The following is a 57,295-nucleotide window of genomic DNA, read 5'->3' as shown; positions in this document are numbered from 1 at the left end:
GTTCTCGTCTCCGGTGAGCATCAGGGCCTCTTCAGGAACAGGTTTGTACTGCGAGCCTGTGCCGTCTCTCGTTCCGATCGTTTTGAAACCGATCTCCACGCGTTCCACGCGGGTCACCTTGGGCATCACCACGCTTTCCACCGGAAAGGGTATATGGTAATGCGGTCCAGGTCCGGTGGTGCGTTCATATGCGCCAAACCGTTTGACCAGGCCGACCTCGTCTGGTTCCACGATGTATATGCCGGAGGCCAGCCACAAGACGGCCACTGCGAGCACTATCAACTTCGGCCCGCCGGGGATGCGGAAATTGAAATCGGTTATGCGCTTGAATTCGTCTCCAAGGCTCTTGAAGTCAGGCCCCGAACCGAACTGCCCCTGTCGTTTGTCTTGCAGTTTTTCCCAATCCCAGTTCATCTAAACACTCCCTAAAAAAATCTGGACGCTGCCAACATGAAGCCACTCTCGCCAGACATTTTCCGTGCATACGACATTCGAGGGATCGTGGACAAGGACTTTGATCCCGAATGGGTTGAGGTTTTTGGTCGCGCCTGCGGCGCATATTTCCTGAAAAACGGTTTTTCCCGCGCCGTTGTCGGGCACGACGCCCGCCTGTCATCTCCCATCTATCAGGAGCGGCTCGCCAAGGGAATGGCCGAGACCGGCGTGGACGTCGTCCTGGTGGGCATGGTCTCCACGCCCGTCTGCTACTTCGCCTGCAAGCGCCTGGGAACCGACGCGGGGGTGATGGTCACGGCCAGCCACAACCCGCCCGAGTTCAACGGCTTCAAGGTGATCGCCGGGCCGTCCACCATCTACGGCGACGAAATCCAGGAGCTTTTCAAGATGATGGCCGCCGGGAACTTCCCCTCCGGCAAGGGCGTCGTCTCCACCCACGACATCCTGCCCGCCTACGTCTCGGCCCTGACCTCCCAGACCAAGCTCTCGCGCCCCATCAAGGTGGTGCTGGACGGCGGCAACGGAGCGGGCGGCCCGGTGACCGAGGCGGTGCTCAAGGGCATCGGGGCCGAGGTGATCCCGATTTTCTGCGAACCGGATGGTAACTTTCCCAACCACCACCCCGACCCTGTGGTAGAGAAATACATGACCGCGCTCATCGAGCGGGTGAAGTCCGAGGGCGCGGCCTGCGGCATCGGCCTGGACGGCGACGGGGACCGCCTGGGCGTGGTGGACGAGACGGGAAAGCTCATGTTCGGCGACCAGCTCCTGGCCATCTACGCCCGAGAGGTCCTGAAGGACCACCCCGGCGCCACGGTGATCGGCGAGGTGAAGTGCTCGCACCTGGCCTACAAGGACGTGGCGGCCCACGGCGGCAACCCGGTCATGGGGGCCACTGGCCATTCGCTCATCAAGGCGCGCATGCAGGAGACCGGGGCCAAGCTGGCTGGCGAGATGAGCGGACACATGTTCTTCGCGGACCGCTACTACGGCTTCGACGACGCCACCTACGCGGCCCTGCGCTTCCTGGAAGTGCTGGACCGCCACCCCGAGGCCACGGCCGGGACGCTCCTGGCCGACTGGCCAGTCACCTTCAACACGCCCGAGATCCGTTTCGACTGCCCCGAGCACATCAAGTTCGCCGTGGTGGAGCGCGCACAGAAACATTTCCGCGCCCTCTACGACATGATAGACGTGGACGGAGTGCGCATCGTGTTCCCGGACGGCTGGGGGCTGGTGCGGGCCTCCAACACCCAGCCCGTGCTGGTGCTGCGCTTCGAGGCCGAGAGCCCCGAGCGCCTGGAGGAAATCCGGGCCGTGATCGAGACGCCGCTTCGGGGCTGGATAGAGGAAATGAGCTGAACCATGCGCAAATACTGGAAATGGATCGCCGCCGCCCTTGTGCTGGCCGGGGTCGCCCTGGCCGTCTGGCGGCCCGGCAGCGGGCAGAAGGACACCAAGGTCCTGGCCACCGCCGAGGTCAAGATGGGCGAGGTGCGCAAGGTGCTCCAGGCCACGGGCATCGTGAAGGCCCAGGTCGGGGCCATCGTGCGCATCGGCGCGCGCGCCACGGGAACCATCAAGGAGATGCGCGTGCGCGTGGGCGACCCGGTGACCGCCGGGCAGACCATCGCCCTCATCGACGACCGCGAGCTCCAGGCCCAGCGCGATCAGGCCGAGGCCACCATGGAGAAGGCCCAGGCGGAACGCCAGCGCGTGCTGGACGTGTACCCGCGCCGCATCGCGGAGTCCGACGCGCAGCTGAAGCTTGCCGAAGCCCAGTACGACTACGCCAAGGCCAACTCCGCCCGCCAGACCCAGCTGCTCAAGCAGAATCTGGTCGCCCGCGACACCCAGGAGGCCGCCATGCGCGAGGAGCTGGTCACCTTCAGCACCGTCAGGGCGCGAAAGGCCACCCTGGACCTGGCCAAGACAGAATTCCTGAAGGAAAAGATCAAGGCCGACAAGGCCGTGGAAGAGGCCGAAGCCGGGCTCGCCACCATCGAAACCCGCATCTCCTACACCAAGATCGTCTCGCCCATCGACGGCGTGGTCAGTCTGGTGTCCACCCAGCAGGGCGAAACCGTGGTGGCCGGACTTCAGGTGGCCAACCTGATCACCGTGCTGGACCCCACCCGTCTGGAAATGTGGATTTACGTGGACGAGACCGACGTGGGGCAGGTCAAGCCCGACATGCCCGTGGAATTTCGCGTGGACGCCTACCCGGACACGGTGTTCAAGGGCGTGGTGGACACCATCTACCCCCAGCCGGAAATCCGCGACAACATCGTCTACTATCAGGCCCTGGTGCGCCTGGGGGCCGAGAAGGCAACCATGCTGCGCCCGGAGATGACCACCCAGTGCCAGGTGGTGGTTCAGGAAAAGGCCAACGTGCTGACCATCCCCAACTCCGCGCTGAAATGGGTGGACAACCAGCAGGCGGTGTTCCTGGTGGAGGACGGCAAGGCCATCAGGGTGCAGCCGGAGCTTGGATTGTCGGGTCTGCACGAGACCGAAGTGATCAAGGGACTCACGGCGGGGCAGCTGGTGGCCACGCAGATTCTGCTGCCGTCTGGAGGCAAGAAGCCGAGCCCCCAGGAACAGGCCGGGGCACGGCCTTCCGGCCCTCCGGGCGGCGGTCCGGGTAGCGGCGGTGGCGGCAGGCCGGGTAGCGGCGGACGGTAGATGAAGCGAGACGAGATTCCGTCCGCTCGCTGGAATACTTCAAGCTCTGCGTGAGGCCCTGGCCTTCGCCACGGTCGAGGCAGCTCCGTCTTAGATCATCATCCACACGCCAAAGACATCGACCAAAACAAACACAAACCGGCGGTCAGGCCTCCCCTTGGGGCCTGACCGCCGGTTGTCTTTAATACCCTCTGGCGTCGCGTCCCTGCCTGCCTTCGGGCGGCGCGGCTGCGTCTTGGTCCGTCTCCCAGCCCAGGTCGGGCGTCGGGTTTCCCCGGCTCTCCGGCCGGACGTTCGGGCCTAGGCGTAGTCGCGTCTGAACCGGTGTATGCCTTCCGTGACCATACCGGCCAGATACAAAACTCCGTTGAGCATCGCCGGAACCATGTCCGGGATGATCTGCCTGCGCTCGTAAACAGGCTTCTCCTCCACCGTTTCCGCCTCGTCTTCCCAGGTGCGCCCGGTGAAGCGCTCGTACAGGGCGTTGGCCTCGTGGTCGTGGCTGGAGAGCATCAGCGCCTGGGCCACGCTGCGCTTGGCAAGCTCGGGCTCGCGCTTGAAGTGCCAGGCCTTGCCCAGCTCCAGGTGGGCCTTGGCGTCGTTCGGGCACAGCCAGACCGCGTTCTTCAGCGCCATGAGCGCCCCGTCGCGGTCCATCTCGCGCGAAAGGCGCATGCCAAGGCTCAGGAAAGGATTGAAGGCGCGGGCGTCGTCCGCGATGATGGACAGGAACTCATCTTTGTAGTGCTCGAAGCGCTCGGCCTTGGCGCAGGCGTCCGCCGCCTGGGTCAGGGCCTTGCGGTAGCGCACCTCGTCGCCCAGAGCCAGCCAGCAGCGCGCCAGCCCCAGATGCGCGTCGGCCTGAAGCGCGCTCAGTCGGGCGGCCTTGCCGAAGGACTGCACGGCCTGGGAGTACTCCTCGCGCGCCAGCTGGCGCAGGCCCAGTTCGTAATGATGATGCGCTTCGTCGGCCTCGTTCAGGACCTTTTCGAGCTTGGGCAGCGCCGTCTCGATCCGGCCTTCCTCAGCCATGTCCAGGCAGTCGGCCAGGCCGTCGAGCTCCTCTCGCAGGAAGCACTTGGACTGGCGCGCCAGGGCCAGGTGCTTGAAGAAGGTGTCCAGGGTGTAGGGGCGTACCAGATAGCCCACGCAGCCCAGGCGGACCGCCTCCACCACACGCTCGCGCTCCACTGTGGAGCTCAGCATGATGACCGGGAGGTGGCGCAGGCGCGGGTCGGACTTGAGGGCGCGCATGAAGTCCCAGCCGGAACCGTCGGCCAGGGTTTCGTCCACGAGCACCACGTCGGCGCCCTGGTCGAGCAGATAGCTGATGGCGTCCCTGCCGCTGGGCACGGCGCGCGACATGGCGATTCTGGCGTTTTTCAGGCTGATGCGGTCGACCCTGGCGTGGCCTTCGTGTGCGCTGACCACCAGGGCGGTGCGCAGAGGCTGATTGGGAGCGGACTTCTTGGCGGCGTTCATGATGCCCTCGCTTAGTCTGGATGCGGAGGATGCACTTATCCCCCGATTGCGGCGCAGCACCCCGGACAAACCGATGACTGCACCGCAATCTCCTCTCCCTTGCTGAAGGTATCGGTGGATTGCGGAAATGCTTTAGAGGTCTGAACTGGAAAAATTGAATGGAATCAAGAGGCGGAAAAAACTAGACGGCCTTGTTGAGGACCACGCCGGGCTTGATGCCGGACTGGTCATACGCGCTGGCGGCGCTGGCTGAATTGGAGGCTTCCTGGCGGCTTCGGCGGGACTTTTTTCCGGCGCGCATGCGGCGCTTGGTTCCCGCCTGGGCCTTTCGCGCGGCCTGCTCGTGCGCCTGGGCTTCGCCCGTGGCAGTCCCGGCAGCGGCGGTCGAATCCGTAGCGGCGGCCTCGTCGGCGGATGTCGCCAGCTCCCCGGTCAGGGTGGTTCCGGTCACGGGCATGCCGTTCTCGTCCAGCAGTGCGCCGCCCTCCCCGTCCGCCCCGTCCGTCAGATACTCGTCGCCGGGCTCGCCCTGGGAGTCCAGGGTCTCGTCCTGGTCCTTCTTGGCCTGGTCCATGAGCATGGCGTTGGGATCCACTTTCGCCTGGAATTTGTCCATCATGGCGGACACGGCCTGCCCCATGGCCTCGCCCAGCTTGTCGCTGGCCTGATCCACGTCCATGGCCAGGAAGGACTCGTTCTTCCCGTTCTGGAAGTAGCCGTTGATGGCCTGGTTCAACTCGCCGTTGAAGAAGGACATGGCCTTGTCCCCGGCTGCTATGCCGAAAGCGCGGTCGATGAACTCCAGCCCGTCCACCAGGGCGTTGCCCAGGTCGTCCTCGTTCAGGGGCTTGGACCCTGCGTTCTTAAGCACCACGCCCATGAAGGTGCGCGCGGCGCGGTCGCCGAAGTTGTCCTCCACGAAGCTGACGGCCTCGGTGAGGGACTTCTCCAGCGCCTCGTCGGTGGTGGTGCGGCTCTCCGGGGCCTCGGTAAGGGCGGTGCGGCGGGTTATCTCGTGCGCAAAACCCTCGACGGCCCCCTGCTCCAGGGGCATAAAGGGTGTCCGGGCGAACGTGCCCCGGTTCATGATCGTATTTGCGCCGCTTATGTTCATGTGCTTTCTCTCTGCCATGCTGATCGGTACGGGAACCGGAAACTTTAGGGTTGCCCGCCTGCCCCGGGCGCGGGTACACCTCGCCCCCATGAACGCCACTCCGAACGCCCCCATATCCGGCTGGATGGGAACCGTCCTGCAGGTGGACCTCTCCCGCGCAAAGACCGCGCGCGAACCGATAGCTGAAGACGTTTTGCGCCAAAACATCGGCGGCAAAGGGCTGGCCGGACATTTCCTGGAGCCGCACGTCCACCTGCCCTGGGACGACCCGGGCATGCCCCTGTGCCTGTTCACCGGGCCGCTGGTGGGGACCATCGCGCCAACGTCGGGTCGCGCCTGCATGGCCACGCGCTCGCCACTGACCGGCGCGTTCTGCGACGCCTCAGTGGGCGGATCTCTGGGCACGCAGATCAAGAAAGCGGGCCTGGACGGCCTTGTCATAACCGGCCGGGCCGAGCGTCCCGTGGGAATCGTCATCGAGGACGGACGCGTGGACATCCGCGACGCCTCGGAGCTTACCGGACTCACCCGCGATGAGGTGCGCAAGCGCCTGGGCCTGTCCGGCTCCCTGGCCGGCGCCCTGGCCCTGGTCGGCCCTGCCGCCGAGACCGGCGTGCGCTTCGCCTGCGTGATGGTGGACGAGCACCACGCCTTCGGGCGCGGCGGCATGGGTCTTAGCTGGGCGGCGAAAAACCTCAAGTATCTTGAGGTGAAAGGCACGGGCAAGGTGCGCGTGGCCGACCAGGAGGCCCTGAAAAAGGCCCGCGAGGACATCTTCCGGCTGGTGGCGGCCTCCCCGGTGCTGTCCGGCGGGCACGGCTTCTCCTGCTTCGGCACGGGCGCGCTGTACGATCTGATGGACTCGCGGCGCATGATGCCCACGGACAACTTCCGGGCCTCGCACTTCGAGCCCGCCGGACGCCTGAACGCCGTGCGCTACAAGGAAGCCTACCAGACCACCAGGCACGGCTGCCGGGGCTGCCACATCCAGTGCAAGAAGATCGCGGCGGACGGGCGCTCCATGCCCGAATTCGAGACCATGTCGCATTTTACGGCGCTGATCGGCCTGGAGGACATGGAACTGGTGGTTGCGGCCAACGCCCTGTGCAACGACCTGGGCATGGACACCATCTCCGCCGCCGTGACCCTGGCCTGCCACGCGGAGCTCACCGGCGAGCGCCTGACGCCCGCGCGGGTGCTCCAACTGCTGGACGACCTGGGCCGGGGACGCCTGCCGGAGCTCGGCATGGGCGCGGCTGGCTACGCGGCATCGCTGGGCCATCCCGAAGCGGCCATGGCCGTGAAAGGCCTGGAGTTGCCCGCCTACGACCCGCGCGGGGCCTACGGCATGAGTCTGGCCTACGCGCTGTCAACGCGGGGCGGCTGCCACCTGCGCGCCTATCCGGTCAGCCACGAGATTTTGCGCAAGCCCGTGGCCACGGACCGCTTCAGCTTCCTGGGCAAGGCCCGCATCATCAAGATCGCCGAGGACGCCAACGCCGTGGTGGATTCACTCACGGCCTGCAAGTTCATCTTTTTCGGGGCTTCACTCGAAGAATACGCCCACGCCTACCAGGCCGCCACGGGCGTGGCCGCGTCGGCGCAGGACCTCCTGCGCCTGGGCGAGCGCATCTACTACCGCGAGCGCATCATGAACGCCCGCCTGGGCTTCACCAGCGCCGACGACGACATTCCGGCGCGCTTCTTCGCCCCGCCGGGCCAGGACGGGCTGGCCGAGGACATCCGCCCCGTGCCGCGCCAGGAGTTCCTGGAAGCCAGGGCCAAGTACTACGCCATCCGTGGGCTGACAGAAGAGGGGATGCCGACTGAAGCCAAGGCGCGTGAGCTTGGTTTGACACTGTGACGCCGGGGGGAGAACCTTTTGTGAACAAAAGGTTCTCCCCCCGGCCCCCCCTTCCAAAAAACTTTGGTGGGCTTCGCGTACACGCTCGGCGATATGACGTGTGAGGATTCAGCGCGCGGACAAGGCCCACAGGTATATCGACGCGACAGACCCATGGGGGGAATAACGCTTGCGGTAGCGGTCGAACTGGATTCGGGTAAGAGTCTTCAGGCCGTACAGGGTCATCATGCCGCGCCGGATGGCCAAGTCTCCCCAGCTGACCACGTCCGGCCTGCACAGGGAATGAATCAGCAGCATCTCGGCGGTCCACACGCCAACGCCCGGAAGCGACGAGAGCGTCGTAATTATCTCTTCGTCCGCAAGTTCCGGGAGCCGCGAAAGGTCGATCCAGCCCCGCGCCGCCGCCTCGGCGATGCCCTTGATGTACCCCGCCTTGCGCATGGACATGCCGCACTGCTGGATGTCCGCGACGTCAAGGCCTGCGATGGCCTGCGGCGTGACCTCCCCCACCTTCCCGCGCAGCCTGCCCCAGATGGTGTCCACGGCCTTTGTGGAGATCTGCTGGGCCACGATGCTCCGCAGCAGCGCGGCGAACAGATCGGGCGTGACCCTGCGCTCGAGCATGCCGAGCGCGTCCATGGCCGCGCCCAGCTTCTTGTCGTGGCGCTTCAGGTGGTCGATCTCAGCCTGTCCGTAAGGAAATATCTGCATGCTGCTTTTCCATCTCCAGAAGCCGCTGCTTGAGCGCCAACCCGCCGCGATAGCCCGTCAGCTTCCCGCTGCTGCCGAGTATCCGATGGCAGGGAATGACTAGCGGCAGGGGGTTGCGGGCGCAGGCCAGCCCCACGGCCCGGATGGCGCGCGGATTTCCGGCGCGCTGGGCAATCTGACTGTAGGTGGCTGTCTGGCCGTAGGCAACCGCGCGGAGCTGATCCCACACGGCGCGCAGGAACTGCGTGCCTTGAGGCGCAAGGGGAAGCGAGAATTCCCGCAGCTCCCCGGCGAAATACCGGGCAAGCTGCCGGTGCGCCTCCCGGATCGCCTGCGTTTCCTGCACGACTGCACCGACAGGCACCGGGTCCGCCTCAAAGAAGATGTTCGTGAGCTTCCCGTCCTGCTCCGCTATGCCGACCTCGCCTATGTCCGTGTTGTAATGGAATATGTTCATGGTTTCCCGCCCTGGAGCGACTCGCGCCAAGCCGTGGGAGTCGTTCCGGTGATTTCCCTGAAGCGTTTGTAGAAACTGGACAGGCTCGCGAAGCCGCTGGCCAGGGCTATCTCAAGTATCCCATCCTGCGTTTCGCGCAGCAGCATTTTCGCGTTCCCGACCTGCACCCGAACGAGATACTGCGTCTGCGTGCAGCCTTCGTGCTGGCGAAACAGGCGCATCAGATGGTTGCGGCTGACGCCGAGCCCGGCAAGTACGTCTTTGACCATCCTGATATCCGCATAATGATTCTCATAAACCTGCTTCACCTGCCCGACCAGATCCCGACCCGGATCGTAATCGTGCAACTCCGGGCGACAGCGCTTGCAGGGGCGGAAGCCGTCCTGGACGGCTTCGTCCACAGTGCCGAAGAAACGCACATTGCGGCGAAGCGGGGTTTTGGAATTGCAGGAGGGGCGACAGAAAATGCCGGTTGTCTTCACGGCGTAAAAGAACGCGCCGTCCGCGCGAGAGTCGCAGGCGACGACGGCGCGCCACCTGGCGTCGTCTGTCATGGGGGTGTTTGTCTGCGCTGCGTGGTGCATGGCCTGCCTCCCGGCAGTGACGGCTTGATAAGCTGACGAGCGTTCGCGCCGAGCACACCGCCCCGCTGCGGGCAGGCGGCTTCGAAGCACGCTTTCTCGTAATCACAGCCGGAAGATAGTCAAAACAATGCCGGGAGTCTTCCTCGTGGGCACCACGTAATTTCTTCTGCTGGAGCCCACAAAAAGAGCGCGCCTTTCGGCGCGCTCCCGCAAAATTATCGCATCATTACGCGAAGCTATAAAGGATTCCAAAGGAACTTGTTCCTTTGGCCGCCGGAGGCATCTTACCTCTTACTGCTCCGCCAGCCAGGCGCGAAACACGCGCAGCTCGTCCAGCCAGTTGGTGCTGAGGCGCACTTCCAGAAACTGGCGGTACAGCTCATCGACGAACTCCATGCACTGCTCCAGAAGCATCATCTTCTCCAGGAACGGCGCGTCGGGGTCATCGCCCTCTTCCAGCTTGGTTTCGATCTTGGGGGTCTTGAGGCCCGACAACGAAAAGTCGTCGGAAGCCAGCAGCACCATCCAGGTGGCGCCGTCGCGCTCGATGCGCACCAGAGCCTTGTCCACCAGCTTGCCGTTGCGAAGTCCCAGCTTGGCTTCGGTGAACTCGGCGTGCGGCCCGGTGACCACGGCCTTCTCCACGTTGTCGCCGGAGCCGCCGCGCACCGAGATGCGCTGCTCCAGGAACACGTTGAATTCGCCGCTTCCGGGCATGGAGAAGAGCCAGCCGTTCTTTTCCGAGCGGAACCACAGCCAGGTCAGGAAGTCCTGCCCCAGCACCACGTCCTGCATTGCGGCCTTGATGAGGTCCATGATTGCTCCTTAGGGGGCCGCGAAGGGGCTGGGTTCGAGGTCGTCGAGCATGGCGTGGCGGGACTGGTCCACGATGCGCCGGGCCATGAAATAGGGGGTAAGCTGCTCCAGGTTCAGCCCGAAGCTCAGGAGGAAGTACTCCTCGAACATGGTCTTGATCTTGGAGTTGGTGGTGGCCAGCAGCACCTGATTGGAGCGCAGGTTCCACACGGCGTCGAACACGGCGGGGATGGGCAGGAAGCGGGCGCGCAGCTTGAGCATCACCTGATCCTTGAGCTCTTCCTTGCGGTCCTTGCTGATGAAGCTCTTGCCGGTCTCCTTCATGGCTTCCTTCTCGGCCTTGATGGCCAGCAGGAAGTGTTTCTTGATGACGGCGGGCGGGATGCGCCGGGTGTCGAGCCGCAGGGAGAAGGTCATGTAGTGCGCCTTTTCAGGGGGCGCGGTACGCCAGAAGCTGTCCAGCCAGTCTTCCAGGCAGACCCAGCCGTAGCTTCTTTCGTCGGTAGTCTGGTCGATGTCGCGGAAGGAGAACTTGGCCAGGCGCTCGGGCAGTTCCGAGGCCAGCTGGCCGGTCAGGTCCTCCATCACAGCGTAACGGGTGAAGCTGCCGCTTGTTGCGAGTATGCCCACGGAAACCTCCGGTGAATGATGATGCGCCGGTCGCGACCCTGTCGCCTCCCGGTGCGGGTTAGCATCTACCCTCTTTTTTCGCGCCGCGCCAGCCTGGGCGGTGGTACGCTTTATGCTGAATCCCTCCTGATAACGGAGGGTATCATCATGGCGCTCTGGACCGTATCCACCGGCAAAGGCGACATCAGTTTCGGTTCCAAGTCCCGCAAGATGATGGGGCCGCGCGGCTGCAACGAACCGTTCAAGGGCTCCTTCTGGTGCCCTGGCAGGAAGTGGTTCTCCAAGGATCCCTGCCCCTTCGTCAGCAGGGCCGAGTGCGACAACTACCGCCGCATGTGCGGCGCCATCTGACTGAGCCTCCCGGAGGCGGACGCGCCGCGCCTGGATATTTCAAATTTGTAAGTGCATGCGACAATAAGCGTCACTGACTTACAAATACGTATCCAGGCCGGACGCGTGGAAAAGCGAGCGTGGCATCCTTTGATTTTTGATTTCCTTGGGCTATAGCTTGCTCCGAGCATGACCAAACGCATCGGAGGAAACATGCCCAGCCGCGCAAAAGCCAAAGGCCCCGACACCCGCATCGCCACCCTGGGTCCGGCCAGGATCGAGTCGCCCCTGACCTACTGCCACTTCGTGCCCGACGACATGATGATCCCCATCCGCGTCTCGCCCGAGGACCTGGACGAAGGCGAGACGGAGAACGACATCCTCTTCGAGCCCGCCGGGCCGCGCGCCAACATCTATTTCGATTCCTCCAAGGTGAAGGCCGCCATCGTCACCTGCGGCGGGCTGTGCCCCGGCATCAACGACGTGATCAGGGCCATCGTCATGGAGGCCCACCATAACTATAACATGGCCGCCACCCTGGGCATCCGCTTCGGGCTCCAGGGGTTCATTCCCAAGTACGGCCATGAGATCATGGAACTGACCCCCCAGAGCGTCTCCAACATCCACGAGTTCGGCGGCACCATGCTGGGTTCCTCGCGCGGGCCGCAGCAGCCCGAGGATATCGTGGACGCCCTGGAGCGTTCCAACATCGGGGTGCTTTTCGTCATCGGCGGGGACGGCACGCTCAAAGCCGCCAGAAAGATCCATGAGGAGGTGGCCAAGCGCGGCGCGCGCATCTCGGTGATCGGCGTGCCCAAGACCATCGACAACGACATCAACCTGGTCACCCAGTCCTTCGGTTTCGACACCGCCGTGGAAAAGGCCACCGAGGCCATCCGCTGCGCCCACACCGAGGCCCTGGGCGCCATGAACGGCATCGGCATCGTGAAGCTCATGGGGCGGGAATCAGGCTTCATCGCGGCGCAGGCCACCCTGGCCCTGAAGGAAGTGAACTATGTGCTGGTGCCGGAGGACAACTTCCAGCTGCACGGCGTGCACGGCCTGCTGCCCTCGCTGGAGGAGCGCCTGAAGGCGCGCAAGCATGCGGTGATCGTGGTGGCCGAGGGCGCGGGCCAGCACCTGCTGGAGCAGTCCGGCCACACGGACGCCTCGGGCAACCTGGTGCTGGGCGACATCTCCTCGCTGTTGACCAGCGAGATCACCGGATACCTGAAAGAGCGCGGCATGCAGCACACCATCAAGTACATCGACCCAAGCTACATCATCCGCTCGGTTCCGGCCAACTCCAACGACCGGGTCTACTGCGGCTTCCTGGGCCAGTTCGCGGTGCACGCGGCCATGGCGGGCAAGACGGGCATGGTGGTCAGCAAGGTCTACGGGCGCTACGTGCACCTGCCGCTGGAGCTGGTGACACGCAAGCGCAAGAAGCTGGACATGACCTCGGACTACTGGCGGGCCGTGCTTGAATCCACCGGGCAGTACGCCATTTCGCCCATGGTGAGCAAAGGCTCGCCCTTCTGCACCATATAGCTTGCGGCAGGGGTCGCGCTGCGCGCGGCCCTGCTTATTCGCTCGATTGCCCTCGGGAGCGTCAGGTTTGCTGAGCCACGCCTGCCGCCAAGGCGGACATGCTCCGGGGGCTCCGACTTTTCAGGAGTGGCCGGGGACTACTCAGGCCACTCCAGGAGTTCTTCCGTGATGCGCTCGGCCAGCTCTTCCAGGGGCAGGTCCGGGGCAACCAGGTGGGCGCAGGCCAGATAATAGGGGTCGCGCTCCTCCACGGTCTTGCGCACCTCGTCTTCCAGGGCGAGGTCCGTGAGCGCGGGGCGCTGCTCGGGCAGGAGTTCTTCCATCAGGCGGGCCACCACCTTCTCCGGATCGGTCTGGAGATAAATCACCACGCCTTCGACCAGAAGCTCGCGGTTGCGGGCCTTGAGCACCACGCCGCCGCCCGTGGCCACCACATGGCCCGGTGTTCCGGCAATGGAGGCCAGCACGGAGGTCTCCAGGTCGCGGAAGCTCTCCCATCCTTCGGTCTCCACCACTTCGGCGATGGTGCGCCCGGTGGATTGGAGGAATTCCTCGTCCAGGTCCAGGAAGGGGCGTTCGAGTTCCGCGGCCAGCATGCGTCCGAGGGTGGTCTTGCCGCTGGCGCGGGGGCCTATCAGGTAGATATTCTTGTCTTTTGAAACGGCCATGGGTTCCTCCGAGGCGCATCACCTACCACCACCGGCCTTGCAAGCCAAGCCGTCAGGCGATACACGCCCGGCCCACGGAGGGGAGCAATGCTTACGAATCTTGCGGTCGTGCTGTTTCGGCCCAAATTTTCCGAGAACGTCGGTTCCACGGCCCGGGCCATGGCCAACATGGGCTGTTCGACGCTCATCCTGGTGAGCCCGCAGGACTTCGATCTGGGCCGCGCGCGAGCCCTGGCCACGGCCAAGGGCTCGGACATCCTGGCGAACATGCTGGTGGTGGACGATCTGGCCCAGGCGCTGGCCCCCTACGAGACGGTCTATGGCACCACGGCCCGAGTGGGCGGCTGGCGCAAGGGGCTCCTCTCGCCCGAGACGGCGGCGGCCAGGGGCATGGAGGCCATCCGCGCCGGGGGCAGGGCCGCGCTGCTGTTCGGCCCCGAAGACAAGGGCCTGACCAACGACGAGACCAAGGTCTGCGGCAGGCTCATCAACATCCCCACCTCGGACGAGGCCACCTCGCTCAACCTGTCCCAGGCCGTGCTCATCCTTCTGTACGAGTTCATGAAGGCCGCCCAGGCCAAGCCCGAGGGGCGCGAGTATTCCGGCCCGCTGCCCGAATCGCGCGCGGCCAACCACAGCGAGCGCGAGGCCCTGTTCGCCAACCTGCGACAGACGCTGACCGCCATCGATTTCCTGAAGGACGACAACCCGGACTACTGGATGCTCCCGGTGCGCGGCTTCGTGGAGCGCGTGCGGCTTAACCGCAGCGAGTTCAACCTGCTCATGGGCGTGTGCAGGCAGGTGAAGTGGGCCGTGGGCCAGGGCGGCAAGAAGATCGCCGCGCCCGACAAACCTGAGACGGATTAGCCCCCGAACTGCGCCACCCGCCGGAAATACTCCTCGCGGCAGAAGTTCTCCACATCCAGAAGCGTGGCGAAGGGCTCGCGAAAGTCGTCCTGCCCCACGGCGAACAGGCCGTGCCCGTACACGATCACCCCGCGCCTGCCGACCATGGCCGGGGGCAGCGTGTTCACCAGCCCCTTGGGCCCCGTGCCCACCTCGCCCGGCACCACGGGCACGTCCTCGATGAAGCGCGGGGTCGTGCAATCCACGTGGCAGCGGCCAAGCTTGTCGCAGTCGAGCTTCTCGCAGTCCATGGACATGATCACGGCGAAGCGCGGGTGCCCGTGCAGGATGGCCCGCGCCCCGGCTTTCAGCACCACGCCCTGGTGGGCCATCAGCTCGCTTGAGGCTGTCAGCCCCGAGCAGGACGAGCCGTCCAGCGGGCAGGGGTCGATGCAGTCGGCCAGTTCGTCCAGGGACGAGCCGGTCTGGCTGATGCTCAGCATGTCGCCGGGGCAATACGAGATGTTGCCGAAAAACGAATCCACCAGCCCGTAATCCACGGTGGCCTTGCCCGCCTGGGCCATGGCCCGCTCGATCTCCGCGCGCTCGGTGAACGGCCCGGACATGAGGTCCGGCTGGTCGCGGCGCATGGGGGCCAGATGCTGCCTGGCCTTTTCGAAGGCAGCCTTGTAGGCGGGGTCGCTCACGCCCCGGCGCAGCATGGACAGGTAATCCGCGAAGAACTTGACGAAACAGGCGAAGCACACGGAACTGGCGCTGACGAAGGCCTGCTCCGGACTCACCGTGCCGTGGGCCACCACGCCTTTTCCGGGCACGATCACGCTTTTGCGGCGCCTGAGGGCCGAGGCGATGGCCTCCGGGGTGAACCCGGCCACCACGGGCAGGTCATGCAGGAAGGTGCGCGTCTCGCAGTCGCTGGGCATGACCGCCCCGCCGCTTTCGGCGGCGCGCGCAGCCAAAAAATCCACGATGGTGGCGTAGGGTTCGGCCAGGGGCAGAAACAGCAGCGAGTTTATGCTCATGCGCTCGAACACGCCGGTCAGCACCGGATTCTCCGGGGCCTCGCGGTTGAAGACCAGCGCGTCGTCCAGTCCGGCCAAAAGCGGCGCTCCGGGCGCAGTGAGCCTCGCCGCTTCGAGCTTGCGGGCGTACTTGTCCAGAAGTCTGATCATGAATCCTATTCTCCGGCGCGCTGGGCAGCGCGCCTACTCGTTTCGAAGATACGGCCAAGCCTTGCTGGACAGCATGCGCCACATGCCCGCCAGGGCCATGACCATGGTCAGCGCGATGGCCGCCCCCAGGGTGAACAGCACCGGCGCGGCGAAGAAGCTCCACTCCACCTGCATGTAGCGAGTCACGAAGAACCAGGACAGCCCGGCTCCCAGCACCAGTGCCGCGACGCCTGCGGACAGCCCGGCCAGCCCGTGCTCGCAGAGCATGATGGCCATGATGTCGCGGCGGCTGGCTCCGCAGACCTTGAAGATCACCGTCTCGTACACCCGCCGGGCCATGGCCGCGCGCAGGCTCTGCGCCAGCACAAGAAGGCCCGCCACCAGCGTGACCACGGCGCTGGCCCGCACGGCCAGGGCGATCTGCGCGGCCAGTCGGCCCACGTCGGCCAGGGCCTCGTCCACGCGCTGGATGCTCACGTTGCCGAAGCGCCCGCTCACCCGGTCGTACACCTGGTTGAAGGCGTCGGGGCGGGCCGGGTCCACGTAGGCGGTGGCCAGGAAGCTCATGGGCTCGTTGTCGATGACGCCCGGCGAGAGCACCAGGGCGTGGTTCAGCGACAAGGACAGCCAGTTGATGCGCCGCAGGCTGGCCACGGTCAGCTCCACCTCGCGCCCAAGGACGCTCACGGTGATGGTGTCGCCCACGGCAAGCCCCAGGCCCTTGGCGGCCTCGGCGTCCAGGGATACCAGCGGCGGGCCGGAATAGTCCGGGCTCCACCATTTACCGGCGGTCAGCTGCGTGGACTCGGGCATCTCGCGGGCGTAGCTCAGGCTGCGATCGCCGCGCACCACCCAGGACACGTTCTCCGGCACCACCAGCTGCTCCACGGGCACGCCCTTCACCGTGACCACGCGACCGCGCAGCGACGGGGCCGTCTCCACGCGGGTAACGCCGTCGATGGAGCCCAGGATGGCCTTGAACTCGTCCATCTGGTAGGGCTGCACGTCCAGGAAGAAGAATGACGGGGCATGGGCGGGCAGTTGCTCGCGCATGGCGTCCTGAAAATTGGCGTCGGACAACGAAACGGCAGCCAGCACCGTGAGCCCCAGGCCCAGGCAGGCCATCACAGAGCCCGTGGGGTTGCCGGGCCGGTACAGGCCGCGCAGCGCCAGGGAGAGGCGCGGGTCGGCGGGCTTGGGGATCAGCCGGGCCACGCCCTTGAGCAGCTTGGCCAGAAGCCAGAAGGCCACGGCGCAGGCCGCAGCCGAGCCCAAAAAGCCCCAGCCCAGGCGGGCGTCCGGGGCGGTGGCCAGCACCAGCCAGGCCATGCACAGCCCGAAGACGCCGCAGACGGCCAGGGCCACGCGCCCGGTGCGGTCCTTGGCCGGGACCGCGTATCCCCGGAAGAGCGAAAGAGGCGACACCCGCGTGCGAGACGACAGCGGCGGGATGGCGAACACCAGCGCGTTCAGCAGGCCAAACAGCCCGGCCAGCAGGAGCGCCCTGGGGTAGAGCCCGGCCTTTGGCGCAACTGGCAGCACGCTGGAAAGCGCAGGCGCGGCCAGATACCCGGCCATAGCGCCAACAGCAAGCCCAAGCGCGATGCCCAGGCCCGCCAGAAACATCACCTGCAGGAAGAATATCCAGAACACCTCGGAGGCTGGCGCGCCCAGGGCCTTGAAGGTGGCGATGGTGCGGGTCTTGGATTCCAGGTAGGCGGCCACGCCCTCAGACACGCCAAGTCCGCCGAGAAGCAGCGCCGAGAGGCCAACCAGGGCCATGAGCCCGGCCAGGCGCTGGAAGCCGTCGCGGATGGTGGGCGCGGCCTCCCCGGCGGTGCGCACCCGGATGCCGGGGTCCGTGAGCCCTTCCTTCATCGCGCCGGACGCAGCCTCGGGGTCGGCTCCGGCAGGAAGGGCCAAGCGGTACTCGTAGCGGGCCATGCTGCCGGGGCGGGCAAGGCCGGTGCGCTCCATGCCCGCGTCGGACACCAGGATGCGCGGCCCGAAGGCCAGAAGACGCATGGCCCGGTCCGGCTCCTGGGTCAGCACGCCGCGAATCTGGAACTCCCCATCGCCCACGCCGATGCGGTCCCCCACCGAGGCCCCGATGCGCAAGAGCAGGTCGGGGTGCACCACCGCGCCGAACAGGCCGCCCTGCTCGGCCAAAAGCTGCGCCAGATTCTGGCCGGCAGGCATGGCAGAGCCGACCAGCGCGGTCCCCAGCAGCGGATAGGCCCCGTCCACGGCCTTGAGCGACGCCAGGGCGCGCTTGCCGCCAGCGACGCCGTCATTGAAGACCATGGCCCGCATCTCCAGAACGCGCGAGACCCGACCCGCGCCCTCCAGGACCTTGAGCTCGCCCGGATTCAGCGGCCTGTGGCTCAGGCTGATCTCCAGGTCGCCCCCCATGAGGGAGGCGGCCTCGTCGGTCACCGCCGTCCTGAAGGCCTCGGACAAAGACCCCACCGAGGCGATGGCTGCAACGCCAAGCGCCAGGCAGGCCAGGAAGGTGCACAGGCCGCGCACGCTGGCGCGCATCTCGCGCCGGGCCAGACGAAGGGCCAGGGGCAGGCGCAGGCTCACGCTCCGCCTCGCGGCCCGATACGCACGAAGGCCTTTAGTACCTGGAGTTGCATTCGTTCAGTTCGTTGTTGCAGTTGGCCACGCAGGCGGCGCGCTGGTTGGCGTTGCGGATGGTATTGCAGTATCTGGCGCAGCGGTCCCACAAAATGTTGCACTGGGCCTGTACCCGGCGGGAGTAGGCTTCGTAGCTCTCGCCGGCATAGGGGGCCATGGAATTCCCGCCGAAATAGCGCTGGTTGTGCCTGCGCCATTCGTCGTCATACCACTGCTGGTAGGCGCGCTCGCGCTTTTGCTCCTCGCGCAGACGCCTGCGCTCCTCGCGCCTGTATTCCTCTTCGCGCCTGCGCTCCTCGCGCCAACGCTCCCTTTCGTCGGGATAATAGGGGCCTGGGGGAGGATACGGCCCGTACTGGGCGTACTGCGTTCCGGCCTGGGCCTTGGCCCCTTCCGGAATCAGGGCAGAAACTGCGAGCAGACATGCGACAACGAGAAGAACCGTCCGTGTGTTCATTTGTACTCCGATAACATGTGAATACCAGGGCATCCCATCAGCACGGTTCCCGTGGGAAGTCAACGCCCGGCTTGACCTCGCGCCTTCGGAAGCCCAAAATGGCTGTCACATTGAACGCCCTCAAGGAGCCTGCCATGCCCCAAGCCACACCAAGCAAAGTCTATTTCGCCAACCTGCGCGCCAGGGGTCCCAAAGAGAACAAACTGGCCCGCATCGCCAAGCTCTTCGATCAGGCCGGATTCAAATCCCTGGCCGCCAAGAACGCCCTGACCGCCATCAAGGTCCACTTCGGGGAGCTTGGCAACGACACCTTCGTCAGCCCCGTGCTCATCCGGGCCGTGGTGGACCGCCTGAAGAAACACGGCGCGGCCCCGTTCCTCACCGATACCGCCACCCTGTACTCCGGCTCCCGCCACAACGCCGTGGACCACCTGCGCACCGCCTCTCTGCACGGTTTCGGCCCGGACACCGCCGGAGCGCCGGTGATCATCGCCGACGGACTGCGCGGCAACGACTGGCGCGAGGTGGAGATCGGGTGCAAACATTTTGCGTCTGTGAAGATCGCCTCGGCCATCCTGGACGCCGACGCCATGATCGCGGTGAGCCACTTCAAAGGCCACGAGATGGCCGGTTTCGGCGGCGCGGTCAAAAACCTGGCCATGGGCTGCTCCCCCCCGGCTGGCAAGCGCGACCAGCACTCGCCCCGCTTCGAAGTGAAGCAGAGCGCCTGCATCGGCTGCGCCGAATGCCTGAAGGTCTGCCCTGAGAACGCCATCAGCTTTGCGGAGAAGAAGGCCACGATCGACAAATCCACCTGCATCGGCTGCGGCGAATGCATGACCGTGTGCGCCTCCAAGGCCATCTCCATGGACTGGGCCACGCAGCTCGGCCCGTTCACCGAGAAGATGGTGGAGTACGCCCTGGGCGCGGTGAAGGGCTGCCAGGGCAAGGTGGGCTATTTCAACTTCCTGGTGAACATCACCCCGGACTGCGACTGCGTGCCCTGGTCGGACGCGCCCATCGTGCCCGATATCGGGATACTCGCCTCTTTTGATCCGGTTGCCATTGACAAAGCATGCCTTGATCTGGTGAATCAGCAGTCCGGCTTGCCGGGTTCGCAACTCGCGGCCAACCACGGCCCGGGCGAACACAAGTTCCTGGGGCTCTGGAAACACACCCTGGGCGACCTTCAACTCTCCTACGCGGAAGAGATCGGCCTGGGGTCGCAGCGCTACGAACTTGTAGAAATCTGAGGTCTCAGGACGCCCTCCCGGCATCCGCGAGACCACATCCAGACAGGAACATGACCGGCCCCGCCTCGCCCAGGCGGGGTCTGTCCGACGTTTCTCAGCCAGCCATGAGGAACGCGACGGCCATCACAACCCACCCAAGACATCGAAGGAGTTTCCTCCCAATGGACCAGAAGACGGCCAACCCGGCCCCCGTAGGCCTGCTCGGCTTCGGCATGACCACCATCCTCCTGAACATCCACAACGCCGGTTTCTTTCCCATCAGCGCCATGATCCTGGCCATGGGCATATTCTACGGCGGCATCGCCCAGGTGATCGCGGGCATCCTGGAATACAAGAAGGGCAACACCTTCGCCTACGTGGCCTTCACCAGCTACGGCATGTTCTGGCTGACCCTGGTGTTTCTGATCGTGGCCCCCAAGATGGGCATCACCACCGCCACCGAGCACGCCTACATGGGCTGGTACCTGTGCGTGTGGGGCGTGTTCACCTTGTTCATGTTCATCGGGACGCTGAACAAGGGCCCGGTGCTCAAGTTCATCTTCGGCTCCCTGACCGTGCTCTTCTTCCTGCTGGCCATACGCGACTGGACAGGGTCCGAGCTGATCGGCACCATCGCGGGCTGGGAAGGCATCGTGTGCGGCGCTTCCGCCTTCTACCTGGGCATGGCCGAGGTGCTGGAAGAGGCCCGGGGCCGCAAGATCCTCCCCTATTAGTCCGCCCAACTTCGAGCAGATACCGCCCCAATCGAGGGGCCGGGAGGCTTGCCGCCTCCCGGCCCCTCGACTCCCATTGGCCTCCGTGGTAGGAAGAGAAAAAAAGGGGAGTGCTTCAAGGTATTTCTCTTTTCCGCCCGGTTTGTCCTTTGGTGGTCAAAGGCCATTTCCCCGCCGGGCGGTTTTTTCACACACATCCCGCGGAGACACTCGTGGACAAGATACAAGCCCAGGCGCTTCAGGTGGCCAAAGAGATCGTGGTCAAGTTCGTGGAGACCGGGCGCATCTCGCCGTCGAACTTCACCGACCATTTTTCCAGGATCTACCTGGAAGTGCTGCGCACCATCTCCGACCACACGCCCTACCCCGGCGCTCCCTCCGGAGCCTCGCCGCAGACCTCGCAGGACGCGGACTAGCCCATGAGTTCCGATCACGGCCAGCGCGTGGCCTCCATGTTCGGCCGCATCGCGGGCTGGTACGACTTCCTGAATCATTTCCTGAGCCTGGGGCTGGACATTCTGTGGCGCAGACGCCTGGTGGACCACCTGGCCCTGCCCAAGGACCGCCCAAGCCGCCTGCTGGACCTGGCCGCCGGGACCATGGACGTCTCCCTGGAAGCGGCCGGACGCCACCCCAAATGCCGCGTCACTGCGGCCGACTTCTGCCTGCCCATGCTGGTCGAGGGCACGAAGAAGCTCGCGCGGCGCGGCGTGAAATCAATCGACCCGGTGCAGGCCGACGGCAGGGCGCTGCCCTTCGCGGACGAACGCTTCGAGGCGGCCTCCATCGCGTTCGGCATCCGCAACATCCGCCCCCGCAGCGAGGCTTACGCGGAGCTCTTGCGTGTGCTAAAGCCCGGCGGGCGCTTGTGCATCCTGGAGTTCGGATCGGGAAAACAGCGGATTCTTGGCGGCATCTACAATTTTTATCTGGACCGGCTGCTGCCTGTGATCGGAAAGGTATTCTCCTCGGACGACGGCGCGTACCGCTATCTGGCCGACACCATACGGGAATTTCCGGACGCGGACGCCCTGGCGGCTGAGATGCGCGCCTCGGGATTCGCTGAGGTGAGCTGGGAAAAGCTGGCCTTCGGGATCGTGGTGATCCACGTGGGCGTGAAAAAGACGTAAGTCGCCCGGACCTGGGCGGCGTTTGCGGAACTCAGGGATTCGGGAAGGCGGGAACGGCGCGGCGAAAGCCTAGCCTGACCGGCGCATGATCCAGACCAGGGTGACCCCCACGGCCATGGAGGCCATGCCTATCAGGCGCAGGGAGCGCGGCGGCATGGCTGAAAGGGTGCGAAGAACCTTGGGCATCTTTTCCGCAAAGAGAAAATAAGGCATGCCCTCGATTACCAGGGCGAGCCCGATGGCCATGGCAAGAAGTTTGAAGTCGATGTTCATCCGAAGAAAGTAGACCCAGGGCGTCGTTCTGTCCAGCCCGCAGGGCATGTCCGCCCGCCCAGGTCGGCTTGATGCCGGGGGGAAAGTCCTGTAATGACGCTTCTCCCCTGATACCAGAATGGAGATACAGAATGGTCACGTTCGAGGAACTGAACTCCCGCAAGACATCCATCGCGATTGTCGGCCTGGGGTATGTGGGCCTGCCGCTGGCCGTTGCTCTCGCCAGACATTTCGCCGTTGTCGGCTTCGATATTTCCGCGCGGCGCATCGATCGCCTGCGCCAGGGCTTCGACGACACGGGCGAGGTGGACAACGCCGCCCTGGTCGCCAATCCCATTGAATATACCTGTGATCCGGCCCGCATCGCGCAGTGCGGCGTGGTCATCGTGGCGGTGCCCACCCCCATCGACTCCCACCGCAGCCCTGACCTGCACCCGGTGCGCTCCGCATCCGTCACCGTGGGCAAGAACCTCGCCAAGGGCAGCGTGGTGGTGTTCGAGTCCACCGTCTATCCCGGCCTGACCGAGGAAATCTGCCTGCCGCTCCTGGAGGAGCACTCCGGGCTCAAGGGCGGACAGGACTTCTTCATCGGCTACTCCCCCGAGCGCATCAACCCCGGCGACAAGGTCAACACCCTGGAAACCATCGTCAAGGTGGTGGCCGGACAGACCGACGAGGTGCGCGAACTGCTCTGCCAGGTCTACGGCACGGTGGTTCGGGCCGGGGTGCACCGGGCCAGCTCCATCAAGGTGGCCGAGGCCGCGAAGATCATCGAGAACACCCAGCGCGACCTGAACATCGCCCTCATGAACGAGCTGGCCCTCATCTGCGAGAAAGTCGGCATCGACACCCTGGAGGTGCTGGAGGCCGCCGGGTCCAAATGGAACTTCCTGCCCTTCCGGCCCGGCCTGGTGGGCGGCCACTGCATCGGCGTGGACCCCTATTACCTGACTTTTCTGGCCGAGGGCCTGGGCCTGCACCCGCAGGTGATCCTGGCAGGCAGGCGCATCAACGACTCCATGGGCAAGCACGTGGCCGAAGTGTGCATCAAGCGCCTGATCGCGGCCAAGCGGCCAGTCAGCGGGGCCACCGTGGGTGTGTGGGGCCTCACCTTCAAGGAGAACGTCCCGGACCTTCGCAACACCAAGGTGGTGGACGTGATCCGCGAGCTCGAGGAGTACGGCGTGCGCGTGCTGGTGCACGATCCAATGGCCGACCCGGAAGAGGCCATGCACGAATACGGCCTGACGCTCTCGCCCCTGGAGGAGTTCACGAATCTCGAGGCGCTCATCGTGGCCGTGGGGCATCAGTCCTACAAAGCGACACCCGCCGGGGACCTCGCAAAGCGCTTCGCCGCCCCCCGGGGCGGGCTGGTCATGGACATCCGTGGCACCCTGGACAGAAAGGCCCTGACCGAGGGCGGACTGGACTACTGGAGGCTGTAGCGTGGACCCTATTCCCCGCCTCGACTGCTCGGGCGACTGCTGAAAGGGCTTTCTGGAAGCGAGTTCGCTTCTCAAGGCCCTGGAGAGCGGCGGGCTGATCGAGGTGGAGATATGCCCGCAACAGAAACGCAAGCTGGAGCTGGTGTCGCAGCACCGCAAATCGGAAATCATCGAGTTGCGAGACATCGGCCTGGGGAAATTCGTGGCCGTGGTCAGAAAGATCTGACCCGGCGCTTTGACAGGAAACGCCGAGCATGACCAGTCACCCGGCTCCCAAACGGCTCCTGGCGCTGGTGACGGCCACGGCGGTCGAGATGCGTGCGGCTTTGGCCGGGATATCGGCTGGCGCAGCCGGATACGCGGTCCCGGAGCGGGGCGCTGCCGTTGCGGATATTTTCGGGCGCGACGCGCTCCTGGTGGTCACGGGCGTGGGCCCGGTGAACGCGGCGCTTGAAATGGGCGCTGTTCTTGGGCGATACGACATTTCCGGCGTGCTGAACCTGGGGCTGGCAGGCAGTTTCGATCTGACTGCCGCGCCGCTGGAGTCGGTGGTCGCGGCCAGCCGGGAGGGGTTTCCCGAATACGGCGTCGTCTCGGGGGAAGAACCCGCCGACGCGTCGGGCTTTCCCTTCCCCCAGTGGGAGGACGCAGCCGGGCGGGTGCTCCAGTCCCTGGAGCTGGCCCCGGACGACGACGCCGCAGAGCTCGGGCTCGTCTTGCCCGATACGGTACGGCGGGGTGCGGCCCTGACCGTGGCGGGCGTCACCGGCTCCTTCGAGCGGGCGCGGGCCATGGCCGAACGGCACGGAGCGCTCACCGAGAGCATGGAAGGTTTCGCCCTGGCGCTGGCCTGCCGCACACGCCAGACGCCTTTTCTGGAAGTCCGGACCATCTCCAACCGGGTTGGAGAGCGCGACCGGACCAATTGGAAGCTCAAGCAGGCCCTGGAGGGCCTTGGGAGCGCGCTGGCCGGGCTTTTCCCGGCGCGGACGCCCCAGACAAACCGGGGATAACCCGACAAGACCATATCATGATGCTTAAATTCGCCTCGTACATGTCCCGTGAGCTTCCCCTGATAGAGGAATGTCTTCGCAGCCACGTCTCGCAGCTCAATCCGTACGTGCTGCCCACGGCGCAGCACGTGCTCAAGGCGGGCGGCAAGCGTCTGCGCCCCCTGCTGACCATCCTGTGCGCGCGCGCCCTGGGCTACCGGGCAAACGACGTCTACCCCCTGGCATGTTCCCTGGAGCTTTTGCATTCGGCCACCCTGCTCCACGACGACATCCTGGACGGCGCGGAGCTTCGGCGCGGCCAGCCCGCCGCGCACACGCTTTTCGGCGCCACGTACACCATCCTGGCCGGAGACGTGCTGCTGGCCCTGGCCAACACCATGGTGGCCGCCTACGGAAAGCCCTCCCTGACCGCCTGCCTGTCCGACGCCATCCTGCGCACCGCCAGCGGCGAGATCGAGGAAATAGCCCGCATCCGCGACGTGGACCTGACCATGGACGGCTACCTGGACATCATCATCGGCAAGACCGCCTGCCTGATCCAGTCCGCCTGCCGGGCCGGAGCACTGCTGGCCGAGGCCCCCGCTGCGCTCCAGGACGCCGCCGCCGATTACGGCATGAACCTGGGCGTGGCCTTCCAACTGGTGGACGACGCCCTGGACTACACCTCGCCCAAGGAAGTGTCGGGCAAGCCCAAGGGCTCCGACATCCGGGAAGGCAAGCTCACCCTGCCGCTCATATTCTATCTGGAAAGCCTCTCTCCTGCTGCACGCGAAGGGTTTACAAAAGCCTTCAAAGAGAACACAGTTCCAGAGGTAGAATTGGAAGCGGCACTAACAGCCGTTGCCTCCGGCGGTTTCGCAGACAGAACCAGGGCCATGGCGTCCTCCTACCTGGACAAGGCCAGACAAAGCCTGGACGGTTTCCCGGACAGCGAAGAGACAGAGCTGTTGCTCGCGGCCCTGGAGGGCATGGCCAAACGGGACAAGTAACCCGGACATCCGCCTATGACCACACTTATCGCCTCCCTTCGCCAGTGCATGAAGATCACCTTCCCGCCGGTGATGCTTCAGCTCTTGGAGGAGGCGGTCAAGCCCAGCCCCGACTTCGAGGTCCTCGCCAGGACTCTGGGCATGGACCCGGTGCTCACGGCCACGGTGCTCACCCTGGCCAACTCGCCCTATTACGGCTCCGCCCAGAAAGTGACGGACCTGAAGCGGGCCGCCACCATCCTGGGCACCCGCGAGATACTCAAGATCGCCCTGTCCATCACCTACCAGAAGCACCTGAACGATGCCTTCAAGAAGCGCGGCATCGACTTCTTCGCCAACTGGCGCCTCACCATCTGGTCGGCCATCGCCGCCGAACTCCTGGCCGAGAAGCTTTGCCCCGAGATGGCCGACCAGGCCTACCTCACAGCGCTTTTAAAGGACATCTCGCTCCTCTTGCTCATCTGCTCCGACCCCGACAGGTTCCAGGGCGCGAGCCACGGCCCGGTGATCACCGCCTACGTCCCCGGCCAGATCGAAGAGGAGCGCGACCTCTGGCGCACAGATCACTGCCAGCTCACCTCCGAGCTGCTGGAGGACCTGAGCATCCCGGTCCCCAACCCGGCCTGCATAGAGAACCACCACGATTTCGACTCGGTCGACAGCTACGATCCCCTGACCCAGGCCATCATCCTCGCCACGCGCTGGTCCGAGATGGAGCTGGCCTCCGCCGCCAACCCCACGGCGGTCATCCTGTTCCGGGCCGCGCTCAAGCGCCGCCTGGAGCTGGACTCCGAGGCCATGGACGCCCTGCTCACCAAATGCACGCAGCGGTTCCAGTCGGTGCTGACCACCCTGGGCATCGCCGAATCCGCCCCCGACGAACGCTATTACCAGCACACCGTGAAGCTCATGCAGGAGTACCACTTCCTGGCCTCGGAAATATCCCAGGCCGCCGGAAGCAAGGTCGACGTCGCCAATGTGGCGGCGCGCCACCTGCGCTGGGAATGGGGGCTGGAGAGCTGGGAGCTGGCCCTGGGCGTCCCCGAATACCACGACTGGGACCTCTTCTCCTGCACGCCGGAGGGGGGCATCGTTCACGCCAAAGCCCAGAACGGCTACGAATCGCTGCCCTGGAACACCTCAAAGGCGCTCTCGTACGCCGTCACCGCCGAGGGGCGCGTCATGGGTGAATTGCGCCTGTCGCGCAAGGGTCTCACCGAGGAGACAATCCGGCAGGTTGCCCTCTACATGCGCTTCTTCAGCCAGAGCTACGAGCATTTCGCCCTGCGCCAGACCGTGCTGGAGCTGAAAGCCCATACCCTGGACCAACTGCCCGTGGGCGTGGCCAGGCTCTCGCCCAAGGGCGCGATCCTTGAGATCAACCAGCGCTTGCGGACCTTCCTGAACCTCCCGGAGAACAGCCGGGGCAAGGACCTCTGGACCGCGCTCGGCGAAGGCAAGGACTTCTCCCGCGACTCCCAGTGGGAAGGCTTCCTGTCCGACCCGGCCAGCACGTCGCTGCACAAGATCTTCTGCCTCTGGCAGGGCGAGCACCATGACCGCGACGCCTGCGTCTATCTGGCGGCCGAAAAGCGCCTGTGGCAGGGCCGCGACGAGATCCTTCTCTTCCTCGAAGACGTAAGCCTGGTTTCCGGCTGGGAGTTCAAGGCTCTCAAGCAAGGGGAATTTTTGGAGAAACTGGTGCGCTCCATGCGAGACGCCGTGTTCACCATCGACCACACCGGGCGCATCACCTTTGCCTCCCCCCGCGTCTCACAGCTTCTGGAGAAGAACCTGTTCCAGGCGGCCAAGCCCGTGTCCAGCCACCAGGGGGGCTGGGGTCCGGACATGCTCTCGGGCGCTCCCGGTCCGGTGGAGACCGTCCTCTCCGTGGGCGAGGACCTGGGGCACACCCTGGAGCTGGTCTTCTCGCCGCTGCCCAAGAGCCCCGGCTCGCAGCGCCAGTGGCTGGTGGTGGGCCGAGACATAACCGTGGTGCGCCGCCTTGAGGAGAAGCTCAAACGCCTGGCCCTGTTCGACGGCCTGACCGGGCTTTTGAACCACTACCAGTTCCACGTGATCCTGGACCGGGAAGCCCAGCGCTCCAAACGCACGGGACGGCGCATGGGCATCCTGTTCTTCGACCTGGACCGCTTCAAGGCCATAAACGACAGCCAGGGGCACCAGGCAGGCGACGACGCCCTGCGCACGGTGTCGCGCATCATAAAATCCAGGCTGCGCGTGGGCATGGACTACCCCTGCCGCTACGGCGGGGACGAGTTCGCCGTGGTGGTCACAGAGATCGAGCCTCCCCAGTTGGAGAATCTGGCCAAGCGCATCGGCTCGGCCATCGAGGAGCACTTCGAGGGCACCCTGGGGATGAGCTGCGGCATGGCCATGCTGGGTACGGACGAATCCCCCTCGTCGCTGCTTAGGCGCGCGGACAAGGCGTCCTACAACGCCAAGAACCAGGGCGGACGCCGCAACCTCTGGGCTCCGGAGGAGAACGCTTCCTGACGGCTCCCTTCGGGCAGGCGGAAGCTGGCCGCGCCGCCCTGAAATTCACTGCGAATGAACGGACCAAGTTTCGCCCCGGTAGCCCAAAGACGCTCCGGGGCGCGTCATGACCGGCCTGCCGCGCGCATAGGCGCACCGGCACAGGCCGCAAAATCAGAACACTCTCCGCGAGGACATCCGCCATGCTTTTTCGGGTTGAAGTAGCTCCCAAGTCCAACCTTCCTGACGTTCCCGGCCGCCGCGCCGCCATGCGCATCACCCACGAACTGGGAGTGCCCGTGGACGACGCGTCCGTAGTCAAGACCTACACCGTGGCCGGTCTCTCCAGGCAGGACCTGGAAAAAGTTGTCGAAGCAGCTGCCCTGCACGACCCCGTCTCCCACGTTGCGTCGCTTACGCCGCTGGCCTCGGGCTTCGACTGGATCGTGGAGGTGGGCCTGCGCCCCGGCGTCACCGACAACGAGGGCCGCACCGCGCGCGAGACCCTGGCCCTGGTGCTGGGCCTCAGCCGCCAGCAGGCCAAGTCCCTGGCCGTATACGCCTCCAGCCAGTACGCCCTGCGCGGCCAGCTCTCGCGCGAGACCGTGGAGCACATCGCCCGCGACCACCTGTGCAACGAGCTGATCCAGCGCTTCGAGATAAAGTCCGCCGCCGAGTGGGCCGAAAAGCCCGGCTTCGAGGCCAAGGCCGCCCAGGTCACGGGCCAGTCCCTGGACGAGGTGGCGGCCATCGACCTGTCCGCCATGTCCGACGAGGAGCTCATGGCCTTCTCGCGCGAGAACGTGCTGGCGCTCTCGCTGGAAGAAATGCAGGCCATCCGCGCCCACTACGCCCGCCCCGAAGTCACAGCGGCTCGCAAGGCCGCCGGGCTGGGCGCGCACCCCACCGACGCCGAACTCGAAGTGCTGGCCCAGACCTGGTCCGAGCACTGCAAGCACAAGATCTTCGCCGCCGACATCGAGTACGAGAACACCGAGACGGGCCGGAAAGAATCCATCAAGAGCCTCTACAAGACCTACGTGCAGGGCTCCACATCGACCATCCGCAGGAACATGGGCGCGTCCGACATCTGCCTGTCCGTGTTCAAGGACAACGCGGGCGTGATCCGCTTCACCGACGACCACCACCTGTGCGTCAAGGTGGAGACCCACAACTCTCCCTCCGCCCTGGACCCCTACGGCGGAGCCCTGACCGGCATCGTCGGCGTCAACCGCGACCCCATGGGCACCGGAATGGGCGCGAACCTTTTGTGCAACACCGACGTGTTCTGCTTCGCCTCGCCCTTCTACGACCAGCCCCTGCCCCCGCGCCTTTTGCACCCCCGCCGGGTGATGGAAGGCGTGCGCGAGGGCGTGGAGCACGGCGGCAACAAGTCCGGCATCCCCACGGTGAACGGCTCGGTGGTGTTCCACGAACGCTTTCTGGGCAAGCCCCTGGTGTTTTGCGGCACCGTGGGCATCATGCCCGCCCTGGTTAACGGCAAGCCCAGCCAGGACAAGCGCGCCCTGCCCGGCGACATCATCGTCATGACCGGCGGACGCATCGGCAAGGACGGCATCCACGGCGCGACCTTCTCGTCCGAGGAACTGCACGAGGGCTCCCCGGCCACGGCGGTGCAGATCGGCGACCCCATCACCCAGCGCAAGATGTACGATTTCCTCATGCGCGCCCGCGACATGGGCCTGTACCACGCCATCACCGACAACGGCGCTGGCGGCCTGTCCTCGTCTGTTGGCGAGATGGCGGGCGACTCCGGCGGCGCGCTTCTGGACCTGTCCAAGGCCCCGCTCAAGTACGACGGCCTGCGCCCCTGGGAGATCCTGCTGTCCGAGGCGCAGGAGCGCATGACCGTGGCCGTGGGGCCGGACCAGATCGAACGCTTCCTGGCATTGGCCGCCGAAATGGACGTGGAAGCCACTGCGCTCGGCACGTTCACCGACACGGGCATTTTCGCGGTCACCTACGGCGACAAGCCCGTGGCTCTGCTGGACATGGATTTTCTGCACGAGGGAACCCCGCGCATGGTGCTGGACGCCGTCTGGGAGCGCCCCGCCGTCAAGGAGACCCCGGCCCCGGCGTCCGTGGATCATGGCGGACTGCTCAGGCGCATGCTGGGCAGGCTGAACATCTGCTCCAAGGAGTACATGATCCGCCAGTACGACCATGAGGTGAAGGGCGCGAGCGTGGTCAAGCCCCTGGTGGGCGTGGAGCGCGACGGCCCGGCCGACGCCGCCGTGATGCGCCCGGTGCTCGGGCGCAAGGAGGCCCTGGTGCTCTCCCACGGCATCTGCCCCAAATACTCCGACCTGGACGCTTACTGGATGATGGCCGGGGCCATCGACGAGGCCGTGCGCAACGCCGTGGCCGCCGGCGGAGACCTGGCCCACATGGCGGGCGTGGACAACTTCTGCTGGTGCGACCCGGTCCAGTCCGAAAAGACCCCGGACGGCAAGTACAAGCTGGCCCAGCTGGTGCGCGCCAACCAGGCCCTGGCCCACTTCTGCCACGCCTACGGCGTGCCCTGCGTCTCCGGCAAGGACTCCATGAAGAACGACTACACCGGCGGCGGTGAGAAGATCTCCATCCCGCCCACGGTGCTCTTCACGGCCATGTCCGTGATCCCCGACGCCTCCCAGGCCATGACCTCCGACTTCAAGCAGGCAGGGGACGTGATCTACGTGCTGGGCCTGACCCGCCCGGAACTGGGCGGCTCAGAGCTGGCCGACGAGCTCGGTTTCGTCAGCGCCGCCGTGCCCCAGGTGGACGCGCTGTCCGCCAGGAAGCGCTACCAGAGCGTGCGCAAGGCCGCACAGGGCAAGCTGCTGAACGCCTGCCACGACTGCTCCGACGGCGGACTGGCCGTGGCCCTGGCCGAGATGTGCGTGGGCGGCAGGCTCGGCGCGGAGGTGGACCTCTCCCGCGTGCCCGTAAGCTCCGACTGCGTCTCGCCCCTGGAGACACTCTACTCGGAGAGCCACTCGCGCTTCGTGGTGAGCGTGCCCTCCGGCAACGTGCCCAGCTTCGAGAAGGTCTTTGCCGGGCAGTGGATGGCCCCCATCGGGCGCGTTACCGACAGCGGCAAGCTGGTTGTGACATGCGGCGGAGAGGCCGTCCTGAGCGAAGACGTGGAAACGCTGGCCGACGCCTTCAAGGCAACGCTCGACTGGTAACGGGAAACGACATCGAACCACGGACGGCGGGAGCCCTTGCTCCCGCCGTTTTTCATTTGGCGCTTCGCGCAAGACGCCTCGGCAACGCTCTTTCGTTTCGCGACACGTTGCTCCCCCCGGCAAAACCACGCCACCGCAGTGCCCAGACTGCTTGAAGCTTCCGCTCCGGACGTATCCCCGTTCGGACTGGCCTCCCGGTTGCGTACTCCACCGGGCTGCAACTCCCCTGATGCATGCCACGTAATCGGGAAACCATCCTATTTACGCTATTTCGCGATATAATGTGAAAATTCGTGTTGCTCTCAACACAATATGGCCGTAACAGGACCCCGAAGTATTTATTCACTCAACCTGAGCCGTAGGGGGTTGGGCATGCGCGCCGCAGCCGTTCTCCTTGGTGTTGTGTTGATTCTCGGGTTTTCGCTCGCCGGGTTCGCCGCGCAGCCGAAATCCTTCATCGGTTCCAAAGCCTGCTCGGAGTGTCACCAGAAGGAATATGCGTCCTTCTCCAAGTTCTCCAAGAAGGCGCACTCGTTCAAGTCCATCCAGATCATGTCCGCGAAGCTCGAACCTGCCGAGCTTCGGGAATGCTACGCCTGCCACACCACGGGCTATGGCCAGCCCGGCGGCTTCGTGAGCGTCGAGAAAACCCCGGAGCTGGCCAACGCCGGATGCGAGGTCTGCCACGGCCCCGGGTCCGAGCACGCCCAATCCGGCGACAAAAGCCTCATCCAGACAAAACTGACTGTCGAGCAGTGCCAGACCTGCCACAACGAACAGCGGGTCAAATCCTTCGGGTTCAAGCCGATGCTTTTTGGCGGCGCGCATTAGCGCTTCGATTGCCGGGTGTGGTCCCTGCGCCGCGTTCATCTTGAACGAGCCTCGCGGCTCAGCCTTGCGAACCGTATGAGCGATTTTCGAGCACGCAGCACGAGGAGGATTCGGGCATGCACCTGTTTTACCAGTCGTTAGGCGTCCGGGTTCTTCTGCTGATCACGGCGGTCTCCGTGGTGGTTTTCGGGGGACTGTTCGCGGCCAACACAGCCTGGCAGAACCGATCCACCATGGAGCTGGTCTCGGCCAGCTCGGAGCGCACCGCCGACCTCATCCTCATGGCCGTGGAAGAGCCCATGCGCCTGGGCAAAAACACCGAGACCGCCCACGTGTTCGAGAAGGTGGCAAAGCGCGACGCGGCCTCCACCATCTTCCTCACTGACTTCAAGGGCAACGTCACCTACTCCACGGACAAGGCCGCCCTGCGAAAGGATCTCGCCCCCCTCCTGGGCAACCAGGACGTGAGCGCCCTGGTTGCCAGGAGCCTCGCCGGGTCGGAAGGCTCCGCCCGCACCAGCCAGGGCGGCAAGCACCTGCTGGCCATGACCAAGCCCATCAAAAACGAACCCGAGTGCCATCACTGCCACGGCTCGGCCAAGGCAGTGCTCGGCGCGGTGGTCGTCATGCAGGACATCTCCCCCACCGTGGCCCAGACCGGACGCGACCAGCTCATGGGGGCGCTCATCTCGCTGGCCGGGCTGCTGCTGCTCCTGGGGCTGGTCACCTGGTTCATGCGCCGCGCGGTGCTTAACCGCATCCGCACCATCGCCTCCAACACGTCGCTGGTGCGCCAGGGCCGCCACGACGTGGACTTCACCATGTCCGGCCAGGACGAGCTCTCAGGCCTCTCGCGCGATCTGGCGGGCATGGTGCGCACCATCCAGGACCAGCTCGAGTACAACAAAAGCGTCCTGGCCGGCATGAACATACCCGTCTTCGTGACCGACGAATCCGGCGAGTTCTGTTTCGTGAACCCGCAGCTGGCCGAAATCCTGGGAAAAGACGTGACAGACCTGGCCTGCCGCCACGCGGACATCACCCTGAGCGAGGGCGGCGCGCCCATCACCCTGGCTGCGGACGTGATGAAGTCCGGACAGGCGGCAAGCGGCAAGCTCCACTACGAGCGCGGCGACGGCGTCATTTTCCCGCTGCACTATGAAATTTCGCCCCTGCGCGGCGCGAAAGGGCAGGCCCTGGGCGTCATCGCCGTGTTCATGGACCTCACGGAGGAAGAAGAGGCCAAGCTGCGCATCGAGGAACAGCGCATGAACCTCATGGAGGTGGCCCAGGAAGTGCGCCGCGTGTCGGCCGACCTGTCCTCATCCGCCAGGGAGCTGTCCCAGCAGATGGAATCGCTGGCTTCAAGCGTGGATGAGACCGCCGCACAGACCTCCACGCTGACCAAGGCCATGGACCAGATGAACGACACGGTGCTCGAAGTGGCCAGAAACGCCGGGGAGACCGCCAAGGCCTCGGACAAGGCCAACACCGTGGCCAGGGAAGGCGGACAGGAGGTCACCCGCACAGCCAGCGAGACGCGCCTGGTGGCATCGAGGGCCGAAGAGCTGGCCGGTTCGCTGGGAGAGCTCAAGGACCGCGCCATGAACATCGGCAGGATCATGGACGTGGTGGGCGACATCGCCGACCAGACCAACCTGCTGGCCCTGAACGCGGCCATCGAGGCGGCCCGAGCCGGTGACGCCGGGCGAGGCTTCGCCGTGGTGGCCGACGAGGTGCGCAAACTGGCAGAGAAGACCATGCAGGCCACCGCCGAAGTGGCCCAGGCGGTCACGCAGATCCAGGACGGCACCAGCCGCGCGGCATCCGGCATGGCAGGCACCAAGGACGCCGTGGAGCAGGCTGCCGCCATGGCCGAGGGAACCGGCAAGGTCTTTGCGGACATCGTGGAGCAGTCCAACCGCATCGCGGACATGATACGGACCATCGCCTCGGCGGCAGAGGAGCAGTCCTCCACCAGCGAGACCATCAACGAGAACGTGGGCCACATCAACGGCCTTTCGCAGGACATCGCCGCACGCATCCAAGAGGCCAACCAGCGCATCAGCTCCGTGCGCGACATGTCCAACCATCTGGCGAGGCTTGCGGAAAAATTTTCGGGCCAGAGCGAATCGCGACAAGCACTTCAGGCTTGACAATGTCCCCCTGTTGGAAAGATAGAATTAAAACCGTGAGCCGGGCTTTGTAGTCATCTCCTCCCAGGCAGATGCCCAAACCCATTCACAACGGCTGGTAAACCGGGTATAGCCCGCTTGTTCGGAGCGTTACGCCGCTTCGATTGTAGTCAGGAGCCTTGACCTCTTTGCCGCTCAGGCAAGGATTCGCCCTTGGGCGAACCCGGCGCTGAGGGCCAAAAGATGGTAGCTTGCTCCCGACATTTCTTCAGGAGGCCACATGGATAAGTACGTCTGCAACGTCTGTGGATATGTGTACGATCCCGCCGAGGGCGACCCCGAAAACGGCGTCTCCCCCGGCACCAGCTGGGATAAAGTGCCCGACGACTGGGCCTGTCCCGTCTGCGGAGCACCCAAAAGCGAATTCGTCAAGGAATAAGCCCGTCTTGCAAAGGGCCCGCCGCCCCGCCGGGCGGCGGGCCCTTTGCCTTTCTTCCATCCCCCCCCTTTCGAGGTACCGAAATGACTGCCGCCGAGATCAAAAAAGACATATACTGGATTGGCGCCGTGGACTGGGACCGCCGCAACTTCCACGGCTACTCCCTGTCCCCCCAGGGCACCACATACAACGCGTTTCTCATCAAGGACCAGAAGAACACCGTCATCGACACGGTTGAAGACCGTTTCGCCGGGAAACTTCTGTGCAACATCGCCCACGTGATGCCGCCCTCCGAGGTGGACTACATCGTGGTCAACCACGTGGAGCCCGACCACTCCGGCGCGCTGCCCGAGCTGGTGAAAGCCTGCAAGCCCGAGAAGATCTTCTGCTCTGTCATGGGCGAAAAGGCCCTCAAGGAATACTACGACATTTCGGGCTGGCCGCTCCAGGTGGTCAAGACCGGCGACAGCGTCTCCATCGGCAGCCGCACCCTGCGCTTCGTCGAAACCCGCATGCTGCACTGGCCCGACTCCATGATGACCTACGTGGAGGAAGACAAGCTCCTTATCTCCTCCGACGCCTTCGGCCAGAACTACGCCACCTCCGCGCGCTTCGCCGACGAGGTGGACCAGGGCGAACTGGCCAGGCAGCTGTCGCGCTACTACGCCAACATCGTGCTGCCCTTCTCCTCCGTGACGCTGAAGCTCCTGGACGAATTCGGCAAGCTGGGCTGGCCCGTGGACATGATCGCCCCGGACCACGGCCTGATCTGGCGCGGCGAGGGCGTGGCCCGCGTGCTGGACGACTACCGCCGCTTCGCCCTGCAAAAGCCCGTCAACCGTGCCGTGGTGTTCTACGACACCATGTGGCGCTCCACCGAGAGGATGGCCCACGCCATCGCCGAAGGGCTGGTCGAGGCCGGAACCCCCGTGCGGGTGATGTCGCTCAAGTCCGACCACCACTCCGACGTGATGGCCGAGGTGTTCGAGGCCGGGGCGGTCGTGGTGGGCTCCGCCACCCACAACAACGGCGTGCTGCCCCTGGTCTCAGCCATGCTGACCTACATGAAGGGCCTGAAGCCCCTGAACAAGGTCGCTGCGGCGTTTGGCTCCTATGGCTGGAGCGGCGAGTCCCTCAAACTGGTAAACGAAGCCCTGGCCGCCATGCACTTCGACATGGTGGAAGGCGTGCGCGCCAAGAACAGGCCCACCCACGACCAGCTCAAGGCCTGCGTGGAGATGGGCCGCAACGTGGCCAAGACTCTCCAGGCCAAGATCGCAGCCTCCTGAATCACATAGCGCATCTCAAAGGGGGGCGGCTTGGCCGTCCCCCTTTTGCATGTTCCAGCGACTGTAACTGAGCCCAATACGCCCGGCTCTGTCTTGCATGCGGGCATCGGACCGCCGCGTCTGTTGCACTGTCCGCGTTGACCGTGCCCTGGAAATTTGCTAAATCTTGCCTTTGGATACTTTATCCTGTCAGTTTGAGCATTTAGCTCACCTTGCCCTAACCAGCATCATAAAGAATGACTTATACTCTGATCCAAGCCCTTCGAGGCCTGCTATGCGTGGGCGTCGTGTTCATGCATATCAAGATATATCTCGCACGCTCGGGCGATCCGTCCCTTTTTGACTTCATGCCGAACATCTTCGGCGGCATCCCCTGCGGTTTTTTCGCAATATCCGGTTATTTCATGGCCTTCCTGGTGGACCGCTGCGCTCCCAACTTCCTGGTGCAACGCCTGCTGCGCGTCTATCCCACCTACTTCCTGGTGGTGGCCATATCGTTTGTGTTGCGTGCCTTCACCAGCATGCCGCTTGATTTCGACAACCTCCCCGCCGTTCTTTCCCTGCTGCCCTTCGGCATGGGCAAGAGCTACAAGCTGGGCATAGAATGGACCCTGGTCTACGAGATCTGGTACTATTTCATCTGCGCCTTCTTCTGCCGCCCGAAATGGAACCGGCACTTCCCGGCGTTCCTGCTGGCATGGCTGTTCGCGGTGATCCTCTCGGACATCTCCGGCTTCACGCCGCCCAAGCCGCTGCCGAACGTCGCCTCCATCTGGCTCTCCATCTGGAACTACTCCTTCATCCTGGGCGCGCTGACATTCTATTACATCCAGCGCAGAAACGAACCCGCGACGCAGGCCTGGGCCGCCCAGGTGGCCCTGGCGACCACCTGCGTCATCTCGGTGCTGTACTCGCAGGCCTACGCCGTGCTGTACACCCTGGGCGTGATTTCCTGCCTGCTCATCGACTGGCTCATCCGCCTGGAGAGCCGGGTGCGCTCCCCCAGACTGCTGGCGCAACTGGGCGACTACTCCTACGCGCTCTACCTTGTGCACTCCAACATCATCATCCTGGTACTGGACCGCTGGACAGCCATTACCGGCCAGCCTCCCGGACTCATCGCCGGGCTCATCGCCCTGGTTTTGTGCATGGGGGCCTTCTGGTACCTGGGACAGGTGGACGTCTCACTGCACAAGCTCCTGAAAACCTGGGTGAACCGCGCCCTGGCCGAGGGCCTGGCCATGACCCTGCGCAGGCACATGCCCTGGCTTCAGGCTGTGGCCCCGCTGGACAAGAACAAGCCCTAGCAGCACCCCCCTGCTAAACATGGGTACGCCTGCAGACATATTGCAGAACCTCACGCCCTTGCCTTCAAGACCTCAATGCAGATTTAGGTCTGTCCTGAGTCTCCACGCGGGTTGATTCCCGGCGCCGCCCCGGCGCGGACCTGATGGCTTCATGCCCCCTGACATTGACAACCCGCTGCCTCTGCCTCGGCGCGCAGGAAATCCCTGCGGCATTGCTCGGAAAAATACCGCATATTCCCCTGATTCGCGTTGACAGGTTTCAGGCATAGGCATATGAGACAAACAAGCTCTTATTTGTCCTACTGAGGAACCGCATGAAACTGACCCGTGCCGCCGAATACGCCATCCGCTGCGTGCTCTACCTGGCCAAACGCCCCCCGGGGCAACTGGCCAGCCGCCGCGAGGTGTCCGAGGCCATGGACATCCCCATGGCCTTCCTGGGCAAGATCGTCCAGGGCCTGGCCAAGGCGGGCGTCCTGGTGGTGCGCCAGGGAGCGCGCGGCGGTTATGAATTGGCGCTTCCCCCGGGCGATATTTCTCTGCTAATGGTCGTGGAAGCCATCGACGGAGAAATACTGGTGAATGAGTGTCTTTCCAGGCCCCAGGAATGCGGACGCAGCCGTTTCTGCGCCGTGCACCGCGTCTGGGACAAGGCCAGGACGCAGTTTCGGGACACGCTGCGTTCGGCGAGCTTTTCGGATCTGGCGGCCAGCGACGACTGCCCCGGCTCCGACGTGCACGCCAAACGCAACGTCCCCGTGGCCAGACTCCCCTGAGAGCCGGATGCCGCGCAGTTTGTCCAGAGTGCGGCGAAGCAGTGCAGTGAGTGGTTAAGGAATTGGAGTTCGGATCAATCAATCGTGACAACAGGCATCACCTTTCAACCGGCCAGGCATAGGAGAGAAGGCGCATGGACACCTTGATGCTTTCCCGTTTGCAGTTTGCCGCCGCCACCTTCTTCCATTTCATCTTCGTTCCGCTGACGCTGGGACTCTCCATCATCGTTGCGCTCATGGAGACAAAATACGTCCGCACCGGCGATGAAATGTACAAGAAGATGGCCAAGTACTGGGGCAAACTCTTTCTCATCAACTTCGCAATAGGCATCGTCACCGGCATAACCCTCGAATTCCAGTTCGGCACCAACTGGTCGCGCTATTCGGCCTACGTGGGCGACATCTTCGGCCCCCTGCTGGCCATCGAGGCATCCGTGGCGTTCTTCCTGGAATCCACCATGATCGGCGTGTGGGTGTTCGGCTGGGACAAGCTCTCCAAACGCATGCACGCCACAGCCATCTGTCTGGCGGCCTTCGCGGCCAACCTCTCGGCCCTGTGGATCATCATCGCCAACGGCTTCATGCAGAACCCGCTGGGCTACGTGATGCGAAACGGACGCGCCGAGCTCGACGACTTCGTGGCGCTGATCACCAACCCCTTCGCCTGGAGCCAGTACATCCACACGCTGTCGGCGGCGTTTTTGCTGTCGGGCTTCTTCGTGATGGCGGTGTCCTCCTGGCACCTGCTGCGCAAGAACGAAGTGACGTTCTTCACCAGCTCCTTCAAGTACGGGGCGGTGATGTCGCTGATCTTCTCAGTGGTGCTGGTCGCGCATGGCCACCTGCACGGCAACGAGGTCGCCCAGATCCAGCCCGCCAAGCTCGCGGCCATGGAAGCGCACTGGCACACCCAGAAAAACGCCCCCATGTACCTGCTGACCATCCCCGACGCGGCCAACGAGAAGAACTCGGTGGAAGCCTTCGGCATCCCGGGCCTCTTGTCCATGCTGGCCTTCAACGACCCCAACGCCGAGGTGAAAGGACTTCTGGACTTCAAGCCCGAAGACCGTCCCCCCGTGGGCATCACCTTCTGGAGCTTCCGCATCATGGTGATCCTGGGGACGCTGTTCCCGCTCCTGGCGTTCTTCGGCTGGTGGAAATCCAACAAGCTGACCGAATACCCCGCCTATCTGCGCGCCATGATCTGGGCCTTGCCGCTGCCCTACATCGCCATCCAGGCGGGCTGGGCCGTGGCCGAGGTGGGACGTCAGCCCTGGATCGTCCACGGGCTCATGCGGACCAAGGACGCGGTCTCCCCGGTGGACCCCTCCCAGGTGGCCATCTCGCTGGCGGCGTTCATCATCGTGTACGCCTTCCTGGGCATCGTCGACATCTACCTCTTGGTGAAGTACGCCAAGCAGGGCCCGGTCCACTAACCTCAAGGAGAATGACATGGAACTCGGAACCATCTGGTTTCTCTTATGGGGCGTGTTGTGGGCCGTCTACTTCGTGCTGGACGGCTTCGATCTGGGCGTGGGCATGCTTTCGCCGGTCATCGCCAAGAACGACGTTGAAAAACGCATCCTCATGAACTCCGTCGGCCCCTTCTGGGACGGCAACGAGGTCTGGCTCATCACTGCCGGCGGCGTGACCTTCGCGGCCTTCCCCGGAACCTACGCAGTGCTGTTCTCGGCCATGTACTCGGCGCTGATGCTCCTTCTGTTCGCGCTCATCTTCCGGGGCATCTCCTTCGAGTTCCGCTCCAAGATGGAGACGCCCGGCATGCGCAAGCTCTGGGACAACATCCACTTCGTGGGCAGCTTCCTCCCGGCGCTGCTCCTGGGCGTGGCCTTCGCCAACATCTTCAAGGGCATCCCCATCGACAAGGACGGCGTCTACCAGGGCACCCTGTTCACTCTGCTGAACCCCTACGGCCTGTGCGGCGGCGTGCTGTTCGTGTGCGCCTTCATCATGCACGGGGCGCTGTACCTGTGCTGCAAGACCGAAGGCGTCCTGCGCGAGCGGGCCATGCGCGTGGCCGAGAAGATCTGGCCCGCGCTGCTCCTGATCGCCGTGTTGTTCCTGGTGTTCTCTGCGGTCGCCACGCAGCTCTTCCAGAACTACCTGGACAACCCCCTCTTGATGCTCATCCTGGCCCTGCCCGTGGGCGGCCTGCTGATGCAGCGCGTGTACATCGGGCAGCACCGCTTCGCCGCAGCCTGGACCGCCAGCGCCGTGACCATCGCGGGCGTTGCGCTGTTCGGCGTGGTGGGGCTGTTCCCGAAACTCTTGCCCTCCAGCCTGAACCCGGCCTGGTCCATGACCATCGCCAACAGCTCGTCCTCGCCGCTGACGCTGAAGATCATGCTGGTGGTGGCGCTTACCTTCGTGCCCATCGTCATCTTGTATCAGGCGTGGGTGTACAAGACCTTCAACCACAAGGTGAATGAGAAGAGCGTGGAGTACGACGAAGCGTACTAAGGTCAACTTCCTCACGACATGAATCAGCAACCCCCCGGAACAAAAGTTCCGGGGGGTTTTTATTTCGCACTTTACCAATGAACTTGCAGGAGTTATTCTTTGAATATCGTCGGGGTATCCCATGCTGCTGCGCATCATCACCCTGGCCTTTGCGGCCATTCTTCTCCAGGCGTCCTCTGGCTGGACGCAACCTCTGCGCATCCTGTTCGATCAGGCCAACCCTCCGTTCATGTACGCCGCCGACAACAAGGCTGTGGGCATCTACCCCGCGATCATCGCGGAGGCCTTCACGCGCATGGGCCAGCCAGTGACCCTGGAAGCCCTTCCCTGGAAGCGGGCGCTCATCTCCATGGATGACGGACATGCAGGAGTGGCGGGAATCTACAAAACCGAGGAGCGGCTGCACAAATACGACTACAGCGACTCCCTCTTCGAGGAAACGCTCCTGGTGGTGACCCGCGCAGGCAGCGGCCTGAAGTACGAGGGGATCGAATCCCTGCGCGGGAAGATGCTGGGCATCAGCAGAGGCTGGACCTACGGCGACGAATTCGAGGCTGCGCGCAAGGCGGGCGTGTTCCAGGTGGAGGAAGCCGACGGCGACGGCCAGAACCTGGAAAAGCTGCGCGCCCAGCGCATCGACGTGATCCTATGCGTGCGCGAGGCGGCATTTTCCGCCATGGCCGGAACAGGGTCCCGCGACAAGTTCACCATCCAGGAGAAGCCCTTCAGCGTCACCCCGGCGTTCCTCGCGTTTTCCAGACAGGAGCATATGAAACAAACATTGGCGGAGTTCAACGCTGCGCTGCGCTCCATGCGCGAAGACGGCACCTGGGACAACATCGTCACCAGCATATTGGGGAAGTGACGCCCCGCAGCCTCTTCTCATCATCCCCGCCCCCGTGCTATCCATGCGGCAATCACTCCCGAGGAGGCCCCTCATGGACCGCAACACCGCACTCATCCTCTGGTTCGAAGATATCACCATAGACGACGTGCCCCTGGTGGGCGGTAAGAACGCCTCCCTGGGCGAGATGGTCCGCGAACTCGGCCCCAAGGGCGTGCGCGTGCCGGGCGGTTTCGCCGTGACCGCCACGGCCTACCGGCTCCTGCTGGACCACAACGACGCCGCGCGCAAGATCCGCAGCATCCTGAACGACCTGAACACCCACGACATGGAAAATCTGGCCCAGCGCGGCCGCAAGGTGCGCGCCCTGGTGCGCTCGCTGGCTTTCCCGGACGAGTTGCGCCGGGCCATCGAGCAGGCCTACGCCGAGCTTGAAAAGCGCTACGGCGCAAGCTGCGACGTGGCCGTGCGTTCCTCGGCCACCGCCGAGGACCTGCCAGACGCCTCCTTCGCGGGGCAGCAGGAGACCTACCTGAACATCCACGGCGTGGAAGAACTGATGGAGGCCTGCCAGCGCTGCTTCGCCTCGCTTTTCACCAACCGCGCCATCTCCTACCGGGTGGACAAAGGCTTCGACCACTTCGCCATCGCCCTGTCCATCGCGGTGCAGAAGATGGTGCGCTCGGACCTGGCCTCGTCTGGCGTCATGTTCTCCATCGACACGGAGTCCGGCTTCAAGGACGCGGTGTACATAACCGGCGCGTGGGGCCTGGGCGAGAACGTGGTGCAGGGCGCTGTCAGCCCCGACGAGTACTACGTGTTCAAGCCCACGCTGCGCCTGGGATTCAGGCCAGTGATCATGCGAAAGACCGGCGAGAAGGCCATCAAGATGGTCTACACGGATGACGCCAAGTCCCCCACCAAGAACGTGGACGTGCCCCTGTCCGACCGGCGCAGGCTGGTGGTCACGGACAACGAGGTGCTCGAGCTGGCCCGCATGGCCATGGTCATCGAGGACCACTACTCCGCCAGGGCAGGACACTTAAAGCCCATGGACATCGAGTGGGCCAAGGACGGCGTCACGGACGAGCTGTTCATCGTGCAGGCACGGCCAGAGACGGTTCACTCCCAGAAGGACGTGAACGTGCTGCGCAAGTACGTACTCGGCCAGACGGGCGAGGTGCTGGCCGTGGGCAAGGCCGTGGGCGAGATGATCGGCAGGGGCGGCGCGCACATCATAAAAGAGGCCGCCAACATCAAGCAGTTCAAGCGTGGCGAGGTGCTGGTCACGGACATGACCGACCCGGACTGGGAACCCATCATGAAGATCGCCTCGGCCATCGTCACCAACCGGGGCGGGCGCACCTGCCACGCGGCCATCGTCTCGCGCGAGCTTGGCATCCCCTGCGTGGTGGGCACCGGCCACGGCACCGAGCGGATCGCCGAGGGGCAGGAAATAACCGTGGACTGCTCCCAGGGCGCGGATGGGCGCGTATACCGGGGGCTCCTGGACTTCACCGTGGAGGAGTTGAACCTCTCGGACATCCCGCGCCCCAAGACCAAGATCACCATGAACCTGGCCGCACCGGACCAGGCCTTCGAGAAGAGCTTCATACCAAACGACGGCGTGGGGCTCGCGCGCGAGGAATTCATCATAAACTCCGCCATCCGCATCCACCCGCTGGCGCTGCTGCACTTTGACGCGCTCACAGACCAGGCGGCCAAACAGACCATCGCGGACATGACCTTCACCTACAAGGACAAGGCCCAGTACTTCGTAGACAAGCTGGCCGAGGGCGTGGGCATGCTGGCCGCCGCCTTCTATCCCAAGCCGGTGATCGTGCGTCTGTCGGATTTCAAGACCAACGAGTACGCCAACCTGATCGGCGGCGCGCAGTTCGAGCCGCGCGAGGAGAACCCCATGATCGGCTGGCGCGGGGCCAGCCGCTACTACTCGGACGCCTACAAGGAGGCCTTCGCCCTGGAGTGCCGGGCCATCCGGAAAATCCGCGACGAGATGGGGCTTGTGAACCTGGAGGTGATGATCCCTTTCCCGCGCACCGTGGAGGAGGCCCGCAGGGTGGTGGACACCATGGCCGGATACGGCCTGAGGCAGGACGAGAACGGCCTGAGGGTGATCGGCATGTGCGAGATTCCCTCCAACGTCATCATGGCCGAGGAGTTCCTGGAGGTGTTCGACGGCTTCTCCATCGGCACCAACGACCTGACACAGCTGATCCTGGGCGTTGACCGCGACTCGGAGCTGGTGGCCCATGTGTATGACGAGCGAAACCCCGCAGTGAAGAAGATGGTCAAACAGGTGATCGAGGTGTGCAACGCCAAGGGCAAGTACATCGGCATCTGCGGGCAGGCCCCGTCGGACTACCCGGAGTTCGCGGAGTTCATCGTGGAGTGCGGCATCCAGAGCATGTCGCTCAATCCGGACACGGTGATCAAGACCACCCTGGCCGTGGCGGCGCTGGAGAAACGGCTGGGGAGGTAGCAGGGAGCACGTTTTGGGCAGCAGGAGCCGGGCGGGCGCGTCCGGCCCCTGTTCCGGTTTTCGGCGTTCCCTGTTACCAGACCACTCCATGACGAACAGGTGCGCCCCATGACCGTAGCCGTCGCCGTATCCGGCGGCATGGACAGCCTCCTGGCCCTGGCGCTCGTACGCGAGGCCGGTCACGACGCGCTGGCCCTGCATGCCCACTTCCTGCCCCCTGACGACCGCCAGCTCCGCCTCGTGCGGGCGCTGGACGATCTGTGCCGCTCTCACGGCGTGCCCTTTGCCGCCGTGGACCTCTCCGGCGAGTTCAGGCGTTTGGTGATTGAGCCCTTCATGGACGCCTACGCCGCAGGGCTCACCCCCAACCCCTGCGCCGCCTGCAACCGGGACATGAAGTTCGGCCTGCTGGCGGACGAGGCCGTGCGCCTGGGCGCTGGGCGCATCGCCACCGGTCATTACGCCCGCCAGGATGAGCGCGGGGGCCTCCTGCGCGGAGCCGACCCCGCCAAGGACCAGAGCTATTTCCTGACGCTTACGCCCCCGGAAAAACTCCGGCGCGCCCTGTTCCCGCTGGGGGAATGGCGCAAGGCCGACGTCCCGGCGGCCCTGGCCTCGCGCGGACTTGCCCCGCCGCTGCCCTCGGAGAGCCAGGAGGTCTGCTTCGTCCCAGGTGACGACTACCGGGCCTTCCTGCAGGACCAGGGCGCACGCGTCCCCGGTCCCGGCCCGGTGCGCCTGCCGGACGGGCGCGAGATTGGCCGCCATCAGGGGCTGTGGCGGCACACCATCGGACAGCGCAAGGGCCTGGGCATCCCCTGGAGCGAGCCGCTGTACGTGCTGGACAAGATCGCCAGCGAGAACGCGCTGATCGCGGGTCCGAAGTCCGGCCTTGATGCCCATGACTGCCATGTTCGCGAGGTGAACCTGCTGGTCCCCTTCGAGGAGTGGCCAGATGCGCCGCTGGCCCAGACCTGCTACCGCCAGCGCCCCGCTCCGGTGCGGGCGTCGCTGGCGCGCGACGGCCTCTTGTCCCTGCGCTTCGACAATCCCATCCCAAAGCCCACGCCCGGACAGGTGGCGGCGGTGTTCGACGGTTCCGGGCGCGCCCTGGCGGGCGGGGTCATCCTGTAGCATCGGCCAGACACTTCCTCGTGCAGGCGGGCGGCCCTCCGAAGTCCGATCATGGCTTGAAGTTGCCGGGAACCTTGCGTATCCCACGAACGCACACCAACCATCATGCAAGGCCCATCCGTGACACCTGATTCGACCGACCGCACCGACCGCGTCCTCGTGGCGCTCATCACCCTCGCGGCCGCGTGGCTGCGCTTTCTGCACATGGAGCAGCCCTCCCTGTGGTGGGACGAGTTCATCACCGTGGGCGCGTCGCTTCGCCCCCTGCCTGACATGCTGGCCGTGCTCCAGAGCATCGGGCCTTCGGACATCGGCGTGGAGCTGTTCCCGCCCCTGGCGCACGTCCTCACCCACTTGCTCGCCGCCGTTGCCAAGTCCGACGTGCTCATGCGCCTGCCCGGCCTGCTGGCTGGCGTGGCCGCCGTCCCGGCCGTCTACATGCTGTGCCGCAAGCCCCTTGGCCGCCTGAGCGCCCTGCTGGCCGCCCTGATGCTGGCCGTGTCGGTCTATCATCTGCACTTCAGCCGCGAGGTGCGCCCCTATTCGCTGTTCATGCTGGAGAACCTGCTGGCCCTGCATGTGCTGTACACGGCCCTGACCGAGGGACGCAGGAGACTCCTGTGGTGGTACGGGGCGCTGGCTGCGGCCATGCTCTACACCTCCTACATGGCCGCCACACTGATCTTCGCGCAAGTGACAGCCGCAGCTGTTATCCTTTTCTGGCGTTTGAGGGAGGATCGCCGCGAGGCCCTCGCCCTGGCCTGGACGCTTTTCCTGGCCCTGGCCCTGGCCGGTGCGGCCTACCTGCCCTGGGCGCAGGGGCAGCTGAACGTCTTCGCGCTTCTGCGCGACCCGACCTTCACGCCCAAGTTCAACCTGGATTTCGTGGCGTCCTCCCTCAAGGAGTTCGCGGCCTTCGCCTATCGCGGCGAAATCCCCATGGGCTGGGCCTTCGCGGCGCTCGGGCTTGCGGGATGCGCCTGCGCGCTCAGGAGCGGGCGAATCTGGTTCGTCCTGCTGCTGTCGCTCTGGGTGCTCATGCCCATCGCTGGCATCTTCCTGGCCAAGGCGCGCATGGAATTGTCCTCACGCTACATCTTCTCCCTGTTCCTGTTCCTGAACATCTTCGCGGCCCACGCCCTGGCCCTGGCCGTCGAATGGGTATCGGACAGGCTCTTCGGCACCGAGCGCCCCATATTCGCGGCGCGCCTGACCGTCTCGACGCTTTTGCTCCTGCTGCTGGCCTCGCCGAACCTGACCAGCCTGAGCGAGTACTATTCGCGCGAGACCTCGCACTACAAGGAGCTGGTGGACTACCTGGCCGAGAACAGGAACAACCAGGACCTCATCCTCTACTTCAACCCGCGCAACCTGAAGCTGGTGTTCGACTGGTACGGCCAGGGCCTCATCCCCACGGCCAGGGAGCTGCCCCTCTCGGGCTACCACCGGGCCTTCCTGCTGGCCCCGGACTCGACCAAAGCCCAGGACAAGTTCCCGCTGGCCGTCCGCCGCGCCCACCTGGAAGACGTGGACATCCTGAGCTTCGGGCTGGCCCGCACCCCCGTGTGCCCCATGACTGCGGACGCGCAGGGCCGCTACGTCCACGAGGAGAACTTTTCCGGCTTCTCCATGCTGGAGGATGCCTTCCGCGCGTCCAACATGGTCCCCTCGCCCCTGACCAAGACGCTCACCCGGCACGACGCCGGGCTGCCCGGCTGGGCAGAATACCGCTTCCAACCCCAGCCCGGCAGCGAGATCACCGGAGCCACGCTCACGGCGACCTTCTCGGTGATACTGGCCCCAGGCATCACAACGGACGACCGAGCCGCGCTGATTTTGTCCGTGGACGGGAAAGAGCCCCGGAAACTGGCTGAAGTGTCCATGGACTCCTTCAGGCAGCCAGACGGCAACCTGATTCCCGCCAACCACGAACGCAAACGCTCCGTTACCCTCTCTCTGAACCTGGACCGTGATCTGGCCGGAGCGCGCTCGTTCGACCTCAGGCTGGAGCAGCCCTCGGCAACGCGCTCAGGGCCGATAGAGCTCGAGGATTTCCGGCTGGAGGCGAGCCTCGCCGGACAGCAGGCCGGGCGCGAGGCCCTGCCCCTGGCGCTCCTGGAGCAGCTGCCCGTGGTCCCCTGGACTCCCAAGGTCGACCTGACGCTCTCGCGCGCTCTGTACGCCTTCAGCCTCGATCCGGAGTTGTCTCGTCCCGGCCTGGGTTCCCCCCAGGCGCACGAGGCCTACCAGCGCGCGTATCCCGGCGACAAACCCGTGCGCGTGCTGGCCTACCCTGACGGCAGCCCGGCCATCGCCCTGTACGACCCGGCCCTGGCGCATCCCGCCCTGCGCGTGACGCCCGGTTCGCAGCGCATCCTGGAGGCGTTTCCGTCCTCGCGCCGGATCATCGCCTCCATGAAGCTCGCGGGCGCGCTGGACAAGCCCGTCCTCACCCTGGACCGCATGGAGATCCCCCTGCCGGTGACCTGCCCAGCCCCGGCCACCCTCACGGTGAACCCCAACGGCCAGGGAGAGCTGGTGTTTACGCCGCTGTACACGGCGGCGCAATTCGACCCGGCCACGCTTGCGTCGTCCGAAAACATCAAGCGCATCCCCGACGAGGACTGCCTGACCTGCGACCAGGATCGGCCCTGCTCCCTGACCTACTCCATGCGCTCGGAGATGCCGGTCACCTCGCTTCGCATCCGGGCCTATCCCCGCGTGTACAGCGACGCGGGCGGCAAGAACGCCGTGCGCACCCTGATCTCCACGGACGGCCTCTCCTGGCGCGAGGTGAACAGCTACCGCAGCACCGGTTCCGGGCGCTGGGAGGGCTGGAAGATTCCCCAGTACACGCGGGTGCGCCTGGACAAGCCCGCGCGTGAGGTGCTGGTGCGCTTCGAGCTGGCCGGGCAAAAGACCCAGCTGTGGTCAGCGCCAGACGCCCTGATGCGCTTCGAGGCCCGGCTGGACGCATCCGCCCTGCCCGCGCCGCTTATGGACAAGTGGCCCGTGCGCCTGGGGCTTCGCCACGCCTCGCCCCTGGACGTAATGCTCCTGGACGCGCCGCAGCCCTTCCCGGACCACTTGCGGAGGACCAGATGACCCCTGTGGCCAACGCCCTCATCGACCGCGACGGCACCATCATCGTGGAGCGCCACTATCTGCACGACCCGGAGCAGGTGGAGCTGGTTCCGGGCGCGGGCGAGGCCCTGGCCCGCCTGAGCCGGGCGGGCGTGCGCCTGTTCGTGGTCACCAACCAGTCCGGCATCGGGCGCGGCTACTACAGCGAAGCGGATTTCCGAGCCGTACAGGAGCGCCTCGCGCAGTTCCTGGCCCCGTTCGGAGTCGCCTTCGAGGATGTGGCCTTCTGCCCCCACGCCCCGGACGAGGCCTGCGGCTGCCGCAAACCGGAGCCTGGCATGTGGGACGACCTGTGCGCCGCCCATGGGCTCAAGCCCGAAGAGAGCGTGATGATCGGCGACAACGCCTCGGACGTGGCCTTTGGGCGAAACTGCGGCTTCGCGCAGTCCGTGCTGGTGCTGACCGGGCACGGCAAACGCTTCGCGCAGAGCTTCGGCCTGCCCGAGGAGATCCCCGCCGGGAGCACGCCCGGCTGGCTGCGACTGGACGCCCCCGGCCCCGGCCAGCCCACGGCCCTGGCGCGCGACCTGGGCGCGGCAGTGGACTTCATCCTGGATAATCACAGCGGAAAATCTTCATGACCTGCCACAGCAATCCTTGCGCACTCACCACCAGACGGGCGGCCATCCCATGAGCGCGGCAAAACGCTTCGCCTCGGCCCTGGCCGGGCAGTGGGCCGCCACCCTGTATTCGGCGGTGCTCTCCACCCTGCTGTCGTTTGCGCTGGGACGCTTTCTCGGCCCGGAGTCCTTCGGGGCGTACTCCTACATCCTGACCATGGCCTCGCTGTTCGCCATCCTGCAGGACGGCGGCTTCTCCACGCTCATCTTCCGGGAGGCGGCGCAGCGCTCCGAGCATCTCGCGGGCGGAGCGCCCATCGAGCGCCAGGCCCTGGGGCACGCCGTCATGGTCACGGGGGCGGGGCTTGCGCTGGTGTGGCTGTTCCCGCTGGAGCACAAGACGGCGCTTGCCTTTGCCGTGATGTACTACGGCCTGTTCGCGGTGGGGAACTACCTCGCGGCGGACATGAAGGGACACGGCCTCTTTGAGCGCGAGGCCAAATGGCGCATCCTGGTGCGTACCTTCACCGTGAGCGCCGTGGGGCTGGCCCTGGCCCTGCCCTCCACCGGGCCGGCGCTGCTCTTCGCCGGGTGGGTGGCCGGATTCGGGGCGGCGTTGTGCCTGCCCATGGCCGCACCCATCCGCATGATGCCGAGCTTTCGCATCAACCCGGAGCTCTACAAGAGTTGCGGGGCGTTCCTGCTCATAAGCGCAGCCACCACCATCTACTTCAAGTCCGACATCATCCTGCTCACCCACCTGACCGACGATCCGGGCGCAGTGGGGCAATACGCCGCAGCCTACCGGCTGGTGGAGGCCGCCGTGCTGTTCTGCACGCCGCTGACCCAGCTCTTTTTTCGCAAGCTGCGCATGACCATCCACCAGCCGGAAGTGTTCCGGCGCGCCTTCCGCGTGCAGATGGGCGTGATGTGCGCCCTGGCAGCCTCGGGCACGACCCTGGCCATGCTCCTGGGGCCATGGATCATTGATCTGGCGTACGGCCAGAAGTTCCTCCCGGCCCAGACCCTGTGCCTGTGGCTTCTTCCCTCGCTCCTGTTCATCCTGCCAAACGGCATCCTCACCCAGGCGCTGATCGCCGTGGGACGCGAGGGATTTTACGCGCGCGTCACCCTGGCCACGGCGCTGGCCAACATCATCCTGAACGTGGCCCTCATCCCCTGGCTGGGAGCCAAAGGCTCGGCCCTGGCCACGGTGCTCACCGAAGCGGCGCTGACCGCCGGGCTTGCCTTCGGGGTCTACGCGCGCAAAACGCCCAAACATCGGACACCAGCATGACCACAGCCCCCTTCGCCAGCGAGGACAACTTTCTGGCCGCCATCACGGCCCGGTTCCCCAACGTCCACCCCCACATGATACTGGGGCGCGGGGACGACTGCGCCCTGCTCAACTGCCCCGGCACCATGGCCATGACCACGGACCTCTTCGTGGAGGACGTGCACTTTCGGCGCGGGTACTTTTCCCCGCAGGACGTCGGGCACAAATCCCTGGCCGTGAACCTGAGCGACATCGCCGCCATGGGCGGCAAACCGCTTGGCTTCAGCCTGGGTCTGGCCGGGCCGCCGGACACCCCCGCCGCCTACTGGGAATCGCTGCTGGACGGCATGGCCGCGCTGGCCGCGTCGCAGGACATCCCCCTGGTGGGAGGCGACCTGAACGCCTGCGCCAAGATCGTGGTCTCCGTCACCCTGTGGGGCGAGGCCGGGCCGTCCGGGCGGATGATCCTGCGGGAAGGGGCCATGCCGGGAGACGTGCTGTTCGCGGTGGGGGACGTGGGGCTTTCCGCCGTGGGCCTATCGGTGCTCGAAGAACACGGGCCGGACGCCAAGGCCCAGTGGCCCGACAGCGTGGCCGCGCACTTGCGCCCGGCTCCGAAGATCGCCGAGGGGCTGGCTCTGTCCGGCCTTCGCGGGGTACGCTGCCTGATGGACGTGTCCGACGGGCTGGCGCGCGACCTGCCGCGCCTTTTGGGGCAGAAACTCGGGGCCGACCTGTGCGTGGAGCCGGACACCCTGCACCCGGAGGTGCTGCACCGCGCAAAGGAGACGGGCACGGACCCAGCCGAGCTTGCCGTGGTGGGCGGCGAGGACTACGCCCTGCTTGGGGCCTGCCACCACATGCGCTTCCTGGACATCTACACCCAGGTTCCGGGCGTGTGGGCGCTGGGCACGGTGACGGACTCGCCCGGCATCACCTTGAACGGCCGCACGCTGACGCGCAAAGGCTTCGACCACTTTTCCTGATGCCCCAGGGCAGCTCTCTTGCCCGCGCCTGGCTGTCCGAGGTGCTTTCGTATTTCAATCCGACCACGCCAGATATTGGCAGCTGAGCAGGTGGACAGATGACGATCATAATAGCCGGTTCCGGGAAATTGGCCACGGAGCTCCTGAATGTCCTGCCAGGCATGGTTTCGGGCGAAGTTCTCGCCTGGGCTGACGCGGCAAAGGCCGAGACGCCGTGCGTGGTGGTCCACGCCGGGTCCGGGCGGGAGCTGGAAAGCATTGTGTCCTACTGCGGCAGGACGGGCTCACCGCTCATCGAACTGGCCACCGGGTCAAGCATCGCAGATCACAAGACGGATTTCCCGGTGGTGGTGTGTCCCAACACCAACATCCTCATGCTGAAATTCATGGCCATGCTCGCCGCAAGCGGCCACCAGTTCAAGGACTACACCGTCCGGGTCACCGAGTCCCATCAGGCGGACAAGACATCCGTGCCCGGAACCGCAGTGAACATGGCCGCGTCCCTGGGCCTGCCCGGCGACCGGATACGCTCCATCCGTGATCCGCACGTGCAGCAGGAGAGCTTGAAAATTCCGCAGGAGTATCTCTCCAGGCACGCCTACCACCGCATCGAGATCGAAGACCCCGTCACCAGTCTTTCATTTGAAACGAAGGTATTCGGCAACGCCCCCTATGCGGAGGGTGTCGCCAAGATCATTTCCGCCGTTCGTTCCAACGCGCTTGAGAACACGCGATACAGCGTCATGGACTTCATCGAAAAGGGTTGGCTCTAGCTTTCCTGAGCTTATCTCGTCTGCATGAAAAAGGGGGGCCGTCGCCCCCCTTTCGGTTTATCGTCATACAAGTCCTGAGCCTAAGCCAGGAGAATCGTTCAATCTGTTCTTGAAAAACATGTTCATGTTCTTCAAGAACGTGACACTATCTGCCTTCCTTCTCCCGATACCACTCGGAGTGATGCTCCCTGGCCCAGGCCCGGCTGACCCTGCCGTCCACCAGCACGCGCCACGTGCCGGGGTTCCCGATGGTTCCCAGGTAGGCGTGCGCCAGAGCGCTGGCCACGAACAAGACGCCCGCCACGCCGTGGATGGTGGACAGCACCAGGGCGGTGCTGGCCGACAGGGCCTCCTTCCAGATGAGCGGGATGCCCGTCCCTGCCATGACCAGCGTCAGGGCCAGCGACAGCCAGAAGAACACCTTCTGCCCGGCGTTCAGGCGGCCAGCCGGGGCGTGCTCGCCTGAATCCCTGCAGCCAAGATACCCGCCGCTCATGGCGAACCACTTGGAGTCGTAGGGCTTGAACACCGCGTCCCTGGCCCACAAAGCCAGGCTGTACAGTCCGGCGGGGGTGAAGACCAGCCCGGCGGCCCAGTGCCAGACAGATGCCGCGTGGTAGGACCCGAACAGGGCCTTGGCCAGGGTGGCGTTGCTCACGAAGAACACATACCCGGTGACGGCCAGCACCACGAAGGCCAGCATGCGCACAAGGTGCGACCAGCGCTCGGCCAGGTTGAAGCGGACGATCTCGCCCGGCTCGTGGCGCATGTCCAGGCCCTTGGGGCCTTGGCCTGTGTAATGCAGCGTCAGAATGAAGGCCACGATGAGGATGGCCCAGCTGCCGTAAGGGACCACCACGGCCTGATAGGCGTCGTTCATGGCCAGCGCAGTGTGGCTGATGCCCAGAAGCGCCGCGTTGGTGGTGTAGACGGGCTTGCCGTCCTTGCCGAACATGTCCGTGACCATGCGGCCCGCGAACACGTTGCCGGTGTCGGAGTGGCAGTCGCGACAGCCGTTCGCGCCCAGGGCCAGCTTGGCCGGGGCCACGTTGTGGTTGATGTTGAAGCCCTCCACATGGCCCACCCAGGTCTGGTCCTTGGCGGTGACGACCGATCCGTCAGGGCCGAGAAAGTGCACTTCGCCGCCCTTGTGATAGACCGGGCTCACCTGCTTGAAGCGCTTGTTGCCCTCAAGAGCCTTGGATACCGCGAGGATCATGACCTTGATGTCTTCAGGCGTGTGCAGCTCGGGCTTGCCGGGAGCCTTCTGGTTCTTGATTTGTGGCGAGGCGATCTCCCAGGCTTTCTTGAGCTCCCGCATGAAGAGCGGATAGTACGTGCCGTCGGCGTCCTTGTTGGTCCAGGTGGTCACCAGCAGGGGATTCACCGGGGTGATCTGCCCGCGCTTCACCAGCTGCATGCGCGGCTCCCACTTGAACTCCGCGCCCATGCCCTTGGAGCCGATCTTGGAATAGTTGACCATGGCCCCGGTGGTCACGTCGAAGCCCTCGCCGCCCGCGCGGTTCAGCGCCGGGATGTGGCAGGCCTCGCAGGCCATCTTCTCCAGGTGGCTGGGGCGCACGCTGGCGTGCTGGGGCCTTGGCGCGCCCATGTAGCCGGTGGTGTGGCAGTCGGCGCACTTCTTCATGGTGTTGTCCAGGTCGTCTCGCACCGTGGAGACGTTTTCCTGGCCCTTGGCGAAGTTGTGGTTGATGTTTCCGGGGTGGCAGCTGACGCAGGACATGCCGCGCATGTTGTGCACGTCGTGGTTGACCGGGTCGTTCCAGGAGAAGCCGCGCTTCTTCATGTCGGACATGCCGTGGCAGAAGACGCAATTCTCGCTGGGCGGTGTGTCGGTCAGGTTCAGGGCCACCTTGCCGTCCTGATTGAAGAGCCGCAGGTTGTAGGCCACGGTCGGGGTTTTGCCCTCGTCCACGAAGCCCTGCACCTGCCCTATGCCGGAGGCCGCCGTAGCGGACCAGCGGAAATTGAGCTTCTTCAGTTGCTTGTTGCGCTCCTTGAAGTCGTAGCCCGGCAGGTGGCAGATGAAGCAATCGGCCTCGAGCACGCCGGTCTTGTCCCACTGGCTCTTGTGGTAGTCACCGTCCAGGGAGGCCGAAAGCGAGGGGTCGCCCTTGAGGCGCACGTCGTAGCGCTGGCCGTCGCGGTCATACTCCATGCCGCCGCCGCCCGGATGGCAGCCGCCGCAGCCGGGAACGCCAAGCATCTTGGGGTCCTTGGGGCCGTCTGCCGCGAAGGCGAAGGGGGTCATGTCGATCTGGTCGGGATTGTCGTTCTGCTTTTTCGCCAACTGGCGAAAGGAGGGGGGTCACAGCTTGCCCATCATGCCGGGCGAGAGCATCCAGGGTTTGTCTTTGTTGAAGGAGTCCGAGATGTTGTCCCAGCCCTGCTGGAAATGGTAGCCCTTGGTGATGGCCGCGTAGTCATGACAGCCCTGCGCGCCGCAGGTCTGGCGCGTGGAGATGGGCTTGTCGGCGTTCTCGCCGGTGACGGGGTTTATGACCGCGCCGTCCTCCGTGCGCAGGAAAAAGGGCGGACAGGCGTTTGATTTCGCCTGCGCCTCCGCCGCCAGGGACACGAACAAGATGAGCGCCGCGAGCGCCCGGAGCGCGAACATGGGCTACCTCCTTGCTGTTTGGGGACGCCGTTTCACAAGCATGACCAGGGCCGTGATTCCAAGAGCCATGGCCGCCGCCAGGTGCGACCAGTCGATAAGCATGGTTGCTGTGGGCGAGAAGCTCACGTCGGGCATGTTCTTCAGCACGCGGGGGACGCCCGTGGCGACGAGCGCCGCCAGAAGCGTCAGCCGCCCGGCCCCGAGGGACGAGACGCCCTCGGACAGCAGACGGCGCGCCAGCCAGAACAGTAGCACGGCGGCCGCCACATAGTGCATCTTGTGGGTGAAGAAATAATCGGCGGTCCAGCCCAGGCCGGGAATGTCCGCGATGTAGTAGCGCTTGAAGATGGGCATCTGGGCGACGCCGGAGATGGCCAGTGCGGCCACGGTCCAGCGGTAGAGGGTCAGGCTAGACATTGCGGTCCTCCTTCGTGTCGGCGACGGGGGCGTTCCGGCGGGAAGCGTCCAGCACCCTGCGCGATCCCTTCAGGAAGACCGAGGCGATCCCAGCCAGGGGAGCCAGCAGCACCGCCCAGGCCAACGTGTTGGACCCGGCCATCACGTCCGCCGTGGCGGCCAGGTGAGGCCTGCCAAAACCCTGCTGGGGCATCCTGCCGGGCTTTGATTCCCTGCCCCGCCCGCCGTGCTTGTCCTCCATGAGCGAGGCGTTCAGCTTCTCGAAAGGCACGGGCGAGAGGTAGATGGTGTTGGTGCCGCCGTTCTCCTCCAGGCCGTAGAGATAGCCGCCGCTCTTCTTGGCCAGGGCCTTGGCCTTGGCCACGATCACCTCGCGCGGGCCGTACTCCTGCACGCCCTCCGGGCAGGCCTCCACGCAGGCCGGGAGCTTCCCGGCAGCCACGCGTGGGGCGCAGCGGTCGCACTTGTACATCACGCCGTTGCCCGCGACGCTTGGCATCAGGTCCAGGTACAGGCCCACGCCGGTCTGGCGCTGGGGAATCTCCCAGGGGCAGACGTCGCGGCACTTGGCCCCGCCCAGGCAGATGTCGGGATCTATGGACACCGCGCCGTCAGTCTGTTTGGAAGACGCGCCCCAGGGGCAGAGGTTGGCGCAGGGCGGGTTCTGGCAGTGCATGCAGCGCCGGGGGATGAACACCTCGCGCCCTTCCGCCCTGGCGGTCTGAATGTAGAGCCAGTTGTATGGCGTGAGGCGGTCCGTGACGCCGCGCTTGTCCGAGAAGTCCTCGGCCTTCACGCGCGGCGGGTACATTTGGGGGAAGGGCTTCTTGGGCTCGGGATAGCGCGCGGCGTTGGCCTCGCGGCAGGCGTCCACGCAGGCCCCGCAGCCTATGCACTTGCTTAAGTCCAGAAGCGTGGCCATTTCCTGGCCGGTTTCGGGGAGCACGGCAGCGCGGGAGCGGGCGGGCATGAGCGCCGCCGCCCCGCCCAGGCCCAGGGCCTTGAACAGGGTTCTGCGCGAGAACCGGGAGTTGGGTGCGAGCGTTGTAAGCATGTCTTTCATAAGCAGCATGCATGCCATCAACTAAACACTTGAAATTACGTACAACTCCACACGACTTGCCTCTTTCCGGCCACTGTATATATACACAGGTGCATAGACAGGTGGTAACCCATGGACATCAGCCAGCACTGGCAGGAAATCTGCCACGCCATTCAGGAAGGGGTGTACATCGTCAACCCGAAAGGCCGGATCGTCATGGTCAACGACGCCATGACGCGGCTCACGGGGTATTCACGCGATGAGCTCATGGAGCGCTCCTGCGCGGTGCTTGGCTGCGAGGTCTGCGCCACGCAGCGGAAGGGCGTCACGGGTGCATGGTGCCCGCTGTTCGCCGGGCGAGAGAGCCAGGCCAAGCGTTGCTTCATCAGCCGCAAGGACGGCTCGCTCCTGCCGGTGTTCAAGAACCAGTCGCTTATCCACGACAAGGACGGCACGGTGATCGGCGCGGTGGAGAGCGTGATGGACCTAAGCGAACTGGACCGGTTGGACCGCAGGGTGGAGGAGCTCTCTCGCCTTCTGGACCGGCCTGACAGCTTTCACGGCATGGTGGGGGCGTCGCCCGCCATGCGCAGGCTGTTCGACATCCTGGAGAAGGCCGCGCGCTCGGACGCGCCGGTGCTGCTGCTGGGAGAATCCGGCACCGGCAAGGAGCTGGCCGCGCGGGCCATCCACGAGCTCGGCGCGCGCCGGGCCGGCCCGTTCGTACAGCTCAACTGCGCGGCGCTCAACGAATCACTCCTGGAGAGCGAGCTGTTCGGCCACGCCAAAGGGGCCTTCACCGGAGCCTATCGCGAGCGCCAGGGCCGCTTCGAAGCCGCCCACAGCGGCGACATCTTCCTGGACGAGATCGGCGACGCCCCGGTCTCCATACAGGTGAAGCTCCTGCGCGTGCTGGAGACGCGCTCGATCGAGCGCGTGGGCGCGAACCGGCCCATCCCGGTGGACGTGCGCCTGATCACGGCCACCCACCAGGACCTGCGCGCCCTGATCGCTCAGGGACGTTTCCGGGAGGACTTCTTCTTCCGCATCAACGTGATCCCCATCGAGTTGCCGCCGCTGCGCGCCCGCATGGAGGATCTGCCCCTGCTGGCCGGGCATTTCCTGCACGCCAGCGCCGCCAAGACCGGCGGGGACGCGGCCCGGATATCGCCCGAGGCCATGCGGCTTCTCATGGAGCACACCTGGCCTGGCAACGTGCGCGAGCTGCGCAGCGCCCTGGAATATGCGCTGGTGCTGGCGGATTCAGGGCGCATCGAGGCCTCGCACCTGCCGCCGGGCATTGGTCGCGCCAATCGGGCTGCGTGCGCCTCCCCGCCTGCTGGCCCGGCAGTTGCCCCAGCGTGCAGCGCCGCGCCCCCCAGCTTCGCTTCCACGGCAGCCGCGCCTGGATCGCCCGGTGATGAACGCTCGGCGTTGGTGGAGGCCCTGCGCCAGACCGGGGGCAACAAGAGCCAGGCCGCACGCGTGCTCGGGGTCAGCAGGCTGACTGTCCTCAACCGGATGCGCAAACACGGCGTCACCTGCGAGCGGACCGTCGCCTCCTGACGCGGCGGTCTGCAAGCCGCCGGAGCCGTCTCCAAGGCGGTCCAGCCTGCGTCTTGCGATACGGCGAGGACCAAACCCACCCTTGACCATATCCACCGGGAAGCGCTAAGTAGTACACGCTAAAGAAATAATTCACGCAGGAGCGATGCACATGCCTGAACATGAAA

At 65.1% G+C, this 57,295-nt stretch carries 51 protein-coding genes (2 of these 51 running past the window's edge); 34 read left to right on the top strand and 17 right to left on the bottom strand.

From position 1 onward, the window contains the following. Positions 1-414, bottom strand: partial view of an FtsH protease activity modulator HflK gene (gene hflK / locus G453_RS0107810; protein WP_027190606.1) — the 5' end (the start) only. The gene continues 657 nt to the left of window position 1, outside the view; the window shows 414 of its 1,071 coding nt (coding positions 1-414); the start codon lies at positions 412-414; its stop codon lies beyond the left edge, outside the window. 36 nt (positions 415-450) lie between these two features. Here hflK and G453_RS0107805 point away from each other — a divergent pair, with 36 nt between their 5' ends. Together G453_RS0107805 and G453_RS22970 are read left to right on the top strand one after the other, a co-directional pair. Then, on the top strand, positions 451-1,818 hold the full coding sequence (locus G453_RS0107805) for a phosphomannomutase/phosphoglucomutase (RefSeq protein ID WP_027190605.1): 1,368 nt from the start codon (positions 451-453) through the stop codon (positions 1,816-1,818). A gap of 3 nt (positions 1,819-1,821) precedes the next feature. Further along, on the top strand, positions 1,822-3,141 hold the full coding sequence (locus G453_RS22970) for an efflux RND transporter periplasmic adaptor subunit (protein ID WP_043645011.1): 1,320 nt from the start codon (positions 1,822-1,824) through the stop codon (positions 3,139-3,141). Positions 3,142-3,441: 300 nt separating this feature from the next. Here the strand turns inward: G453_RS22970 and G453_RS0107795 are convergent, their stop codons facing one another. Together G453_RS0107795 and G453_RS26165 are read right to left on the bottom strand one after the other, a co-directional pair. Beyond that, positions 3,442-4,623 carry a response regulator gene (locus G453_RS0107795; protein ID WP_043645009.1) on the bottom strand — a complete coding sequence of 394 codons (1,182 nt, stop codon included), beginning with the start codon at positions 4,621-4,623 and terminating at the stop codon, positions 3,442-3,444. 181 nt (positions 4,624-4,804) lie between these two features. After that, a complete protein-coding gene (locus tag G453_RS26165) occupies positions 4,805-5,737 on the bottom strand; it encodes a hypothetical protein (protein ID WP_156920843.1) in 933 nt (310 codons plus the stop codon). 88 nt (positions 5,738-5,825) lie between these two features. Between G453_RS26165 and G453_RS0107785 the strand changes: the two genes are divergently transcribed. Continuing rightward, on the top strand, positions 5,826-7,601 hold the full coding sequence (locus G453_RS0107785; protein WP_051271983.1) for an aldehyde ferredoxin oxidoreductase family protein: 1,776 nt from the start codon (positions 5,826-5,828) through the stop codon (positions 7,599-7,601). Positions 7,602-7,709: 108 nt separating this feature from the next. Here the strand turns inward: G453_RS0107785 and G453_RS0107780 are convergent, their stop codons facing one another. From G453_RS0107780 to rdgC, 5 genes are all read right to left on the bottom strand, one after another. After that, positions 7,710-8,312: a DNA-3-methyladenine glycosylase family protein gene (locus G453_RS0107780; protein WP_027190602.1), complete on the bottom strand. Its 603-nt coding sequence runs from the start codon at positions 8,310-8,312 to the stop codon at positions 7,710-7,712. Continuing rightward, positions 8,284-8,769, bottom strand: a complete 486-nt coding sequence (locus tag G453_RS0107775) for a methylated-DNA--[protein]-cysteine S-methyltransferase (protein ID WP_027190601.1) — start codon at positions 8,767-8,769, stop codon at positions 8,284-8,286. The genes G453_RS0107780 and G453_RS0107775 overlap by 29 nt, the downstream gene beginning before the upstream one ends. Next, positions 8,766-9,353, bottom strand: coding sequence for a bifunctional transcriptional activator/DNA repair enzyme AdaA (locus G453_RS0107770; protein WP_205620056.1), 588 nt, complete (start codon positions 9,351-9,353; stop codon positions 8,766-8,768). Before G453_RS0107770 ends, G453_RS0107775 begins: the two co-directional genes overlap by 4 nt. Positions 9,354-9,644: 291 nt before the next feature. Further along, positions 9,645-10,169 carry a hypothetical protein gene (locus G453_RS0107765; RefSeq protein WP_027190599.1) on the bottom strand — a complete coding sequence of 175 codons (525 nt, stop codon included), beginning with the start codon at positions 10,167-10,169 and terminating at the stop codon, positions 9,645-9,647. Positions 10,170-10,178: 9 nt separating this feature from the next. Then, positions 10,179-10,799 carry a recombination-associated protein RdgC gene (rdgC, locus tag G453_RS0107760; protein ID WP_027190598.1) on the bottom strand — a complete coding sequence of 207 codons (621 nt, stop codon included), beginning with the start codon at positions 10,797-10,799 and terminating at the stop codon, positions 10,179-10,181. Between the two features lie 147 nt (positions 10,800-10,946). Between rdgC and G453_RS0107755 the strand changes: the two genes are divergently transcribed. Together G453_RS0107755 and G453_RS0107750 are read left to right on the top strand one after the other, a co-directional pair. Beyond that, complete coding sequence (locus G453_RS0107755; protein WP_027190597.1) at positions 10,947-11,150, top strand: hypothetical protein; 204 nt, start codon at positions 10,947-10,949, stop codon at positions 11,148-11,150. A gap of 192 nt (positions 11,151-11,342) precedes the next feature. Further along, the gene (locus G453_RS0107750; RefSeq protein WP_027190596.1) at positions 11,343-12,680 is read left to right on the top strand and encodes an ATP-dependent 6-phosphofructokinase; all 1,338 of its coding nucleotides are present in this window, start codon (positions 11,343-11,345) and stop codon (positions 12,678-12,680) included. Between the two features lie 137 nt (positions 12,681-12,817). Here G453_RS0107750 and G453_RS22960 read toward each other — a convergent pair whose 3' ends face one another. Next, positions 12,818-13,348 (bottom strand): shikimate kinase, encoded by a 531-nt coding sequence (locus G453_RS22960; RefSeq protein WP_043645005.1) that lies wholly within the window; start codon positions 13,346-13,348, stop codon positions 12,818-12,820. 87 nt (positions 13,349-13,435) lie between these two features. Between G453_RS22960 and G453_RS0107740 the strand changes: the two genes are divergently transcribed. After that, entirely contained in the window at positions 13,436-14,215 is a 780-nt protein-coding gene (locus G453_RS0107740) for an RNA methyltransferase (protein ID WP_027190595.1), read from the top strand. Here G453_RS0107740 and G453_RS0107735 read toward each other — a convergent pair. The 3 genes from G453_RS0107735 to G453_RS0107725 are packed head-to-tail and all read right to left on the bottom strand — an operon-like array spanning position 14,212 to position 18,484. Continuing rightward, positions 14,212-15,387: a class II aldolase/adducin family protein gene (locus G453_RS0107735; protein ID WP_027190594.1), complete on the bottom strand. Its 1,176-nt coding sequence runs from the start codon at positions 15,385-15,387 to the stop codon at positions 14,212-14,214. The genes G453_RS0107740 and G453_RS0107735 overlap by 4 nt on opposite strands. A gap of 33 nt (positions 15,388-15,420) precedes the next feature. Next, the gene (locus tag G453_RS0107730) at positions 15,421-17,973 is read right to left on the bottom strand and encodes an ABC transporter permease (RefSeq protein ID WP_027190593.1); all 2,553 of its coding nucleotides are present in this window, start codon (positions 17,971-17,973) and stop codon (positions 15,421-15,423) included. Between the two features lie 34 nt (positions 17,974-18,007). Continuing rightward, positions 18,008-18,484: a hypothetical protein gene (locus tag G453_RS0107725; protein WP_027190592.1), complete on the bottom strand. Its 477-nt coding sequence runs from the start codon at positions 18,482-18,484 to the stop codon at positions 18,008-18,010. A gap of 134 nt (positions 18,485-18,618) precedes the next feature. On the opposite strand from G453_RS0107725, the gene G453_RS0107720 reads away from it, so the two are divergent. The 4 genes from G453_RS0107720 to G453_RS0107705 all read left to right on the top strand — a co-directional run bounded on the left by G453_RS0107720 (position 18,619) and on the right by G453_RS0107705 (position 21,580). Continuing rightward, positions 18,619-19,737, top strand: coding sequence for a DUF362 domain-containing protein (locus tag G453_RS0107720; RefSeq protein ID WP_027190591.1), 1,119 nt, complete (start codon positions 18,619-18,621; stop codon positions 19,735-19,737). Positions 19,738-19,898: 161 nt separating this feature from the next. Further along, positions 19,899-20,450 carry an acetate uptake transporter gene (locus G453_RS0107715; RefSeq protein WP_027190590.1) on the top strand — a complete coding sequence of 184 codons (552 nt, stop codon included), beginning with the start codon at positions 19,899-19,901 and terminating at the stop codon, positions 20,448-20,450. A 212-nt stretch (positions 20,451-20,662) separates the two neighbouring features. After that, complete coding sequence (locus G453_RS27835) at positions 20,663-20,866, top strand: hypothetical protein (RefSeq protein ID WP_043645001.1); 204 nt, start codon at positions 20,663-20,665, stop codon at positions 20,864-20,866. Between the two features lie 3 nt (positions 20,867-20,869). Beyond that, positions 20,870-21,580: a ubiquinone/menaquinone biosynthesis methyltransferase gene (locus G453_RS0107705; RefSeq protein ID WP_027190589.1), complete on the top strand. Its 711-nt coding sequence runs from the start codon at positions 20,870-20,872 to the stop codon at positions 21,578-21,580. Between the two features lie 69 nt (positions 21,581-21,649). On the opposite strand, the gene G453_RS0107700 is transcribed toward G453_RS0107705, so the two are convergent. Then, entirely contained in the window at positions 21,650-21,901 is a 252-nt protein-coding gene (locus tag G453_RS0107700; protein ID WP_235731718.1) for a DUF2065 domain-containing protein, read from the bottom strand. 83 nt (positions 21,902-21,984) lie between these two features. On the opposite strand from G453_RS0107700, the gene G453_RS0107695 reads away from it, so the two are divergent. From G453_RS0107695 to G453_RS0107590, 22 genes are all read left to right on the top strand, one after another. After that, positions 21,985-23,298 (top strand): nucleotide sugar dehydrogenase, encoded by a 1,314-nt coding sequence (locus tag G453_RS0107695; protein WP_027190587.1) that lies wholly within the window; start codon positions 21,985-21,987, stop codon positions 23,296-23,298. A 103-nt stretch (positions 23,299-23,401) separates the two neighbouring features. After that, a complete protein-coding gene (locus tag G453_RS29005; RefSeq protein ID WP_268870768.1) occupies positions 23,402-23,524 on the top strand; it encodes a hypothetical protein in 123 nt (40 codons plus the stop codon). 28 nt (positions 23,525-23,552) lie between these two features. After that, a complete protein-coding gene (mqnB, locus tag G453_RS0107685; protein ID WP_027190586.1) occupies positions 23,553-24,311 on the top strand; it encodes a futalosine hydrolase in 759 nt (252 codons plus the stop codon). Between the two features lie 20 nt (positions 24,312-24,331). Continuing rightward, entirely contained in the window at positions 24,332-25,300 is a 969-nt protein-coding gene (locus G453_RS0107680) for a polyprenyl synthetase family protein (RefSeq protein WP_027190585.1), read from the top strand. 15 nt (positions 25,301-25,315) lie between these two features. Beyond that, positions 25,316-27,817: an HDOD domain-containing protein gene (locus tag G453_RS0107675; protein ID WP_027190584.1), complete on the top strand. Its 2,502-nt coding sequence runs from the start codon at positions 25,316-25,318 to the stop codon at positions 27,815-27,817. Between the two features lie 182 nt (positions 27,818-27,999). Next, positions 28,000-30,987: an AIR synthase-related protein gene (locus tag G453_RS0107670; protein ID WP_027190583.1), complete on the top strand. Its 2,988-nt coding sequence runs from the start codon at positions 28,000-28,002 to the stop codon at positions 30,985-30,987. Positions 30,988-31,359: 372 nt separating this feature from the next. Then, on the top strand, positions 31,360-31,818 hold the full coding sequence (locus G453_RS0107665) for a cytochrome c family protein (RefSeq protein WP_027190582.1): 459 nt from the start codon (positions 31,360-31,362) through the stop codon (positions 31,816-31,818). Between the two features lie 116 nt (positions 31,819-31,934). Continuing rightward, the gene (locus G453_RS22950) at positions 31,935-33,974 is read left to right on the top strand and encodes a methyl-accepting chemotaxis protein (RefSeq protein ID WP_051271980.1); all 2,040 of its coding nucleotides are present in this window, start codon (positions 31,935-31,937) and stop codon (positions 33,972-33,974) included. Positions 33,975-34,233: 259 nt separating this feature from the next. Continuing rightward, entirely contained in the window at positions 34,234-34,392 is a 159-nt protein-coding gene (gene rd, locus G453_RS27105; protein WP_084502168.1) for a rubredoxin, read from the top strand. 83 nt (positions 34,393-34,475) lie between these two features. Beyond that, positions 34,476-35,681, top strand: coding sequence for an FprA family A-type flavoprotein (locus G453_RS0107650; protein ID WP_027190581.1), 1,206 nt, complete (start codon positions 34,476-34,478; stop codon positions 35,679-35,681). Positions 35,682-35,917: 236 nt separating this feature from the next. Next, the gene (locus tag G453_RS0107645) at positions 35,918-36,988 is read left to right on the top strand and encodes an acyltransferase family protein (RefSeq protein ID WP_084502167.1); all 1,071 of its coding nucleotides are present in this window, start codon (positions 35,918-35,920) and stop codon (positions 36,986-36,988) included. 314 nt (positions 36,989-37,302) lie between these two features. Next, the gene (locus tag G453_RS0107640) at positions 37,303-37,764 is read left to right on the top strand and encodes an RrF2 family transcriptional regulator (RefSeq protein WP_027190579.1); all 462 of its coding nucleotides are present in this window, start codon (positions 37,303-37,305) and stop codon (positions 37,762-37,764) included. A 134-nt stretch (positions 37,765-37,898) separates the two neighbouring features. Continuing rightward, positions 37,899-39,200, top strand: a complete 1,302-nt coding sequence (locus tag G453_RS0107635; RefSeq protein WP_027190578.1) for a cytochrome ubiquinol oxidase subunit I — start codon at positions 37,899-37,901, stop codon at positions 39,198-39,200. Between the two features lie 16 nt (positions 39,201-39,216). Next, entirely contained in the window at positions 39,217-40,245 is a 1,029-nt protein-coding gene (gene cydB, locus G453_RS0107630) for a cytochrome d ubiquinol oxidase subunit II (RefSeq protein ID WP_027190577.1), read from the top strand. A gap of 121 nt (positions 40,246-40,366) precedes the next feature. Then, on the top strand, positions 40,367-41,110 hold the full coding sequence (locus tag G453_RS0107625) for a substrate-binding periplasmic protein (RefSeq protein ID WP_027190576.1): 744 nt from the start codon (positions 40,367-40,369) through the stop codon (positions 41,108-41,110). A gap of 73 nt (positions 41,111-41,183) precedes the next feature. Next, the gene (gene ppsA / locus G453_RS0107620; protein WP_027190575.1) at positions 41,184-43,592 is read left to right on the top strand and encodes a phosphoenolpyruvate synthase; all 2,409 of its coding nucleotides are present in this window, start codon (positions 41,184-41,186) and stop codon (positions 43,590-43,592) included. 108 nt (positions 43,593-43,700) lie between these two features. After that, positions 43,701-44,726 (top strand): tRNA-specific 2-thiouridylase, encoded by a 1,026-nt coding sequence (locus tag G453_RS0107615; RefSeq protein WP_027190574.1) that lies wholly within the window; start codon positions 43,701-43,703, stop codon positions 44,724-44,726. Between the two features lie 120 nt (positions 44,727-44,846). Continuing rightward, a complete protein-coding gene (locus G453_RS0107610; protein WP_027190573.1) occupies positions 44,847-47,831 on the top strand; it encodes a glycosyltransferase family 39 protein in 2,985 nt (994 codons plus the stop codon). Then, complete coding sequence (locus G453_RS0107605) at positions 47,828-48,451, top strand: D-glycero-alpha-D-manno-heptose-1,7-bisphosphate 7-phosphatase (protein WP_027190572.1); 624 nt, start codon at positions 47,828-47,830, stop codon at positions 48,449-48,451. The genes G453_RS0107610 and G453_RS0107605 overlap by 4 nt, the downstream gene beginning before the upstream one ends. 49 nt (positions 48,452-48,500) lie before the next feature. After that, the gene (locus tag G453_RS22945) at positions 48,501-49,727 is read left to right on the top strand and encodes an oligosaccharide flippase family protein (RefSeq protein WP_051271977.1); all 1,227 of its coding nucleotides are present in this window, start codon (positions 48,501-48,503) and stop codon (positions 49,725-49,727) included. Next, positions 49,724-50,692 carry a thiamine-phosphate kinase gene (thiL, locus tag G453_RS0107595; protein ID WP_027190571.1) on the top strand — a complete coding sequence of 323 codons (969 nt, stop codon included), beginning with the start codon at positions 49,724-49,726 and terminating at the stop codon, positions 50,690-50,692. The genes G453_RS22945 and thiL overlap by 4 nt, the downstream gene beginning before the upstream one ends. 98 nt (positions 50,693-50,790) lie before the next feature. Next, entirely contained in the window at positions 50,791-51,465 is a 675-nt protein-coding gene (locus tag G453_RS0107590) for a dihydrodipicolinate reductase C-terminal domain-containing protein (RefSeq protein WP_027190570.1), read from the top strand. 145 nt (positions 51,466-51,610) lie between these two features. Here G453_RS0107590 and G453_RS0107585 read toward each other — a convergent pair whose 3' ends face one another. From G453_RS0107585 to G453_RS22935, 4 genes are read right to left on the bottom strand one after another with little or no spacing between them, the layout of a single operon-like run. Continuing rightward, positions 51,611-53,737: a cytochrome b/b6 domain-containing protein gene (locus G453_RS0107585; protein WP_156920842.1), complete on the bottom strand. Its 2,127-nt coding sequence runs from the start codon at positions 53,735-53,737 to the stop codon at positions 51,611-51,613. A 57-nt stretch (positions 53,738-53,794) separates the two neighbouring features. After that, entirely contained in the window at positions 53,795-54,103 is a 309-nt protein-coding gene (locus G453_RS0107580) for a hypothetical protein (RefSeq protein ID WP_027190568.1), read from the bottom strand. 3 nt (positions 54,104-54,106) lie between these two features. Then, a complete protein-coding gene (locus tag G453_RS22940; RefSeq protein WP_043644996.1) occupies positions 54,107-54,520 on the bottom strand; it encodes a hypothetical protein in 414 nt (137 codons plus the stop codon). Next, entirely contained in the window at positions 54,513-55,592 is a 1,080-nt protein-coding gene (locus tag G453_RS22935) for a 4Fe-4S dicluster domain-containing protein (RefSeq protein WP_407635550.1), read from the bottom strand. Before G453_RS22935 ends, G453_RS22940 begins: the two co-directional genes overlap by 8 nt. 102 nt (positions 55,593-55,694) lie before the next feature. Here G453_RS22935 and G453_RS0107565 point away from each other — a divergent pair, with 102 nt between their 5' ends. Then, on the top strand, positions 55,695-57,128 hold the full coding sequence (locus tag G453_RS0107565) for a sigma-54 interaction domain-containing protein (RefSeq protein WP_027190567.1): 1,434 nt from the start codon (positions 55,695-55,697) through the stop codon (positions 57,126-57,128). A gap of 151 nt (positions 57,129-57,279) precedes the next feature. Further along, a protein-coding gene (locus G453_RS0107560; protein ID WP_027190566.1) for a sll1863 family stress response protein crosses the window boundary here: on the top strand, positions 57,280-57,295 show its start. 269 nt of this gene lie beyond the right edge of the window; only the first 16 of its 285 coding nucleotides appear in the window; the start codon lies at positions 57,280-57,282; its stop codon lies off the right edge, out of view.

It is taken from the genome of Fundidesulfovibrio putealis DSM 16056, from assembly GCF_000429325.1.
GTDB classification, from domain to species: domain Bacteria; phylum Desulfobacterota; class Desulfovibrionia; order Desulfovibrionales; family Desulfovibrionaceae; genus Fundidesulfovibrio; species Fundidesulfovibrio putealis.
Note: the sequence above shows the minus strand (reverse complement) of the source record. Positions and strands in the feature narration are given on the sequence as shown.

Coding starts and splice junctions, on each gene's coding strand:
- G453_RS0107805 (WP_027190605.1), top strand. CDS start 451: ATGAAGCCACTCTCGCCAGACATTTTCCGTGCATACGACATTCGAGGG.
- G453_RS22970 (WP_043645011.1), top strand. CDS start 1,822: ATGCGCAAATACTGGAAATGGATCGCCGCCGCCCTTGTGCTGGCCGGG.
- G453_RS0107795 (WP_043645009.1), bottom strand. CDS start 4,623: ATGAACGCCGCCAAGAAGTCCGCTCCCAATCAGCCTCTGCGCACCGCC.
- G453_RS26165 (WP_156920843.1), bottom strand. CDS start 5,737: ATGAACATAAGCGGCGCAAATACGATCATGAACCGGGGCACGTTCGCC.
- G453_RS0107785 (WP_051271983.1), top strand. CDS start 5,826: ATGAACGCCACTCCGAACGCCCCCATATCCGGCTGGATGGGAACCGTC.
- G453_RS0107780 (WP_027190602.1), bottom strand. CDS start 8,312: ATGCAGATATTTCCTTACGGACAGGCTGAGATCGACCACCTGAAGCGC.
- G453_RS0107775 (WP_027190601.1), bottom strand. CDS start 8,769: ATGAACATATTCCATTACAACACGGACATAGGCGAGGTCGGCATAGCG.
- G453_RS0107770 (WP_205620056.1), bottom strand. CDS start 9,353: ATGCACCACGCAGCGCAGACAAACACCCCCATGACAGACGACGCCAGG.
- G453_RS0107765 (WP_027190599.1), bottom strand. CDS start 10,169: ATGGACCTCATCAAGGCCGCAATGCAGGACGTGGTGCTGGGGCAGGAC.
- G453_RS0107755 (WP_027190597.1), top strand. CDS start 10,947: ATGGCGCTCTGGACCGTATCCACCGGCAAAGGCGACATCAGTTTCGGT.
- G453_RS0107750 (WP_027190596.1), top strand. CDS start 11,343: ATGCCCAGCCGCGCAAAAGCCAAAGGCCCCGACACCCGCATCGCCACC.
- G453_RS22960 (WP_043645005.1), bottom strand. CDS start 13,348: ATGGCCGTTTCAAAAGACAAGAATATCTACCTGATAGGCCCCCGCGCC.
- G453_RS0107740 (WP_027190595.1), top strand. CDS start 13,436: ATGCTTACGAATCTTGCGGTCGTGCTGTTTCGGCCCAAATTTTCCGAG.
- G453_RS0107735 (WP_027190594.1), bottom strand. CDS start 15,387: ATGATCAGACTTCTGGACAAGTACGCCCGCAAGCTCGAAGCGGCGAGG.
- G453_RS0107725 (WP_027190592.1), bottom strand. CDS start 18,484: ATGAACACACGGACGGTTCTTCTCGTTGTCGCATGTCTGCTCGCAGTT.
- G453_RS0107720 (WP_027190591.1), top strand. CDS start 18,619: ATGCCCCAAGCCACACCAAGCAAAGTCTATTTCGCCAACCTGCGCGCC.
- G453_RS0107715 (WP_027190590.1), top strand. CDS start 19,899: ATGGACCAGAAGACGGCCAACCCGGCCCCCGTAGGCCTGCTCGGCTTC.
- G453_RS0107705 (WP_027190589.1), top strand. CDS start 20,870: ATGAGTTCCGATCACGGCCAGCGCGTGGCCTCCATGTTCGGCCGCATC.
- G453_RS0107700 (WP_235731718.1), bottom strand. CDS start 21,901: ATGCCCTGCGGGCTGGACAGAACGACGCCCTGGGTCTACTTTCTTCGG.
- G453_RS0107695 (WP_027190587.1), top strand. CDS start 21,985: ATGGTCACGTTCGAGGAACTGAACTCCCGCAAGACATCCATCGCGATT.
- mqnB (WP_027190586.1), top strand. CDS start 23,553: ATGACCAGTCACCCGGCTCCCAAACGGCTCCTGGCGCTGGTGACGGCC.
- G453_RS0107680 (WP_027190585.1), top strand. CDS start 24,332: ATGCTTAAATTCGCCTCGTACATGTCCCGTGAGCTTCCCCTGATAGAG.
- G453_RS0107675 (WP_027190584.1), top strand. CDS start 25,316: ATGACCACACTTATCGCCTCCCTTCGCCAGTGCATGAAGATCACCTTC.
- G453_RS0107670 (WP_027190583.1), top strand. CDS start 28,000: ATGCTTTTTCGGGTTGAAGTAGCTCCCAAGTCCAACCTTCCTGACGTT.
- G453_RS0107665 (WP_027190582.1), top strand. CDS start 31,360: ATGCGCGCCGCAGCCGTTCTCCTTGGTGTTGTGTTGATTCTCGGGTTT.
- G453_RS22950 (WP_051271980.1), top strand. CDS start 31,935: ATGCACCTGTTTTACCAGTCGTTAGGCGTCCGGGTTCTTCTGCTGATC.
- rd (WP_084502168.1), top strand. CDS start 34,234: ATGGATAAGTACGTCTGCAACGTCTGTGGATATGTGTACGATCCCGCC.
- G453_RS0107650 (WP_027190581.1), top strand. CDS start 34,476: ATGACTGCCGCCGAGATCAAAAAAGACATATACTGGATTGGCGCCGTG.
- G453_RS0107645 (WP_084502167.1), top strand. CDS start 35,918: ATGACTTATACTCTGATCCAAGCCCTTCGAGGCCTGCTATGCGTGGGC.
- G453_RS0107640 (WP_027190579.1), top strand. CDS start 37,303: ATGAAACTGACCCGTGCCGCCGAATACGCCATCCGCTGCGTGCTCTAC.
- G453_RS0107635 (WP_027190578.1), top strand. CDS start 37,899: ATGGACACCTTGATGCTTTCCCGTTTGCAGTTTGCCGCCGCCACCTTC.
- cydB (WP_027190577.1), top strand. CDS start 39,217: ATGGAACTCGGAACCATCTGGTTTCTCTTATGGGGCGTGTTGTGGGCC.
- G453_RS0107625 (WP_027190576.1), top strand. CDS start 40,367: ATGCTGCTGCGCATCATCACCCTGGCCTTTGCGGCCATTCTTCTCCAG.
- ppsA (WP_027190575.1), top strand. CDS start 41,184: ATGGACCGCAACACCGCACTCATCCTCTGGTTCGAAGATATCACCATA.
- G453_RS0107615 (WP_027190574.1), top strand. CDS start 43,701: ATGACCGTAGCCGTCGCCGTATCCGGCGGCATGGACAGCCTCCTGGCC.
- G453_RS0107605 (WP_027190572.1), top strand. CDS start 47,828: ATGACCCCTGTGGCCAACGCCCTCATCGACCGCGACGGCACCATCATC.
- G453_RS22945 (WP_051271977.1), top strand. CDS start 48,501: ATGAGCGCGGCAAAACGCTTCGCCTCGGCCCTGGCCGGGCAGTGGGCC.
- thiL (WP_027190571.1), top strand. CDS start 49,724: ATGACCACAGCCCCCTTCGCCAGCGAGGACAACTTTCTGGCCGCCATC.
- G453_RS0107590 (WP_027190570.1), top strand. CDS start 50,791: ATGACGATCATAATAGCCGGTTCCGGGAAATTGGCCACGGAGCTCCTG.
- G453_RS0107585 (WP_156920842.1), bottom strand. CDS start 53,737: ATGACCCCCTTCGCCTTCGCGGCAGACGGCCCCAAGGACCCCAAGATG.
- G453_RS0107580 (WP_027190568.1), bottom strand. CDS start 54,103: ATGTTCGCGCTCCGGGCGCTCGCGGCGCTCATCTTGTTCGTGTCCCTG.
- G453_RS22940 (WP_043644996.1), bottom strand. CDS start 54,520: ATGTCTAGCCTGACCCTCTACCGCTGGACCGTGGCCGCACTGGCCATC.
- G453_RS22935 (WP_407635550.1), bottom strand. CDS start 55,592: ATGCTGCTTATGAAAGACATGCTTACAACGCTCGCACCCAACTCCCGG.
- G453_RS0107565 (WP_027190567.1), top strand. CDS start 55,695: ATGGACATCAGCCAGCACTGGCAGGAAATCTGCCACGCCATTCAGGAA.